This window comes from Streptomyces sp. NPDC086077, from assembly GCF_040686175.1.
Lineage (GTDB): Bacteria > Actinomycetota > Actinomycetes > Streptomycetales > Streptomycetaceae > Streptomyces.
In genome coordinates this window covers 1-54,659 of record NZ_JBFBJT010000037.1, presented here as the reverse complement: position 1 = coordinate 54,659, position 54,659 = coordinate 1, and the positions used below count along the sequence as shown (strand labels likewise).

General features: G+C 70.8%; 45 protein-coding genes and 3 pseudogenes. 24 read left to right on the top strand and 24 right to left on the bottom strand.

The features are described from left to right. Positions 1-59: 59 nt before the first annotated feature. Positions 60-236, bottom strand: coding sequence for a thiazolylpeptide-type bacteriocin (locus AB0O67_RS13845; RefSeq protein WP_053760578.1), 177 nt, complete (start codon positions 234-236; stop codon positions 60-62). Positions 237-492: 256 nt separating this feature from the next. On the opposite strand from AB0O67_RS13845, the gene AB0O67_RS13840 reads away from it, so the two are divergent. Continuing rightward, a complete protein-coding gene (locus AB0O67_RS13840; RefSeq protein ID WP_365449529.1) occupies positions 493-1,764 on the top strand; it encodes an amidohydrolase in 1,272 nt (423 codons plus the stop codon). Positions 1,765-1,842: 78 nt separating this feature from the next. Next, entirely contained in the window at positions 1,843-2,688 is an 846-nt protein-coding gene (locus AB0O67_RS13835; RefSeq protein WP_365449527.1) for an RNA polymerase sigma factor SigF, read from the top strand. 37 nt (positions 2,689-2,725) lie between these two features. Here the strand turns inward: AB0O67_RS13835 and AB0O67_RS13830 are convergent, their stop codons facing one another. Both AB0O67_RS13830 and AB0O67_RS13825 read right to left on the bottom strand, forming a co-directional pair. After that, positions 2,726-3,913 carry a phospholipase D-like domain-containing protein gene (locus AB0O67_RS13830; protein WP_365449521.1) on the bottom strand — a complete coding sequence of 396 codons (1,188 nt, stop codon included), beginning with the start codon at positions 3,911-3,913 and terminating at the stop codon, positions 2,726-2,728. A gap of 168 nt (positions 3,914-4,081) precedes the next feature. After that, positions 4,082-4,551: pseudogene (locus tag AB0O67_RS13825) on the bottom strand (FAD-dependent monooxygenase); the annotation flags it as partial. A 510-nt stretch (positions 4,552-5,061) separates the two neighbouring features. On the opposite strand from AB0O67_RS13825, the gene AB0O67_RS13820 reads away from it, so the two are divergent. The 3 genes from AB0O67_RS13820 to AB0O67_RS13810 all read left to right on the top strand — a co-directional run bounded on the left by AB0O67_RS13820 (position 5,062) and on the right by AB0O67_RS13810 (position 7,214). Then, entirely contained in the window at positions 5,062-5,616 is a 555-nt protein-coding gene (locus AB0O67_RS13820; RefSeq protein WP_365449519.1) for a hypothetical protein, read from the top strand. A 118-nt stretch (positions 5,617-5,734) separates the two neighbouring features. Continuing rightward, positions 5,735-6,403, top strand: coding sequence for a class F sortase (locus AB0O67_RS13815; RefSeq protein ID WP_365449517.1), 669 nt, complete (start codon positions 5,735-5,737; stop codon positions 6,401-6,403). 304 nt (positions 6,404-6,707) lie between these two features. Then, a complete protein-coding gene (locus AB0O67_RS13810; RefSeq protein WP_365449525.1) occupies positions 6,708-7,214 on the top strand; it encodes a snapalysin family zinc-dependent metalloprotease in 507 nt (168 codons plus the stop codon). A 59-nt stretch (positions 7,215-7,273) separates the two neighbouring features. Here the strand turns inward: AB0O67_RS13810 and AB0O67_RS13805 are convergent, their stop codons facing one another. Next, positions 7,274-7,741, bottom strand: coding sequence for a helix-turn-helix domain-containing protein (locus AB0O67_RS13805; RefSeq protein WP_365449515.1), 468 nt, complete (start codon positions 7,739-7,741; stop codon positions 7,274-7,276). A 93-nt stretch (positions 7,742-7,834) separates the two neighbouring features. Between AB0O67_RS13805 and AB0O67_RS13800 the strand changes: the two genes are divergently transcribed. Further along, positions 7,835-8,329, top strand: coding sequence for a PaaI family thioesterase (locus AB0O67_RS13800; protein WP_365449513.1), 495 nt, complete (start codon positions 7,835-7,837; stop codon positions 8,327-8,329). Positions 8,330-8,491: 162 nt separating this feature from the next. Here the strand turns inward: AB0O67_RS13800 and AB0O67_RS13795 are convergent, their stop codons facing one another. After that, on the bottom strand, positions 8,492-9,685 hold the full coding sequence (locus AB0O67_RS13795; protein WP_365449511.1) for an MFS transporter: 1,194 nt from the start codon (positions 9,683-9,685) through the stop codon (positions 8,492-8,494). A gap of 144 nt (positions 9,686-9,829) precedes the next feature. On the opposite strand from AB0O67_RS13795, the gene AB0O67_RS13790 reads away from it, so the two are divergent. Then, the gene (locus AB0O67_RS13790; protein ID WP_365449509.1) at positions 9,830-10,777 is read left to right on the top strand and encodes a helix-turn-helix transcriptional regulator; all 948 of its coding nucleotides are present in this window, start codon (positions 9,830-9,832) and stop codon (positions 10,775-10,777) included. Here AB0O67_RS13790 and AB0O67_RS13785 read toward each other — a convergent pair. Further along, positions 10,675-11,310 carry a zinc-binding dehydrogenase gene (locus AB0O67_RS13785; protein ID WP_365449507.1) on the bottom strand — a complete coding sequence of 212 codons (636 nt, stop codon included), beginning with the start codon at positions 11,308-11,310 and terminating at the stop codon, positions 10,675-10,677. The genes AB0O67_RS13790 and AB0O67_RS13785 overlap by 103 nt on opposite strands. A 281-nt stretch (positions 11,311-11,591) precedes the next feature. On the opposite strand from AB0O67_RS13785, the pseudogene AB0O67_RS13780 reads away from it, so the two are divergent. Continuing rightward, positions 11,592-11,855: pseudogene (locus AB0O67_RS13780) on the top strand (MFS transporter); the annotation flags it as partial. 36 nt (positions 11,856-11,891) lie between these two features. On the opposite strand, the gene AB0O67_RS13775 reads toward AB0O67_RS13780, so the two are convergent. Together AB0O67_RS13775 and AB0O67_RS13770 are read right to left on the bottom strand one after the other, a co-directional pair. Beyond that, positions 11,892-13,175: an APC family permease gene (locus AB0O67_RS13775; protein ID WP_365449505.1), complete on the bottom strand. Its 1,284-nt coding sequence runs from the start codon at positions 13,173-13,175 to the stop codon at positions 11,892-11,894. A gap of 185 nt (positions 13,176-13,360) precedes the next feature. Further along, positions 13,361-14,101 (bottom strand): GntR family transcriptional regulator, encoded by a 741-nt coding sequence (locus tag AB0O67_RS13770; protein WP_365449503.1) that lies wholly within the window; start codon positions 14,099-14,101, stop codon positions 13,361-13,363. Between the two features lie 247 nt (positions 14,102-14,348). Between AB0O67_RS13770 and AB0O67_RS13765 the strand changes: the two genes are divergently transcribed. The 5 genes from AB0O67_RS13765 (at position 14,349) to AB0O67_RS13745 (ending at position 20,031) form a co-directional block, all read left to right on the top strand. Further along, positions 14,349-15,506 carry an extracellular solute-binding protein gene (locus AB0O67_RS13765; RefSeq protein ID WP_365449501.1) on the top strand — a complete coding sequence of 386 codons (1,158 nt, stop codon included), beginning with the start codon at positions 14,349-14,351 and terminating at the stop codon, positions 15,504-15,506. Further along, on the top strand, positions 15,503-16,399 hold the full coding sequence (locus AB0O67_RS13760; protein ID WP_365449499.1) for an ABC transporter permease subunit: 897 nt from the start codon (positions 15,503-15,505) through the stop codon (positions 16,397-16,399). The genes AB0O67_RS13765 and AB0O67_RS13760 overlap by 4 nt, the downstream gene beginning before the upstream one ends. Continuing rightward, positions 16,387-17,199 carry an ABC transporter permease subunit gene (locus AB0O67_RS13755; protein WP_365449497.1) on the top strand — a complete coding sequence of 271 codons (813 nt, stop codon included), beginning with the start codon at positions 16,387-16,389 and terminating at the stop codon, positions 17,197-17,199. The genes AB0O67_RS13760 and AB0O67_RS13755 overlap by 13 nt, the downstream gene beginning before the upstream one ends. Positions 17,200-17,202: 3 nt before the next feature. Continuing rightward, positions 17,203-18,288, top strand: coding sequence for an ABC transporter ATP-binding protein (locus AB0O67_RS13750; RefSeq protein WP_365449495.1), 1,086 nt, complete (start codon positions 17,203-17,205; stop codon positions 18,286-18,288). A 123-nt stretch (positions 18,289-18,411) separates the two neighbouring features. Beyond that, the gene (locus AB0O67_RS13745) at positions 18,412-20,031 is read left to right on the top strand and encodes an HAD-IA family hydrolase (protein ID WP_365449523.1); all 1,620 of its coding nucleotides are present in this window, start codon (positions 18,412-18,414) and stop codon (positions 20,029-20,031) included. 88 nt (positions 20,032-20,119) lie between these two features. Here AB0O67_RS13745 and AB0O67_RS13740 read toward each other — a convergent pair whose 3' ends face one another. Further along, on the bottom strand, positions 20,120-20,335 hold the full coding sequence (locus AB0O67_RS13740; RefSeq protein ID WP_365449493.1) for a hypothetical protein: 216 nt from the start codon (positions 20,333-20,335) through the stop codon (positions 20,120-20,122). A 98-nt stretch (positions 20,336-20,433) separates the two neighbouring features. On the opposite strand from AB0O67_RS13740, the pseudogene AB0O67_RS13735 reads away from it, so the two are divergent. Then, a pseudogene (locus AB0O67_RS13735) lies at positions 20,434-20,790 on the top strand (DUF2785 domain-containing protein); the annotation flags it as partial. 51 nt (positions 20,791-20,841) lie between these two features. Here the strand turns inward: AB0O67_RS13735 and AB0O67_RS13730 are convergent. Both AB0O67_RS13730 and AB0O67_RS13725 read right to left on the bottom strand, forming a co-directional pair. After that, positions 20,842-21,378, bottom strand: a complete 537-nt coding sequence (locus AB0O67_RS13730; protein WP_365449491.1) for a DUF2269 domain-containing protein — start codon at positions 21,376-21,378, stop codon at positions 20,842-20,844. Positions 21,379-21,566: 188 nt separating this feature from the next. Beyond that, the gene (locus AB0O67_RS13725) at positions 21,567-23,723 is read right to left on the bottom strand and encodes a DUF1996 domain-containing protein (RefSeq protein WP_365449489.1); all 2,157 of its coding nucleotides are present in this window, start codon (positions 23,721-23,723) and stop codon (positions 21,567-21,569) included. Between the two features lie 126 nt (positions 23,724-23,849). Between AB0O67_RS13725 and AB0O67_RS13720 the strand changes: the two genes are divergently transcribed. Beyond that, entirely contained in the window at positions 23,850-24,518 is a 669-nt protein-coding gene (locus AB0O67_RS13720; RefSeq protein ID WP_365449487.1) for a glyoxalase, read from the top strand. A gap of 57 nt (positions 24,519-24,575) precedes the next feature. Here AB0O67_RS13720 and AB0O67_RS13715 read toward each other — a convergent pair whose 3' ends face one another. Then, complete coding sequence (locus tag AB0O67_RS13715) at positions 24,576-25,148, bottom strand: TetR family transcriptional regulator C-terminal domain-containing protein (protein WP_365449485.1); 573 nt, start codon at positions 25,146-25,148, stop codon at positions 24,576-24,578. 236 nt (positions 25,149-25,384) lie between these two features. Here AB0O67_RS13715 and AB0O67_RS13710 point away from each other — a divergent pair, with 236 nt between their 5' ends. Then, positions 25,385-26,107, top strand: coding sequence for a hypothetical protein (locus AB0O67_RS13710; protein ID WP_365449483.1), 723 nt, complete (start codon positions 25,385-25,387; stop codon positions 26,105-26,107). Positions 26,108-26,116: 9 nt separating this feature from the next. On the opposite strand, the gene AB0O67_RS13705 is transcribed toward AB0O67_RS13710, so the two are convergent. From AB0O67_RS13705 to AB0O67_RS13650, 12 genes are all read right to left on the bottom strand, one after another. After that, positions 26,117-26,737: a TetR/AcrR family transcriptional regulator gene (locus tag AB0O67_RS13705; protein ID WP_365449481.1), complete on the bottom strand. Its 621-nt coding sequence runs from the start codon at positions 26,735-26,737 to the stop codon at positions 26,117-26,119. A gap of 132 nt (positions 26,738-26,869) precedes the next feature. Continuing rightward, positions 26,870-31,165, bottom strand: coding sequence for a discoidin domain-containing protein (locus AB0O67_RS13700; RefSeq protein ID WP_365449479.1), 4,296 nt, complete (start codon positions 31,163-31,165; stop codon positions 26,870-26,872). A 111-nt stretch (positions 31,166-31,276) separates the two neighbouring features. Further along, positions 31,277-34,648, bottom strand: coding sequence for a CARDB domain-containing protein (locus AB0O67_RS13695; protein WP_365449477.1), 3,372 nt, complete (start codon positions 34,646-34,648; stop codon positions 31,277-31,279). A 385-nt stretch (positions 34,649-35,033) separates the two neighbouring features. Next, positions 35,034-36,044 carry a LacI family DNA-binding transcriptional regulator gene (locus AB0O67_RS13690; protein WP_365449475.1) on the bottom strand — a complete coding sequence of 337 codons (1,011 nt, stop codon included), beginning with the start codon at positions 36,042-36,044 and terminating at the stop codon, positions 35,034-35,036. A 162-nt stretch (positions 36,045-36,206) separates the two neighbouring features. Continuing rightward, entirely contained in the window at positions 36,207-37,811 is a 1,605-nt protein-coding gene (locus tag AB0O67_RS13685) for a glycoside hydrolase family 13 protein (protein ID WP_365449473.1), read from the bottom strand. 111 nt (positions 37,812-37,922) lie between these two features. Continuing rightward, positions 37,923-38,798, bottom strand: coding sequence for a carbohydrate ABC transporter permease (locus AB0O67_RS13680; RefSeq protein ID WP_365449471.1), 876 nt, complete (start codon positions 38,796-38,798; stop codon positions 37,923-37,925). Positions 38,799-38,825: 27 nt separating this feature from the next. After that, positions 38,826-39,785 (bottom strand): sugar ABC transporter permease, encoded by a 960-nt coding sequence (locus tag AB0O67_RS13675; RefSeq protein WP_365449469.1) that lies wholly within the window; start codon positions 39,783-39,785, stop codon positions 38,826-38,828. Positions 39,786-39,876: 91 nt separating this feature from the next. After that, a complete protein-coding gene (locus AB0O67_RS13670) occupies positions 39,877-41,292 on the bottom strand; it encodes an extracellular solute-binding protein (protein ID WP_365449467.1) in 1,416 nt (471 codons plus the stop codon). 323 nt (positions 41,293-41,615) lie between these two features. After that, on the bottom strand, positions 41,616-42,713 hold the full coding sequence (locus AB0O67_RS13665) for an ABC transporter ATP-binding protein (RefSeq protein ID WP_365449465.1): 1,098 nt from the start codon (positions 42,711-42,713) through the stop codon (positions 41,616-41,618). Beyond that, complete coding sequence (gene modB / locus AB0O67_RS13660) at positions 42,710-43,567, bottom strand: molybdate ABC transporter permease subunit (RefSeq protein WP_365449463.1); 858 nt, start codon at positions 43,565-43,567, stop codon at positions 42,710-42,712. Before modB ends, AB0O67_RS13665 begins: the two co-directional genes overlap by 4 nt. After that, positions 43,564-44,391 (bottom strand): molybdate ABC transporter substrate-binding protein, encoded by an 828-nt coding sequence (gene modA, locus AB0O67_RS13655; protein ID WP_365449461.1) that lies wholly within the window; start codon positions 44,389-44,391, stop codon positions 43,564-43,566. The genes modB and modA overlap by 4 nt, the downstream gene beginning before the upstream one ends. Positions 44,392-44,660: 269 nt before the next feature. Then, on the bottom strand, positions 44,661-45,236 hold the full coding sequence (locus AB0O67_RS13650) for a CGNR zinc finger domain-containing protein (protein ID WP_365449459.1): 576 nt from the start codon (positions 45,234-45,236) through the stop codon (positions 44,661-44,663). 128 nt (positions 45,237-45,364) lie between these two features. Here AB0O67_RS13650 and AB0O67_RS13645 point away from each other — a divergent pair, with 128 nt between their 5' ends. The 8 genes from AB0O67_RS13645 to dgoD form a co-directional block, all read left to right on the top strand. Next, entirely contained in the window at positions 45,365-46,669 is a 1,305-nt protein-coding gene (locus AB0O67_RS13645) for an MFS transporter (protein ID WP_365449457.1), read from the top strand. A 498-nt stretch (positions 46,670-47,167) separates the two neighbouring features. Next, on the top strand, positions 47,168-48,457 hold the full coding sequence (locus AB0O67_RS13640) for an extracellular solute-binding protein (RefSeq protein WP_365449455.1): 1,290 nt from the start codon (positions 47,168-47,170) through the stop codon (positions 48,455-48,457). Between the two features lies 1 nt (position 48,458). Further along, entirely contained in the window at positions 48,459-49,394 is a 936-nt protein-coding gene (locus tag AB0O67_RS13635) for a sugar ABC transporter permease (protein ID WP_365449453.1), read from the top strand. After that, positions 49,394-50,245 (top strand): carbohydrate ABC transporter permease, encoded by an 852-nt coding sequence (locus AB0O67_RS13630; RefSeq protein WP_365449451.1) that lies wholly within the window; start codon positions 49,394-49,396, stop codon positions 50,243-50,245. The genes AB0O67_RS13635 and AB0O67_RS13630 overlap by 1 nt, the downstream gene beginning before the upstream one ends. Beyond that, complete coding sequence (locus AB0O67_RS13625; protein ID WP_365449449.1) at positions 50,242-52,326, top strand: alpha-galactosidase; 2,085 nt, start codon at positions 50,242-50,244, stop codon at positions 52,324-52,326. The genes AB0O67_RS13630 and AB0O67_RS13625 overlap by 4 nt, the downstream gene beginning before the upstream one ends. Before the next feature lie 67 nt (positions 52,327-52,393). Beyond that, positions 52,394-53,170 carry an SDR family NAD(P)-dependent oxidoreductase gene (locus AB0O67_RS13620; RefSeq protein WP_365449447.1) on the top strand — a complete coding sequence of 259 codons (777 nt, stop codon included), beginning with the start codon at positions 52,394-52,396 and terminating at the stop codon, positions 53,168-53,170. A gap of 59 nt (positions 53,171-53,229) precedes the next feature. Continuing rightward, positions 53,230-53,982 carry a FadR/GntR family transcriptional regulator gene (locus AB0O67_RS13615; RefSeq protein WP_365449445.1) on the top strand — a complete coding sequence of 251 codons (753 nt, stop codon included), beginning with the start codon at positions 53,230-53,232 and terminating at the stop codon, positions 53,980-53,982. Continuing rightward, on the top strand, positions 53,979-54,659 hold a 681-nt coding region (gene dgoD, locus AB0O67_RS13610), incomplete at its 3' end, for a galactonate dehydratase (RefSeq protein WP_365449443.1). The genes AB0O67_RS13615 and dgoD, both read left to right, overlap by 4 nt.

Sequence of the window (54,659 nt, the reverse complement as noted above, 5' to 3'; positions counted from 1 at the left end):
GCCGCGCGTCCGCTCTGGCGGCGGGCGGGGCCGGACGCCGACGTGCTGCGGGCCTGGGATCAGGCGCTGCAGGAGGTGGTGCTGGTGGTGGAGGAGCAGGTCGAGGTGGAGGAGCAGCTCGTGGAACCGGCGAGCACGACCTCGCTGGCGTCCGAGTAGTCCGAGATCTCGAAGGTCTCCGACTCGAGCTCCAGGATCTCGTCGGCGAGGGCGGCGAGGGTCGACTTGTCAGCCATGGTCACTCCTGAGGTGAGGACACACCGGGCTCGTCCCGGGGTGTTCGGCCCCTTCATTGGATCGGTCGCCACTGACGCATCCAGGTGCCGTCCGCTGTCAGGGCGCTGTCGTCGGGTGACAGCGGCGTGACAGCGGCCGGCCGGCCGTGCGCCGGATCATGTCAGGGTGAGCACTGCGGCGATCGTCCCCTCGGACAAGTACGGGCCCGTCCTCGGGCGGTTGGACACGGTGCTGCGCCCGCTCACCGTCTTCGCGATGGACCTGCACCAGCATCCGGAGCCGTCGGGCGAGGAGTCCCGCACGGCGGCCCGCCTCGCCGACGCGCTGACGGCGCAGGGGTACGCGGTGACGCGGGGCGTCGGTGGTCACGGTGTGGTCGGCGTCCTGACCAACGGCGAGGGACCGCGCGTCTATCTGCGGGCCGAGCTGGACGCCCTGCCGATCCGGGAACGGACCGGCCTGCCCTACGCCGCCCAGGGCCCCTTCATGCACGCCTGCGGTCACGACCTGCACGTCGCCGCCGTGCTCGGCGCCGCGACCCTGCTGGCCGGTGCGCTGCCGCACTGGCGGGGCACGGTGGTGGTCGTCGGCCAGCCGGCCGAGGAGACGCTGACCGGCGCGCGGGCCATGCTGGAGGACGGCCTGTACACCCGCTTCGGCCGCCCCGACGCGGTGCTCGCCCAGCACACCGCCCCCCTCCTGGGCGGCATGGTGGCCCACGGCTTCGGACAGCCCGTGCTGGCCGGCAGCGTCCAGCTGGACGTCACCCTGCACGGCCGGGGCGGCCACGCCGGGGCACCGCATCTGACGGTGGACCCGGTACTCGCCGCGGCCGCGGTGGTGCTACGGCTTCAGGGCGTCGTGTCCCGCGAGAGCGCACCCGCCGAGCAGATCACGGTCACCGTCGGCCGGATGCACGCCGGCACGCACAGCGGCGTCGTACCGGACAGCGCGACGCTCGGCATCACCGTGCGCGCGCTGTCCCAGGCGTCCCTGGACCGTGCCGTGGCAGCCGTCGAGCGGGTCGTACGCGCCGAGTCGGCCGCGTCCGGCTGTCCACGCGACCCTGACATCACGGTGGCCTCGCGATCGCCCGCCACGCTCCCCGACGGGGAGGTGACCGCGGTGACGCGCGAGGCCCATCGCGAAGTGCTGGGCGCCGAACGGGTCGTGCCGTGGGCACCGTCGATGGCGACGGAGGACTTCGGCCTGTACGGCGACGCCGGCCAGGGGATCCACGGCTGCGCCGGGGTCCCGCTGGGCTACTGGATGGTGGGGGTCGTGGGCCCACGCCAGTGGGCGGCCGCGATCGGCGCGAACGTCACGGAACGGCTCGCGTCACTCCCTGCGAACCACTCCCCCGAGTTCGCCCCGCACCTGCCCATCGCCCTGCCTTCGGCGACGAAGGCGATGACGGCGGCGGCCCTGACACTCCTGGGCCACCCGTCCGGCTCCACGCCGGAGACGGTGAACCGATCCCGGCGGCCGCTGCCCTCCTCCCTGCATGCTCCGCTCGACCCTGGGTAGGCGCCGTATCATCGACCGCCGATGGAAGGGTCGATGGATCTGCACAGGGAGGGGCTGGGAACTATGACCGCGACCGCGATGTCGAGCACGCAGACCGGCGTCGAGCAGGCTGCCGCCGGCGAACTGCCCGAGGTGGCCGACCCGGCGAAGGTCGCACCGAAGGATGCGCGGTCCTTGTCGAAGCAGTTCTTCGAGCGGCTCGCGGTACTGGAGGAGGGCACGCCCGAGTACCAGTACGCACGCAACACGCTGATCGAGATGAACACCTCCCTTGTCCGCTATGCGGCCGGCCGCTTCCGCAGCCGCGGGGCGGACGAGATGGAGGACATCGTCCAGGTCGGCACGATCGGGCTGATCAAGGCGATCGACCGGTTCGAGCTGTCGCGCGAGGTGGAGTTCACCTCGTTCGCCATCCCCTACATCGTCGGCGAGATCAAGCGGTTCTTCCGTGACACGTCCTGGGCCGTGCACGTGCCGCGCCGCCTCCAGGAGGCCCGTGTCGAACTGGCCCGCGCCACCGAGGAACTGCGCTCCCGCCTGGACCGCATGCCGACGGTCAAGGAGCTGGCCGAGTTGATGAACCTCTCCGAGGAGGAGGTCATCGAAGCCCGGATCGCCGCCAACGGATACAACTCCGCCTCCCTCGACGCCACGCTCGGCGGCAGCGAGGAGGGCGAGGCGGTGCTGGCCGACTTCATCGGCACCGAGGACGCCGCCATGGAGCTCGTGGAGGACTTCCACGCCCTGGCCCCGCTGATCGCCGACCTGGACGAGCGGTCCCGGCAGATCATCCACTGGCGCTTCGTCGAAGAACTCACCCAGGCTCAGATCGGCGAACGCCTCGGCTGCTCCCAGATGCACGTCTCCCGTCTGCTCTCCCGCACCATCAGGCGCCTGCGCAAGGGCATGCTCGCCACCAACTGAGCCCCACAGGAGGCCGCGCCCTCGGTCCCGCGGCCGGTTACAGGAACCGGCGCACGGGGAGGACCGCGGCCTCCCGCACACGCTCCAGCAGGGCGCGGCGCCTCCAGCGGGCCGGGTCCATGGCGACGCTGCGTTCGAGGTCCGCGTCGAAGTCCCGGTCCAACCCGGCGGTGAAGTCCTCGTCGAGGACGGCGAGCATGACTTCCTCGTCGTGGTTCATGGAGCGCCGGTTGAAGTTGGTGGAGCCGATCAGCGAGGCCTGGCCGTCCACCGTAATGATCTTGGCGTGCATCATGGTCGGCTGGTACTCGCAAATTGAGATGCCCGACTCCAGCAGCCGCTCGTAGTGATACCGGCCGGCGAGCTGGCAGGCCCGCTGATCGGTGTGCGGGCCGGGCAGCAGGATCTCCACCGTCACTCCGCGCCGCGCGGTCGCGCACATCAGGTCGACGAAGTAGGTGTCCGGGGCGAAGTAGGCGGTGGCCAGCCGGAAGCGCGACTCGGCGGAGGTGAGCATCACCCGGATCAGGGTCTGCATGTCCTGCCAGCCGAAGCTCGCCGAACCGCGCACGACCTGGACGACGGAAGCGCCGGGCTGCTCGTGCTCGGTGAAGCGGTCCCTGTCGTCGTAGAGCTCGTCGTGGCATTCGGCCCAGTTCTGGGCGAAGGCGGCGGCGATGCCGTCCACGGCCGGCCCCCGCACCTTGACGTGCGTGTCCCGCCACTCGTCCGGGTTGCGGGCGTCGCCGCACCACTCCTGCGCGATGCCGACGCCACCGGTGAACGCCGTGTGTTCGTCCACCACCAGCGCCTTACGGTGACAGCGGTGGTTCTGCTTGAACGGCGACAGCCACAGCGGCTTGCGGAACCAGGCCACCTGGACACCGGCCGCGTCCATCTCGTCCAGCAGGTGCTGCTCTATCTCCTTGGCGCCGAACCCGTCGAGCAGCAGCCGCACCCGTACCCCGCCCCGGGCACGTTCCGCGAGCGCGGCGGCGAAGTCACGGGCGATCCGGCCGCGCCAGTACACGAACGTCATCAGGTCGATGGTGTGCTCGGCGGTCCGGATCGCCTCCAGCATCGCGGGGAAGATCTCGTCACCGTTGCGCAGGGCGACGAGCTCGTTCCCTTCGGTCGCGGCCACGCCGATCAGCCGCTCCAGGCGACGACGGAGCCGCAGGGCGCCTACCGGGGCGGCACCGGGGTGTTCCTCGGCGACGGTCATGCGAGCGTCCAGGCAGCGCGAGCCTGCCCTCCGGGCTCCCCGACGGGCGCCGAGACCGGCTGTGACATCGCCTTCCTCCTTCGATCCGCCCCACGCGGGACAAGCGGGCAGCCTAAACGGCACGACCCCACACGTCCATCCGGCCGAACGCCAGGCGCCCTGCCTTGCTCACCGGAGGGGCGCGCCGAACCACCGGGACAGCTGACCGATCAGATTCCCCTGATCCTCGCCGGCCCAGGCCACATGACCGTCCGGCCGCAGCAGCACGCCGGGCACGTCAGTTCCCCGCCGGCGTCGTTGACGTGGTCGACCCGGCTTCCCGGCCCGCCGTAGAGGTGCCGTTCGCCGTGGTAGGTGTCCAGCGGCCCTCCGGCGTCCGGCCGGCGACCTCGGCGGCCCGTCTCCAGCCGAGGTCGAACGCGCCCTGGATGCCCAGGTCGAGTCCCTGCCCACCCCATCGGCGGCTGGATGTCCGCCGCGTCGCCGGCCGGCAGCACGCTCAGCTCGACCTCCCCCAGCAGTGTGTCGACCCTGCTCGGCTCGCCGGGGAAGCCGACGCCGAGCGGCTTGCGCACCGCACTGCGGCCGCCGTCGCAGCGGAGGAGGTGGCGCGATGCACGCCGTGCAGTCTCAGCTAGGCGGCGAGCATCGAGCCGGTCGGTCCGCCGCCGCCGCCGATGATCACGTCGATCATGGATGTCCCCCCGGTCGAGAACCAGCGGGGCTCCTTGCCTTCGTCGCCTGCCGGCCGCACGGCCTTTCCGTGCGGCAACTGGCCCGCATTCTGGGGCGAGTTCGCGGGACCTCTCGCCGCCGCGAAGACTCGTGCGTTCCCGCGGCCGGGCGCGTCACCGCGTACGCCGCGGCCCGCGCCCCGGAACTCGTGCGGCCCCGTCGTGGCCCGCGTCCTGCAGTCAGGCGGCGCTCAGCCGCCCTATGGCCTCCGCGCGGGCACCCGGGTGACATCGGACTGAGCCGACAGGGGGATGCGGCGGCGTGTCGCTGGGACAGACGGGTGGAGCGATGACACGGCTGGGCGGCCCGGATGGTGCGCGGCAAGGGACTGGCTAACGGTGGTTCGTGTCGAGGCCGGGTTCATTCCAGTTGATGACGTGTCCGCTGCCCGGCCACGGCGGAAGGACACCGATATGCGTTCTGCCCGCATTCTTCTCGCCACGGCGGCCACCTCCGCCGCGCTCACCTTCGCCACGCCCGGCGGCGCTTTCGCCGTACCGGCCGAGGACTACGGCGGCCGCGACGACTCCTCGTACAGCAAGGAGCACGACAGCGGCTCCGGCCACGACTACGACAAGAGCTCCGGCGATCACGACAAGTCATACAGCAAGGACTACGACAAGGACAGCAACCACGACGGACCGCGTGGCGGAATGCACACCGGCGGTGGCGCGCTCGCCGCGGTGCAGGGCGGTGACGACTGGAGCTCGAGCCACGGCGACAGCCACGAGGAGTCGTACAAGGACAAGGACAAGGACGAGGAGTCCTACAAGGACAAGGAGGGCGGTCACGGCAAGGACAGCTGGGGCGGCGGTGGCGACCACGAGAAGCCGCGCGGTGGTATGCACACCGGTGGGGGCGGCCTCTCCTCGCCCGGCGTCACCACGGGTGGACTGGCCATTCTCGCCGTCGGCGCCACCGGCATGTACGCGCTGCGCCGCAAGAAGGCCGCCGACCAGGCGTCCTGACCGGTTCCACTCTCCTGGGACGCGGCCGCCGCCGGCGCACACCGTGCCGGCGGCCCGCGCCGCTCCGAGCTCCGAGCTCCGAAGCCCGTGCTGTCGTGCCCGAGTGAGGTGATGCCCGATGACAGCAGGTCCCCCCTCCACGCCCCCCGCCGAGCGGGCGACGGACGGTCAGCACGCCGGCCGCGGCGGGCGGCTGACCCTGTGGGGCGTGGCGATCATCATCATCGCCGTCAGCGTGTTCGGCGACCACCAGCAACCCGACAGCACCCCCCAGGCCTCCCGTTCCCCGGGCTCGTCCACGGCGCTCACGGACACACAGCGCGGCGCGCGGCCGCTGCCCCGCTCCGCGCCGATCCGGCTGCTCATCCCGAGCATCTCCGTGGACGCCCCCTTCACCTCTCTCTCCGTCAGCGACACGGGCCAGCTGGAGCCGCCGCCCGCGGCCGACACCAATCTCGTCGGCTGGTACGCCAAGGGCGTCACGCCCGGCGAGGTGGGGGCCGCGATCATCGCCGGGCACGTGGACACGGCCACCTCGGCGGCCGTCTTCGCCGAGCTCTACGAACTCCGGCCCGGGGACCGGTTCTCCGTCGACCGGGCGGACGGACGCAAGGCGGAGTTCGTCGTGGACGACACGGAGACCTTCCCGAAGGACGATTTCCCGGACACGCGCGTGTACGCCGACACGGAGCGCCCCGAGGTCCGGCTCATCACCTGCGCGGGGGACTACGACCACTCGGTGAAGGACTACACCGAGAACCTGGTGGTCTTCGCCCACCTCGTGTGATGCGGCCGCGCCGTCCCGTACGGGCCGGCGCGGCCCGTCCCGCGGCGAGGCTCGCGCGGTGATGGCCGGCGGGGACGGGGTTTCCCCGCACGCGTCTGCGGAGCCACGGCGGTTCAGTTTCCCCGCACGCGTCCGCGGCGCCACCGCGGGTCGGTGCAGGGCCGATTGAGGGATTGGCGGTCGGCGGGTACGGGCAGGGTGCCCAGCAGAACGTGGCATGAACACGCCCACCTTCCCCCACAGGAGGCCGACCTTGCACGCACGCACGTTCGTCCCCATCCTCGCCGCCGCCTTCGCGGCCACCCTGGCCACCGCGGGCCAGGCACACGCCGCCCCCACGGACGCCCACGCGCCGGCCCTAGCGGCGCGCGTCGTCACCTACGACGCCAGTGCGTCGGCCGAGTTCAGGGCCGCCGTCGACCGAGGCGCGGCCATCTGGAACGAGAGCGTGGACAGCGTCGAACTGCGCCCGGCCGCAGCCGGGCAACGCGCCAACATCCGTGTCCTGGCCGACAACGGCTGGCCCCGCGCCCTCACCACCTCGCTCGGCAACGGAACCGTCTACATCGGACGGCAGGCGGTGAACCAGGGCTACGACACGGTCCGCATATCGGCTCACGAACTCGGCCACATCCTGGGGCTGCCGGACCGCAAGCCCGGCCCCTGCACCAGCCTCATGTCCGGTTCGAGTGCGGGCGTGTCGTGCACGAACCCCTACCCCGACACGGCGGAGAAGGCGGAGGTCGAGGACAACTTCGGCCTGGCGCTCGCGCCACCGGCAGGCGTGACGGCCGGCATGGTGGTCGACTGACACACCGGGGCGCGGGGGCGGGCCGGCCGTCCCCGCGCACTCCGCGCCCGGACCGTGGGTCAGCGCGGGGTGCGGGCGGAGGCTCCGGGGCGGGTGTAGGCCTGCCGGGGAGTGAGCGCGCCGTGGCCGCCAGGGCAGACGATCACGGCCTCGACCGCTTCGCCGCAGTCGCGGTGGCGGACCTCCAGGGGCGGGCCCTCCGGGTCCGCGGTGTACCGGTCCCCCCACTGCTTGAGCGCGATCATCGCGGGCCAGAGGTCCCAGCCCTTGGGGGTGAGCCGGTACTCGTACCGCGTACGGCTGCCGGGCTCGCGATACGGGGCGGTCTCCAGGATTCCGGCGTCGACCAGCTTGCGCAGCCGGTCCGCCAGCACCGCCTCGGACAGTCCCATGTGGCGGCGGAAGTCGTCGAAGCGGCGCACGCCGTTCATGGCGTCGCGCAGCACCAGCAGCGACCACTTCTCGCCGACGAGCTCAAGGGTGCGCTGCACCGTGCAGTTCTCGGTGCTGGTCTCCAGCCAGGTCATGCGCCCATCGTAGGCTGGCTTCGACATTGACATCCAGAGGCGTGGCTGGCTAGCTTCGAATTCCATAGTCAGTTGGTCGCGGAAGGATCGCCCATGAGCAGGTCGCGCACGTTCGAGTGGGAGGACCCCCGGGTGTCCGCGGCGGCGGTGGGCAGGGCGAGCGGTCTGGAATTCCTCCAGGACGTGCTGGCCGGTCGCCTGCCCGCCCCGCCCATCGCCGCGACCCTCAACTTCAGCCTGGAGGAGGTCGAGGCGGGCCGCGCGGTCTTCGCCATGGAGCCGGGCGAGGAGCACTACAACCCCATCGGCAGCGTCCACGGCGGTGTCTACGCCACCCTGCTCGACTCCGCCGCCGGCTGCGCCGTGCAGACCGTCCTGCCGGCCGGCATGGGCTACACCTCGCTCGACCTGACGCTGAAGTTCCTGCGCCCGATCACCGTCGACACCGGCAAGGTACGCGCCGTCGGTACCGTGCTCAGCCAGGGCCGCCGCACCGCCCTCGCGCAGGCGGAACTGTTCGACGCCACGGACCGGCTCCTCGCCCACGCCACGAGCAGCTGCATGCTCATCCCCGTACCCGGCCGTTAGGTCCGTCGGCTGCCCAAGACCGTGGCCTCGCGCGCTGACCTGGGTGAGGTCGTGATCAGCGGCCACGGGGGGAGACGCGCGGAGAACGGCACTCGGTCAGCGACGCTGCGCCGGCGGCGGCGCCGGGGACTTCCCGGCGCCGTGACACCTGCTGCCGGTGCCTCAGGTGCTCTTGGGAAAGGCGTACCTTACGCCGCTGACAACTGCCGCTCCGGCGGCGATCAGAAGCGCCAACGACGCCCAGGTGATCGACGCCGCCCCGAGACCCGCGAGCAGAAGGCCCCCGAGGAAGCCGCCGAGCGCGATGGACGCGGAGAAGACAGTGATGGTGATCGACTGTGCGACGTCGGAGGCCGCTCCCGTCGCGTTGATCGCGCTGCCGACGAACAGACTCGGCGAGCTGCCGAACGCGAACCCCCACGCCGCGACCGCGGCGTAGACCAGCACCGGCACACCGGAGAACACGGCAAGGACGAGCACGCAGATCGCGAACAGCAGGGTGCTCCCCACCACGAGCTTGCGCAGGTGCTGGTCGATGTGGGTGCCGACCACAAGAACACTCAGTACGGAGGTGACGCCGAAGGCGAACAGCACCCAGCCCGTCTGATCGGACATGCCCGCATGCCTGAGCAGGTCGGTGATGTAGGTGTAGAGGATGTTGTGCGCGACCATGTACGTGGCCAGCGCGAACAGGATGACGCGCAGTCCGGGTACGACCAGGACCCGCGAGACCTTGAAACGTACGTCCAGCGGCTGACCGGGCAGGTTCGGGAGTGTCACCCACATCCACGTCATGGTCAGGACGATCAGGGCGGCGGAGGCGTGGAAGGCGACCTGCCACCCGCCGAGGCTGCTGAGCAGGGTTCCCAGCGGGATTCCGAGCGCGAGTCCCAGAGGGGTTCCGGCCAGGGCGATGGCGATGGCGCGGCCCTGCCGTCCTTCCGGAGCGAGCCGGGCGGCGTAGCCACCGAGGAGGGGCCAGATCAGTCCGGTGCCCAGGCCGGCGACGAACCGGATCACCAGCGTCAGCGTGTAGTCGCCGGACAGCGCGGTGACTGTGTTCGCGGCTGCGACGATGCCCAGCGCGAGCTGGAGCACATGCTTTCGGGGCCACTTCGCCGTCAGCCGGGCCAACGGGATCGCCCCCAACGCTGTGGCCAGTGCGTAGAGCGTGACGGTCTGGCCGGTGAGCGAGACGCTCGTGTCCAGGGTACGGCTGATCTCGGGCAGCAGCCCGGCCGGAAGGCACTCGGTGAGGATGCTGATGAACCCGGCGAGGAAGAGGCCGAGCAGGGCCCTGCCCGGAAGGCGGTCACGTCGGGGTGTGGCGGGCGGAACTGTGGTGGTGTCGGTCATTCTTGCTGCTCCCTGAGCTGTGGCCACGCACTCAGGCTGCGGCGCTCGCCCGGCGCGGGCCAGACACCTGCTTCGCCTACGCCTCGTACGCCTGTCCCCAGCAGGGACAGCCCAGGCTCGGGACCTGGCGCGATACTCGGAGACATGGACTCCCAGCACGCCCCTAGCACCGCACCGCCGACCGTGCCCGGGTCCGACGTCGGACCCGGCTCCGGGCGGCATCTCGACCCGCGCAAAGAGCTGAGCGACTTCCTGCGTACGCGCAGGGCGCGTCTCAAGCCGTCGGACGTCGGGCTCACCGACTACGGCCGGCGGCGTCAGGTGCCTGGCCTGCGGCGGGAGGAGCTCGCCCAGCTCGCCGGGGTCTCCGCGGCTTACTACACGCGCCTCGAACAGGGCAACGCCCGCAACGTCTCGCGCGAGGTGCTGGACGCGATCTCGCGCGCGCTCGGACTTTCCGACGCGGAACGCGCCCACCTGCTGCGGATCGCCCAGCCGGCACACGGCGTACGGCGGCCCGCGCCGCAACGCCAACTCGTCCGGCCCGAGTTGCTGGAACTGCTGACGGCGATGGAAGGCGTACCCGCGTACGTGTGGGGCCGCCGCACCGATGTGCTGGCGTGGAACCACACCGCCTCGGCCCTCTTCGGCGACTGGGAGGCACGCGCCCCGCAGGAGCGCAACTGGGGCAGGATCACCTTCCTCGACCCGGCGGCCCGGCGGCTGTTCGTCGACTGGGAGTCCAAGGCGTACGACGTGGTGGGCCAACTGCGGCTGGGTGCCGGCCTGCACGCGGACGATCCGCTCCTCGCGGCGCTGATCGGCGAACTCTCCCTGAAGAGCGAGGACTTCCGCAGACTCTGGGCGGCGCACGACGTCAGGAAGAAGACCCATGGCAGCATGCGGATCATGCATCCACTGGTGGGCGAACTGACGCTGCGCTACGAGACCTTCACGCTCTCCGGAGACCAGGAGCAGTCACTGACCAGCTACCACGCCGCGCCCGGTTCGGCGTCGGAGGAGGCGCTGCGCCTGCTGGCGAGCTGGGGCGCGGACGCCTCCCGGGACCGGCCGGGCGCGACGCGGGATTGAACCCACCGGCGGTCAGACGAGGTGGCCTCATGGGTGACCGTGACGACGATCTTGCCGACCTGGCCGTTGGCCTCCATGTAGCGGTGGGCCTCGGCGATGTCGGCGAGGTCGAAGGTGCGGTCCACGACCGGGGCGAACGAGCCCGAGGCCAGGCCCGCGTTGACGAACGCCACCGCGCGGCGCAGCCGCTCCGGGTCCGTCGTGATCTCGAAGAGCGTGTACGTCCTGGTGGTCAGCGCGGGGTAGGACTGCGCGAGGGGCAGCGGGGTGGTACGGGAGTCGAGAGCGCCGTAGACGACAAGGCTGCCACCGGGGGCGATGCCCTGGGCGAGGGGCTCGACGCCGGGTCCGGCGATCGGGTCGAAGGCCAGGCGGACGCCCTCGCCGCCGGTGATCTCCTTGACGCGGGCGGGGAGGTCTTCCTCGTCGGTGACGATCACGTGGGCCGCGCCGGCGTCCAGCAGACGCTGCTTCTTGCCGCTGCCGCGCGTCGTGGCGATCGGGGTCGCGCCGGACTGTCCGGGCAGCGGCACGAGGGCGGGCCACGGCGACTCCTTGAGGTGGCTCGATACGGTCAGGCCATCGTACGACCGCCGTCGAAGCTCTCCACGGCCACGAGATCGCAGTGTCTCACATCGTGATAGCCATTTTCCGGTGGATAAGACCCCTGAGATCGTTGGACCTGACCCACGCGACCGATCTCCACCTCGCGCGAAAGACCGAGCAATGCCCGCACCAGCCACCGGCGCACCCCGGACGCCCGTCAATCCGAGGTCCCGCGTCCTCAGGCTTCACCCTGATGGGCATGACGTCAACCAGCGTGCGCTACACAGGATCCGGCATCTCGTACAACGTCAGCTCGATCCTCGGGGCGGCCGTCGCGCCGCTCATCGCGGTGGCCCTGTGGGAGTTGGGTGACGGCTCGCCATGACTGGTCGGTGTCTATCTCTCCGCGATGGCGGTACTGACCCTGACCGCGCTCCTGCTCGGCAAGGAGACCAAGGACGTGTCCCTGGACGAGGGTGAGACCACGTCCGCGGACGCCGGCGACCGCGCCGTCGCGTCCTCGGCGTCCTGAACCGGCGCGGGCGGCGAGTCGCCGCTCCGCGGCGGATCACGCCTTGTCGCTCTCCCTCATCACCAGCTTGTTGAGCCCCCACAGCCCGACTCCGATGGCCAGCAGCACGCCCGCCCGGATGTACACGTCCGCGGGCCGGTCCGACAGGGGGCTGGCCAGGATCAGGGAGGTGACCGCGCCCACCACCGGCAGAGCCGTCGGTGTACGGAAGTGCTGGTGCTCCACGGTGTCGCGGCGCAGGACCAGAACGGCGATGTTGACGACGGCGAAGACACACAGCAGCAGGAAGGCCGTGGTGTCGCCGAGGCCCGCGATCTCCCCGGTGGAGACCAGTCCGATGGCGAGGAGCGACACGAAGGCGATGCCGACGACCGGAGTGCGGCGCCGTGGGAGCACACGGCCCAGGGCGCGCGGCAGGATGCGCTCGTTGGCCATGCCGTAGCACAGGCGGGAGGCCATCATGATGTTGATCAGCGCCGAGTTGGTGACCGCGAACAAGGCGATCAGCGCGAACAGTTTCGGCGGGAAGTTAAGGCCGCCGGCTTTGACGACCTCCAGCAGCGGGCCACTGGAGCCTTCCAGCACGCGGTAGTCGACGAGCAGCGAGGAGACCAGGGCGACCAGCACGTAGATGGTCCCGGTGACGGCGACGCCGAGGAAGATGGCTCGCGGAAAGGCGCGCACCGGATCCTTGGTCTCCTCGGCCATGTTGACGGAGTCCTCGAATCCCACGAAGGCGAAGAAGCCGAGGGCGGTCGCGCCCAGCACGCTGGTGAGCAGCGCGTACCCCGTGCCTTCCGCCTGGAACTCGCCGAGCCGGGAGGGCTCACCGTCACCGGTCAGCACCGCCCACGCACCGATCGCCAGGATGACGAGCAGGCCGGTCACTTCCACGAGGGTGAGGACCACATTGGTCTTCACCGACTCCGAGACGCCCCGCAGGGCCAGGGCCGCGAGGGCGAGGATGAAGAGGATCGCGATGAAGGTGGGCGGGAAGAAGTCGGTGAACTCGGCGAGGTAGTCACCGCTGAAGGCACGGGCCGCCGCGCTCGCCGAGGACAGGCCCGAGCACATGACCATGAAGGCGACGATGAAGGTCAGGAACGGCACCTTGAAGGCCTTCTGGGTGTACAGCGCGGCCCCGGCCGCCTTCGGATACTTCCCGACGAGTTCGACGTACGAGGCGGCCGTCAGGATCGCCACGAAGAAGCCGATGACGAACGGCAGCCACAGCGCCCCTCCGACCTTGCCGGCGACCTGACCGGTGGTGGCGTAGATACCGGTGCCGAGGATGTCACCGATCACGAACAGCAACAGCATTTTGGGCCCGATGGCCCGTCGTAGCGGAGTGCCGTCCCCTCCCTCCGGTGAGGCGACGGCGTCACTTACGGATGAGGACACGAGGACTCCCCCTGAGGTGTGGGTGCCGAACAACGTCTCCTCTGCCCGGCATCCCGGCAAGGCATGCGAAGTGGGCGCCGTCAGGGTGATCGGACCGCGGTCCTCTACTCCACGGTCTTCCGGGCCAGCGCGTTGTTGCCGATCGAGTTGTGCACGCTGAAGCTCACCGCGTCCGGGCGGTAGCGGTCGTCGGACCACTCCACCGGTCGGCCCTCGTGTGTCGTCGTCACGCGCCGCACCCGCAGCAGCGGGCTGGTGCGGCGGAGGCCGAGGAGGTCGGCGTCCTGTGCCCCGGCGGCGACGGCGTCGATGATGTGCTCGCCGTAGGCGAAGACCAGGCCCGTGTCCTCGAAGAGCCGCTGGGTGACGGACGCGCAGTCCGGCTCGATCGACCGCACCGCCGGTGAGATCCAGTCGGCGTACACCGTCCGCTCCAGCAGCACCGGCTCGCCGTCCAGTCCGCGCACACGCAGGACGTGCAACACGTCCGTACCCTCAGGGAGTTGGAGCCGTACCGCGTCCTCGGTGGTGGCCGGCCGGAACTCCTGCTCGACCACCCGCCCCGTCGCCTCGCGGCCCATCGCGCGCGCCCACTGGGCGAAGCTGCGCAACTCGGCGAAGCTCTGGCTGCGGCGGCTGGCGAGCACCACCCGGCGCGCGCCCTGGCGGGAGCCGATCAGGCCCTCGGCGGTGAGGCTCGCGACGGCCTGGCGGACGGTGCCGCGCGAGACGGCGTACTGCGCGGCGAGTTCCGTCTCGGAGGGCAGCCGGCCGCCGACCGCGTACTCCTCGCGGTCGATCGCGCATCGCAGCGCCTCGGCGATCTCCTCGTGTCGCGCCGTCATGCCGCCCCTCTGGGGTAGTTGGTGTGCACAGCTTAAGCAGCTTACGCAGCCTAATCGATGTTCTGCGTGCTCCATGTCCGCCGGGATTGTGCAGGCAACAAGGGGCTGTGGTTCGGTTGACGTTCACTTTCAGGTCATTCTCAGCGGGCGTACTGAGGCCGACTTGTTCAGACAAGTTTTCACCGCAGGTTGTCCTGCGGCACCTCACCCCGCAGCACCCACCCTTGTGCGCACCCCTGGAGAGACCGTGTCCGTGTCCCTGCCGCGATCAGCCGTTCTCGGCGGCTCCCTCACCGTCGTCGCCGTGCTCGCCCTGAGCGCCTGTGGCGCCGCCCCCGACAACGCGTCCACCACCGCGGACGGCAAGTCCGCCGCAACCGCCACCTCCGCCGCCGACTTCGGCGGTATGGAAAAGCTGGTCGAAGCCGCGAAGAAGGAGGGCACGCTGCACGCCATCGCGCTGCCGCGCGACTGGGCCAACTACGGCGCCCTCATCGACGCCTTCCAGAAGAAGTACGGCATCAGGATCGAGGTCGAGAACCCCGACGGCTCCAGCCAGGACGAGATCAACGCCGTCACCTCCCGCAAGGGCCAGGACCGCGCGCCCGACGTCCTCGACCTCGGTTCCTCCTTCGCCATCAGCGCCGCCCAGCAGGGCCTGCTCGCCCCGTACAAGGTGGAGGCGTTCGACGACATCCCCGAGACGCAGAAGGACGCACAGGCCCGCTGGTACAACGACTACGGCGGCTACATCTCCATCGGCTGCGACGCCAAGCGCGTCAAGGAGTGCCCGGCCACCTTCAAGGACCTCCTCGAGCCGCAGTACAAGGGCCAGGTCGCGCTGAACGGCAACCCCACCAAGTCGGGTTCGGCCTTCGGCGGCGTCTACGCGGCGGCCCTGGCCAACGGCGGATCCTTCGACGACATCCAGCCCGGCCTGGACTTCTTCGCCGAGCTGAAGAAGAACGGCAACTACACCCCCGTCGAGTCCACCCCGGCCACGGTCGAGAAGGGCGAGACCCCGATCAGCATCGACTGGGACTACCTCAACGCCGGCTACGCCGAGGAGTTCCAGTCCAAGGGTGTCGACTGGCAGGTCACGGTCCCGGCCGACGGCCAGTTCTCCCAGTACTACTCGCAGGCCGTCAACAAGGACGCCCCGCACCCGGCCGCGGCCCGGCTGTGGCAGGAGTACCTGTACAGCACCGAGGGCCAGAACCTGTGGCTTCAGGGATACGCGCGGCCCGCGCTGATGCCCGCCATGGAGAAGGCCGGCACCCTCGACAAGACCGCCGCCGCCAAGCTGCCCGAGGTCTCCGGCACGCCTGCCTTCCCGACCGAGCAGCAGCAGAACGAGGCCAAGACCGTGCTCGCCGAGGGCTGGGCGAAGGCCGTCTCCGGATGACCGCCACGCTCACGCGCGCGGACGTGGCGCCCGTCGCTTCCCCGAAGCTGCGGCGCCACGCCCCCGGATGGCTCGCCGTCCTCCCGCTGCTCGTCTTCACCGCGATCGCGTTCGGACTGCCCGCCGTCGCCATGCTGAACGGCGCCTTCACCGTGAAGGACCAGGCGACCGGGGCGACGTCCTACACTGCCGGCAACCTGTGGACGTCCCTCCAGGGCGCCTACCTCACCGCCCTCCTCGGCAGCGTCAAGCTGTCGGCCGTCACCGCCGCCCTCGGTGCCGTACTGGGACTGCCGATCGCCCAGGCCGTGGTGACCTCACGGTTCCCCGCCCTGCGCGAGGCCGTGCTCACCGCGTCCGGGGTGCTCGCCAACTTCGGCGGTGTCCCGCTGGCCTTCGCCTTCGTCGCCACGCTCGGCAACGCCGGTGTGCTGACCCGGCACCTGGGACTGGGCGGCACCGGCTGGGACCTGTACAGCTTCTGGGGACTGGTCCTCGTCTACCTGTACTTCCTCATCCCGCTGATGGTGCTCACCATCACGCCGGCCCTGGACGGGCTGCGCACCCAGTGGCGTGAGGCCGCGCAGAACAACGGGGCCACGACGGTGCAGTACTGGCGGTACGTGGCCCTGCCCGTGCTGCTGCCCTCGCTGCTCGGCGGTCTGGTGCTGCTGTTCGGCAGCGCGTTCGCCGCGTACGCCACCGCGGCGGCCATGGTGGGCAGCTCCGTCCCCCTCGTCACCCTGCAGATCGCCGACGCCATCTCCGGCAACGTGCTGGTCGGCCAGGAGAACGTGGCCCTCGCCCTCAGCCTCGACATGGTCCTCGTCGCGGGCCTCGTCATGGCCGTGTACCTGCCCCTGCAACGCCGGAGTGCCCGATGGCTCGCCTGAACCTGTGGCGGTGGGGCGTGCTCGGGCTCGCCGCACTGTACTTCCTGGTGCCCATGGCCGCGTCCGTGGTCTTCACGGTGGACGTGCCGGGCCAGGGCATCACCTTCGACGCGTACACACGGATCTTCTCCACCGACGGTTTCGTCGCCGGCCTGCTGCTCTCGCTGGGTCTGGCCGCCGCCACCATCGCGATCGTCCTGCTGCTGATGGTGCCCGCCATGGTCGCGCTGCGGCTCGGCGCGCCCCGGCTGCGGCCGGTCGTCGAGGTGGTCTGCTCGCTCCCGCTGGTGGTGCCGCCGATCGCGTTCGTCGCGGGCATCGGGACCGTGCTGAAGTGGGGGCCCGAGCATCTGTCGCGTACGCCGCTGTTCCAGACGTTCGTCGCGATCCAGAACCCGGACTTCCCGTTCGTACTCGTCCTGGCGTACGTGGTGATGGCGCTGCCCTTCGTGTACCGGGCGCTGGACGCCGGGCTGCGCGCGGTCGACGTACCCACCCTCGTCGAGGCAGCGCGCTCCTGCGGGGCCGGCTGGCCACAGGCCCTGGTCCGGGCCGTCCTGCCGAATCTGCGCGGCGCGCTGCTCAACGCCTCGTTCCTCACCCTCGCCCTGGTGCTCGGCGAGTTCACGGTGGCGCAACTGCTGGGCTTCCAGCCCTTCGCGGTGTGGATCGTGAACGTCAGCGGATCCCAGGCCCAGCTCTCCGTCGCCGTGTCCGTGCTCAGTCTGCTCGTGACATGGATCCTGCTTCTCGCGCTCGCCGGTGCCGGCGGACGCACCCGTACCGCATCCCGGGGATGAACCATGACCGCCACCACTCTTGAGAAGGCCGCCGCCACGCAGGCGGCCACCGTCGAATTTCGCGACCTACGGCGCGAGTTCGGGCCGACCGTCGCCCTCGACGGGCTCGACCTGACCGTCCGGGCCGGTGAGTTCCTCGCCCTGCTCGGCCCGTCCGGCTGCGGCAAGACCACCGCGCTGCGCATGCTCGCCGGGTTCGAGCATCCGGACTCCGGCGCGGTGCTGGTCGACGGCCGCGACGTCACCCGGATCCCCGCCCATCGGCGGGACGCCGGGATGGTCTTCCAGTCCTACAGCCTCTTCCCCCACCTGAACGCGCTCGACAACGTGGCCTTCGGGCTGCGGATCGCCAAGGTCCGTACGGCCGAACGCCGCTCCCGCGCCGCCGAGTTGCTGGAGCTGATCGGGCTCGCCGACAAAGGCGAGCGCTTCCCGCACCAGCTGTCCGGCGGCCAGCAGCAGCGGATCGCGCTGGCCCGGGCGCTCGCGCTGCGCCCCCGGGTGCTGCTCCTGGACGAGCCGCTGTCCGCACTGGACGCCAAGGTGCGGCTGTCGCTGCGCGAGGAGATCCGGCGGCTCCAGCAGGAGCTCGGCATCACCACCCTGTTCGTCACCCACGACCAGGAGGAGGCGCTCTCCGTCGCCGACAGGGTCGCCGTGATGCGGGCCGGCCGACTCGAACAGTGCGCCGAGCCGGCCGAGTTGTACGGCCGTCCCGCGACCGCCTTCGTCGCCGAGTTCGTCGGCACGATGAGCCGGATCCCGGGGGCGCTGAAGGGCACGGACGTCGAGGTGCTCGGGCAGCGGCTGCCGGTCGACGGTCCGGTGCCGGGCAGCGGCGCGACCGAGGTGGACGTGCTCGCGCGGCCCGAGGCCGTACGGGTGAGCGCCGACGACAACGGGACGGCCCGCGTCGTCGCCACCGCGTTCCTCGGCGCCGTCGTCCGCATGACCGTACGGCTCGCCGACGGCACCGAGGTGAAGGCAGACCTGCCCGCGCACGACGCGGCCGGGCTCGGCACCGGCGCTCCTGTCGGCGTGGCGCTGCCGGAACGCGCCGTACTGGTCGCCGATCGCAAGGACAGTTGACACCTCCACCGTCCGACGACCACCGGCACACGACCACCGGCGAGCAACCACCGGCGGTCGACCACCAACCGAAAGAGAATCCACACGTGACCCCCCCACCCCCGCCTCCCCCTCCAGGCCGTCCTGTTCGACATGGACGGCACGCTCGTCGACACCGAGCGACTGTGGTGGGAGGCGGTGGAACACGTCGCCGGGCGGCAGCTCACCGAAGCCGACCGGCCCGAGGTGCTGGGCCGGACGGTCGAGCACACGGCCGCATGGCTCGCCGACGCCACCGCCCGCCCCGTCGCCGACCTGTCCTCCACTTTGCACCGGGAGTTCGCCGACCGCGTCCGGACCGGCATCGTGCCCCGGCCGGGCGCGCTCGACCTGCTGGACGCGCTGGCGCGGGACGGCGTACCCACCGCACTGGTCACCGCGTCACCCCGGGCCGTCGCCTGGACCGTCCTGGACGCACTGGGCGCCGAGCGGTTCGCGGTGGCCGTCACCGCGGACGACACCGCTGTCAGCAAACCCGCCCCCGACCCCTACCTGGCCGCCTGCCACGCCCTCGGCGCCGAACCCGCCGCCTGTGTCGCCGTCGAGGACACCCAGACCGGAGTCACCTCCGCCGAGGCGGCCGGGTGCGCGGTGCTGGCCGTCCCGTCGCTGGCCCCGATCGCGGCGGCCCCGGGGCGGACCGTGCGGGACAGTCTCGTCGGGGTGACCACCGAGGAGTTGGAGGCGATGGTGCTGCGGGGGCGGCTCGGGGTGGCGGGTCTCCCCGGCAAGGCGGCGGTCGAGGGCGCGCCTGAGAAGAAGGCCGGGTCCGAACCCGCGGAGGCTGCCGGACCCGTGCCCAGGCGCGCTGCCGCGGCCGGCACGGGTGTCGTACCCGAAGCGGGAGCGACACCACTGCACGAGCCGAACGCGGCACCGTCCCGACTGCGACTGCGCGTCATGAGCTGGAATCTCTGGCTCGGTGGCGCCAAGGTCGACGACCACCACGCCAAGCAGATCAAGGCCGTCCTCGACACCGGCGCCGACGTCGTCGGGCTCCAGGAGACCGCCGGCACCGCCACCCGGGACCTGGCCGAGGCCCTCGGCTGGCATCACCACACCGCAGGCGCGAACCTCGGCATCATCAGCCGCCATCCCGTCACCGCCCAGCACGGCGACCCGGACGTCGGCTTCTACGGAGCGGCGGGCGCGCGGATCCAGGTCGGTCCCGGCCGCGAGGTCGACGTATGGACGGCCCACCTGAATCACGCGCCGTACGGGCCCTACGAGTCGGCCTTCGACGGGCTCGGCGCCGACGAGCTGATCGCCCACGAGGAGGTCCGGCTGGCCCAGATGCGCGAGGCGCTGCGGTGGATCGCGCAGACGAGCGACGACGGCGTGCCCGTGGTGCTGGTCGGCTACTTCAACTGCCCGTCGCACCTCGACCGTCCCGACGTGGCGTGGCCGGTGACGCGTGCGGCCGAGGAGGCGGGTCTGCTCGACTCCTACCGCGAGGCGCACCCCGATCCCGTCGCCGCGCCCGGTCACACCTGGTCGCCGATCCATGCCGTGCACGAGGACTGCGGCGGCCGGCCCGAACCGCAGGACCGGATCGACTACGTCCTCCACCGCGGCCTGCGGGTCCTCGGCTCGCGGACATTCGTGACCGGCACGCCGCGTGCCTGGCCCGACGTGGCCGGGAACGACTGGCCCTCGGATCACGCGGCGGTCGTCACGACCTTCGGGCTGCCCGGCGCGGGGTGAGTGGCGGGGGCCTGCCGAGTACGGGGCTGGACTGCCCGTCGCCGACGTCTTCCGGCGGTCCGCCGGGAGATCCGTCGTACGAAACGTCCTACTCGGTCTCGCGCTGCATGACACGGCGGGCGGCCTCCGCTTCCGCCGCCGCGGGGGACAACTCGTCGAGCGTGTCGAGCTCGTCGTCCGCTTCGAGCTCCCGTTCCCAGGCGGCCGCGAGACGTTGCTGTTCCGCGTCGGGCTGGGCGCCGACGGCCTCCCGGTGCTCCGGGTCCAGAGCCGCCAGGAATCGTCCGACCGAATCTGCCGGCATGCCGTGCTCCTTGTCGCTGGGAAGGGTGCGCCATTCCTGGCCCAGCATGGCCAACCGGGGTCCGCGCCCGACGCCCGACACGGCCTGCGACCACCCTGATGGCCGTCACGCAGGTCGGGACGACTCCCCCGCCCAGGCGTGCGACAGCGCTTCCCGCACGCGCGGCTCCGGTGTGCGCTCCGAGCCGTGGTCACGACCCCACGCCTGGACGGCCCCTGGGTCCGCGGTTCCCGCGCCGAAGCGTGCGAGCAAGTTCTGTGACAGTGCCGTTGGGGGACCTCGTGGCCGCGCATTTCACTGTCCCCGGCATTCAGGCCCGCTCCTTCGCGCCTCTCGTCCTCGCCCTCGTCGTCGACGGCGGTGAGTGGGAACCGGAGCGGTGGAAGGCGTTCGCCGGATGGCTCCCCGCCGAAACGGACCTGCGAGGGTACGACCCGGAACCCGGATGGTTGCACGCTGTCGCACACGGGGCCGACTTGCTGGCCGCCCTCTCCCGCCATCGCTGGTCAGACCGTCTCGACGACCCGCCCGGCGGGCTCCGGCCTGCGCCCGGCAGCCCGGAGCCTGCGGCCCCGGCGGGTGGGTCCCCAGGGCTTGAGGATCGAGATGACCGTCATGAACAGGTAGGCGGACAGCGACACGACGGGTCCCATGAGGATGTCCCCGGTGTCCGGCAGTCCTTCTCCGGCCGCCACGGCGGCGACCGCCGCGTTCACCCCGGGGCGCAGGGCGAAGGCCGTGGCGGTGGTCGTGGCCAGGGTCAGCCAGAACTTCGTGTACACCCAGCGATGCCTGGCCAGTCCCCACTGTGTGCCCAGGGACAGCAGCAGACCGCTGCCGAGGGTGAGAAACGCGAGGGGCAGCAGCAGCCAGTCGGCGAAGAGCTTCATCGCGCGGACCGACGCCTCCACCGTCACCGCGGAGCCGGTGGTGGCCGCGGTGAGGCCGAGGGCAAGCAGCCCGAGCGTCAGCCCGAGCCAGCCCGCGGAGGCGATGACATGCATGACAAGGGTGACCCGGCGTGCGGGGCGGCTGAGTTTCACGCACACCACCGTGCCGCGCACCGGGTGCGCGAGGCGTCTGACAGCGGGAGTAAGCGGGCGTACTTGCCTCGGCGTACACAACGGGGCCCGAGGCACTCCCTCCGGGGATCCACCAGCCACACAAGCAGCGCAGTGAAGAGCCCGGGTCCAGACGGACCCGGGCTCTCGTCGAAGGTGGCCTGGCGACGCTACATCTGGCGGCGTCGGGTCCGCACCAGGAGAAGTCCCCCTGCGATCAGCAGTGCGGAGCCGGCCGCGGCGGGCCACAGGCGCGTGCCGGTCTCGGCCAGTCCGCCCTGGCTCCCCTGCGGAGCCGCGACCTGCTGTCCGGCCGACGTCCCGGCGCCGAAATCGTCGGCCCCGGCCCCGGCAGCAGGCGCCCGGGACGTGGCGGCCGGCAGCGGAGCGTTCGGCGTGCCCGCCGCCTTGGGCTCCACGGGACGCGGCGTGTTCGTCGCCGGGGCGCCCTTCGACGGCGCTGCCTCGTCGTCGGGTGCGTCGCCGGGCTCAGTACCGCCCTCGGAACCCTTGCCGGGCTCGTCGACGCCACCGCCGTCACCGGGCTGACCGGGCTGACCGGGCTGGTCCGCACCACCGTCACCGGGCTGACCAGGCTGCTCGGCTCCACCGTCACCGGGCTCGCCGGGCTGCTCCGCGCCGCCGTCACCCGGCTCACCAGGCTGCTCCGTGCCGCCGTCGCCGCCGTCCTGCGGATCCTCGGGGGAAGCCGTCGGCTCCTCCTCGCCTCCGCCGTCGCCGTCCCCGGCGCCGGCACCGCACTGACGCCCGTCGTTGATGCAGTCGACCATCTCCCCCATCAGGTCCTCGTCGAAGACGTTGACGAAGTCGCCGTGGTCGGTGACGGGCTTGTGGAGCTGCTCCGGGAAGGAGTCCACCGCGAACAGCGGCGTCGTGCTGCCGCCGTCGTCCAGGCTCGGCGCGTCGACGTCGTAGACGATCCGCTGCACCAGCTGCGGGATCGCGCGGAAGCCGGAGGGGCAGTTGCCGGAGGCGTCGGCGAAGGCCACGTGCGTGCGGTGGTTGGCGCTGTCGATGTTGGTACCGTCCCAGCAGCTCTGGAAGCGGAAGGTGCGCACCACGTCGCTGCCGGACGGGCAGAGCGGGTACTTGTCCTTCAGCTGCCGGTCCTCGAAGCCGGTGCAGCTCCAGGAGGCGTTCGCGTTGCCGGGGCCGTTGACGAACGCCTTGGCGTCGCCGGTGATGATGCGCAGCAGCCGCGGCATCGCGGTGACCTCGCCGAGCGGGCTGCCGCCGAACGTCAGCGTGACCTCCTTCGGCGTCACGATCTCGCCGGCGTTTCCTTCCACGCCACCGCCGGGCGACTGGGCGTCCTGCTCCTGCGTGCCGTTCTGCAGACGCAGCACGGGCCAGTAGTACGACGACTTGTCGCCCTGGGCGGCGCAGCTGGTGTCGGCGGCGGCGAGGTCCTCGTCGCTCGCGAACGCGTCGTTGGACTGGTTGCCGATGTAGTCGTGGAAGTGGTGCGCCCCGTTGGTGACACCGGGGGCCACGATCACGTTGTCCGAGTTGAACAGGCCCTCGGCGTTGACACCGCAGCTGGTCGTGAAGGTGCCTCGCGACGCGGCCTCCGTCTGGGGCGGAGCGGCCACGTCGGGCTGGACGTCGGCGATGTCCGCGAAGTCCGCGGCGACGGGACCGTTGCCGCCCTGGCCGCCGATGCCGCCCTGTCCTTCGCCGCCCTGATCCCCGTCGTCGGCCTGACCACCCTCGTCGGCCTGCCCGTCGTCTCCGGCCTGGCCGTCTCCCGCGCCTTCGGAGCCGTCACCGGCCTGTCCTTCACCGGCGCCCTCCTGCGCGCCCTCGGCCTCCAGCAGCGTGCACGCCGCCAGGGCCTCGAGCCCTTCCGGCCGCTCACCCGCGTTGTCCAGGGCGACGGCGATGCGCTCGATCGTGGCGCCGCGCTGCTCCGTCAGCGGCTTCACGACCGCTTCCTGGGCGGACTCGACCGGCTGCTGCTGCAGTTGCTGGTAGGCGTCGGCGATCTGCTGGTCGAGCAGGGCGAGTTCCTTGTCGACCTCCGCCCGCGCGGCATCCGGCACCGCGGTCAGCTGTTCACCCACGTCGGGGCAGTCGATCGTGGCGGCGTCCCACGCGCTCGTGGTGTCACCGACGTTGTCGCCTGCGCCGCTGTCGGTGGCGGAGGCGTACACGTTCACACCGACCAGTCCTCCGCCGCCTAGCATCAGCGCGACGGCTGCGAATGTCGCGCGTCGCGCGCCGGTTGGGCGTCTGCGCGTGTTGCGTCCCACGGTTGTACTCCTACGCGTTGGTCGACCCGGGCATGAGTTCCCCCCGGGTGCCATACGGGGAACGGCGCCGGTGTGTTCAATCGGCTCACGAATCAGCAGGAGTCTCTTGAGGCGTTACCTGACAAGACCGGTCAGGAATCGAGAAGCCCGGGCCGCCGGGCAGCCCCTAGCGTGATGGCCATGGCAATCACCGCATCCACCACGTCCCTCGCGTCCGTCACCCTTGAGGTGGCCGACCCCGAGGCCGCCCGTCGTTTCTACGCTGCTTTCGGAGTGGACACGCACATACGCCTGCGGTCGTCCGAGTCGCACTCCACCGGTTTCCGTGGCTTCACCATGGCGCTCACGGTGTCCCGGCCGGCCACCGTCGACCACTTCCTCGGCGCCGCGGTGGACGCCGGCGCCACGGTGCTGAAGCCCGCCGCGAGATCGCTGTGGGGCTACGGCGGTGTCGTCCAGGCACCGGACGGGACGATCTGGAAGGCCGCCACCCCGGCGAAGAAGGACGCGGGACCGGCCACCCAGGAGATCGACGAGATCGTCCTCCTGCTCGGCGTCGAGGACGTGAAGACCAGCAAGCGGTTCTACGTCGGCCAGGGCCTGACCGTGGCCAGGAGCTTCGGCGGCAAGTACGCCGAGTTCGCCGCCGGCGAGGCCGGCCCCGTCAAGCTGGCGCTGTACAAGCGCCGCGGCCTGGCGAAGGATCTCGGCCTCCCCGCCGACGGCACCGGCTCGCACCGCATCGTCCTCGGCGGCACCGCCGGTTCCTTCACCGACCCGGACGGTTTCGTCTGGGAGACCGCCACACCGCGCACCACCGGCCGGTCCACGGTGACCGCGTCGACCTGACTCCCGGCCTCGGCCCCGGACCTCCGGCCCCGTCCGGCGCACGCCGTCGCGCGGTGTTCAGCGCAGCAGCACACCGAAGACGACGGTGAAGAAGCTTTCGAAGGCTCGTGCCGAGCGGTCGGCCCTGGCGGAGATCAGGGCGCCTTCCCAGGCGTTCAGCACGAAGCGCGCAAGGGTGGCCGCCTCCAGGGTCTTCGCCACGTCGCCCGCCTCCTGGGCGTCTGCCACGGCGAAGGTGAGCGCGTCGGTCCATGCCTGGAGGCCGCTGCTGGTCGTGGCGCGCAGCGCGTCGCTGTGATCAGCCACCTCGACGGCGAGGTCACCCACGAGGCAGCCCCTGGTGAACTCCGCCTGGACGTTTTCGTCGCGCAGGAACTCGAAGTGCTCCCGAAGCCGGGTCAGGGGTGCGACCGAGGTGTCGCGGAGGTCGTCCAGCCGCCGGGTCGCGCCGTAGCGTTCCAGGGCCACGACGGCCAGGGCTTCCTTGCTGTCGAAGTGGTTGTAGAACGACCCCTTCGGCGCGCCGGCGGCGTCGGTGATGTCCTTCACGCCCGTCGCCGCGTAGCCACGGGCGTGGAACTCCTGGACCGCCGCGGCGATGAGGTTCTCACGCAGACTTGCTCTGGGCACCGCTGGCTCCCTCCGCGGACAAGGCGGGGATCACCTTGTCGATCGATCACCCCCCTAAGACGATCGGTCACTTTAGATGATAGCAAAGCAAGCACCTAAGTGAGCTGGATCTCGACGTCCAGGAATGTCAGCCTTGCAGAGTTTAAGACGACCGGTCATTATCAGCGAGGCGACGGAAACCTCTCCTGCGCCCACCTTCCGCAGCACTGCAACGCCTCGAACAGAAGGACCCTGTCATGAGTGATCTCGCGGCCCACGTCATCGACGCGCACGGCGGCCTGGACCGCTACCGCCGGTACGAGTCGGCCACGGTCGACTTCCGCTCGGGGGGAGCACTGTGGGCCCTGAAGGGCTGGGAGGGGGTCTTCGACCGTGCCACGGTCCGGGTCGATCTCCGTCGGCAGCACGCGAGCCACCACCCCTTCACCGCCCCCGACCTGCACACCTCCTTCACCGCCGAGCGCGTGGCCGTGGTGAACGACGCGGGCGAGGTGCGGGCCGAGCGGTCGGCGCCCCGGGCGGCGTTCGAAGGTCACACCCTCGACACCCCGTGGGACGAACTGCACGTCGCCTACTTCGCCGGCTACGCGATGTGGACCTACCTGACGTCCCCGTTCAGCTTCGCCTCCCCCGGCTTCCGCACCGAGGAACTGGCCCCCATCACCACGGAGGAGGGCGAGAGGTGGAGCCGGCTCAAGGTCACCTTCCCGGACGACATCGCCACGCACAGCCGGGAGCAGCTCTTCCACTTCGGTGAGGACGGCCTGCTCCGCAGGCACGACTACACCGCGGAGGTACTCAACGCCGGGCCGGCAGCACACTTCACCTTCGACCACGTGAGCTTCGGCGGCATCATGGTGCCCACCCGACGACGGGTCCACCCGCTGAACGCGGACGGGACGGTGTCGCGCGACATCGAACTCGTCACCATCGACATCCAGGACGTCACCTTCGCGTGAGCCGCGACGTCAGACGGCCGCCGCGGTCTCCTCGGCGGCACGCGCCCCCAGGAGGGCCACGGCGTTCTTCCAGAGCGCGTCGAGCGGGGCGGTGTTGTTGTACAACTTCGCGAAGAGCACCTGCCCTTCGAGCTGCGCGACGACGGAACGAGCGGCGTCGCGGGTGTCGGTGACCCTCACGTCCCCGCACTCCGACGCCGCGCGGATCACCTCTTCGATCATGTCGACCTGGGCGTCGAAGATCTGCTGCAGACGATCACGAATCGCCTCGGTCTGGTTGCTCATCTCCAGCGTCAGGTTGCCGAACATGCACCCGGAGACGGTGCCGCACGACGCCTGACCGGCGTTCTGAGCCGCCGCGGTCTCCTCGAACAGCTGCCGGAGCCGCCCCAGAGGCTCCTGGTCGCCGCCCAGTACGCGTTCCCAGTCGCGCCGCTGCGCAGCCCAGTGCTCGTCGATCACGGCCAGCGCCAGGGCCTCTTTGGACTCGAAGAAGTAGTAGAAACTGCCCTTCGGCACACCGGCCGCCTTGCAGATCTCCGCCACGCCCAGCGCCGAGTAGCCGCGCAGTTCGATCAGAGACTGGGCAGCGGTAAGGATCTTGTCCCGGGCATCACTCGTTCGTCCCATGCCGCAATTATACGACCATTCGTCTACGAGTAGCTTGATCGGTCCACCACTGGGCAGGCCGACTCACGGGACCAGCGCCCGTCGCCGGGCGCGGCGGGCGCTGGTCGTGGTCGTCAGGGGGCGAACCCCAGGTCAGCAGGGGTTGATGTTGAGTTTGAAGGTCGTCGTGGTGTTGCGGATGTTCTCGGCGTTGTTGGTCATCCGCAGACAGTTGATCGTCGCCTCACCGACCGCCGGGCCCTGTCCGGGCTCGGGCATCTCGTTGACCCAGATACCCATGCCCGACTTGGCGTCCCAGGCGTCCCCGCTCTTGCGGGCGCCGGAGATGGAGATGTCGTTGAAGACGGTGTCCTTCACCGGGTTCTCCGGCCGGCCACCGCCGTCGTACTTCGTCTGGAACATGATCCCGCTGTAGGTGGGATCGACGATGTCGACATGGTTGACGCGGATGCCCTGGAAGACCTTGGAGGCGGAGAAGAGCCACATGCCGCCGAAGGTCTGGTTGCCCCAGAAGTGGCCGCCGGCCCGGACGATCGAGATGTTCTCGAAGGTCGTCGGCTCGGTCCCGAAGCCGTTCATCGGGTAGCCGAAGTCCAGCGAGGAGATCGTGATGCCGGAGTAGACCAGGGTGTCGGCGATGTGGATGTTGCGGAAGGTGTTGTCGTAGCCGCCGTAGACGGCCACGCCCGCCGCCCGCCAGGTCAGGGTGGAGCTCAGGTTCTCGTAGACGTTGTTCTTCATGTCCGCGCCGCCCGCGTCGATGGCGGAGAACAGCGCGAAACTGTCGTCACCGGTCGCCCGTGCGTCGTTGTTGGTCACGAGGTTGTCCGTCGACCCGTTGGTCATGTTGATGCCGTCGGCGAACATGTTGCGGATGCGGGAGTTCTTGATGGTGATCCGGTCGGTGTTGGCGCCCCAGTAGAGGCAGACCATGTGCTCGTTCCAGATGTCGTCGACGACGATGTCCGACACGTTGGCGAAGTCGAAGACCTTGCCCGGGCCGTCGATGCGTGAGGTGTAGTTGCCGAAGTAGGCGAAGCCCTTGAAGAGCGAACCCTTGGCCGCCGCCTCGGCGCGGAAGCCGACGTCGGTGTTGTCCTGGGTGGAGGGCGCGTGGAAACGCGTGTACCAGGGGCCCGCGCCGACGACCTGCACCGCCTTGCCGTACACCTGGAACTTGCTCGACGTCTGGTAGTCGCCGGGCGGCAGGTAGACGCCGACGAGCTTGCCGGTGGTGTCCATGCGGACCCTGTCGAGCGCGTTCTGCACGTCCTGGTGCGTGAAGCCGGCGGGCACCGTGTAGGTGGCCGGGTCCGGGTTGGCGACCGGCGCGACCCGCTCCAGGCTGACGAAGTCGATCGCGTAGTGGCCGGCGGTGTTGGCGGCGTCCTTCTGCAGCCGGATCCTGCTGCCCGCCGGGATGGTCTCGGCGAACATCATGTGCGCCTCGTCGTAGATGTGCCGGGGCGCGCCCGACCCGGGCGAGTTGCCGGGCGAGGCCTCCGCGCCGTACAGCCAGGAGTACTTCGAGGTCAGCGGCAGTGCCTTCTTGAACACGCCGTCGACGTACACGTTGAGGGTGGAGTCGATGCCGCCGCCTCCGGGGGCGTCCGGGATCGAGAACCGGGTGACCAGGGTGTTGGTGGCGGCGCGGGTGGTGAACTCGACGTACTCGCCGGTCGCGTCCAGGTTCACCGCCTTGCGCCCGGACGCCTCGCCCGCGATGTCGCCGACGGTGCGGTTGGGTCCGACGACGGTGGCGCCGCCGCCGGCCGTGCCGTCCTCCGCCTCGTGGTTGGTGTACGGCATGTTCGCCCCGCGGCCGACGAACAGCGGCTGCGTGGAGGTGTTGTTGGCGCGCTTGACCGGCAGTTCGTTGGCGTCGTCGGCCAGGACGGTCCGCACCGTGTACGAGCCGTTGGCCGCCGCCCACGGACCGAGGTTCACCTCGGCCGAGGCTCCCGCCGCGAGGGTGCCGGTGTGGGCGCCGGTCAGGGTCTTGACCGTCTGGCCCTGGCCGTCGAGGAGGCTGAGCGTCACGCCGTGACTGCCCGACGCGCTCGGCTCGTTGCCCTGGTTCTTCACCGTCACCTTGAAGTTGACGGTGTCACCGGCCGCCGGGCTGGACGGGGTGGTCGTCACCGAGGAGGCGACGAGATCCGCGCTGGCGACGGGCCTGACCACCAGAGGAGTGGACCGGGTGTAGGTGTTGTTGGTCTCGTTCTGCTCGATGACCGCGTTCGCCTCGTCGGCGACCGCGCTCAGCTCGTACGATCCGGCGTCGCGCGCCCCGACGGAGGCGCTGACCGTGGTCTGTGCGCCGGCCGCCAGGGCGCCGACCTGCGCGGTGGCGACCTGGGTGCCGCCGAGGCGCAGCGCGACCCGGCTCGCCGCGGCCGCGGCCGGGCCGTCGTTGCGGACGGTGGCCGACACGGTGATCTCGTCCGACTCGACGGGTGCGGCGGGCGAGGTGGTCAGGTTCGTGACCGCGAGGTCCGGGTTGGGCGCGGGGACGCCGATGACCTGGAACTCGGCGAGCTGACCGGCCGGGGCGCCGGAGTTGGCGGTGAACCTCAGCTGGACGTCGGCGACCCGGCCGCCGACCGGGACGGTGACCGTGTTGCCGTTCGCCGGGTCGAAGGCGTAGCTCTTGGCCGCGACGAGGCTGGTGAAGCCGGTGGCGCTCTGCGCCCGGCCGAGGACCTCGACGGTCTGGGAGCGGGCGGACCATGCGGTGTCCGGGTTCAGCTTGAGCACGAGCCGGTCGAGGTCGGCATTGGCGCCCAGCTTGACGGTGAGGGTGTTCGGGTAGCTGCCGCCCGCGCCCTCCCAGTAGGTCGCCGTGTTGTTGTCGTTGGCGTTCGCCGCGACGAAGGTGTGCACCGTGGAGGAGGCCTCGATCGGCTTGCCCACGGCGAGGTTCGAGCCGTTTCCGCCGCTGCCGTTGCGGGTGACGGTGTTGCTGTTGCCGGACTGGTTGCCGGCGGCGTCCTTGGCGCGGACGTGGTAGGTGACGGTGCTCGTCGCCGGCTGGGTGTCGGTGAAGGTGGTGACGTTGCCGGTCACGCTGTCCCGCAGGACGTTGTTGGCGTAGATGTCGTAGCCCGTCACGCCGACGTTGTCGGTGGAGGCGCTCCAGGTGAGCCTGATCTGTCCGCTCGCGGGCTCGGTGAAGGCCAGGTTCGCGGGTGCGGTGGGCGCCTGGGTGTCGCCGGAGTCGCCGATGCGGGTGACGGTGTTGCTGTCGCCGGACTGGTTGCCGGCGGCGTCCTTGGCCCGGACGCGGTAGGAGACCGTCTGGTTCGCGGGGCGGCTGTCGGTGAACGTCGTGACGTTGCCGGCGACGGAGGTCAGCAGGGACCCGTTGGCGTAGATGTCGTAGCCCGTCACGCCGACGTTGTCGGTGGAGGCGCTCCAGGTGAGCCTGATCTGTCCGCTCGCGGGCTGGGTGAAGGCGAGGTTCGTTGGTGCGGTCGGTGCCTGGGTGTCGCCGCCGGCCGGGCCGTAGATCTCCAGCTCGGAGAGCTGGGCCGCCGGCTGGACGGAGTTGGCGGTCACCAGGACGCGCACGTGGCGTGTGGTGGCGGAGTCGAGAGTGATCGTGACGGTGTTGTCGTTCGCCGTGTTGAAGGTGTACGCCTGGGAGGCCGACAGGTCTGTGTAGGCCGTGCCGTTGGCGCTGCCCTGGATCTTCAGGGTCTGGCTGCGGGCGCCCCAGCCGGCCGGCAGTTTCAGCACGACGCGGTTCACGGCGACGGAGGCGCCCAGGTCGGCCTCGATCCACTGCGGAAGGGCGTTGTTGGCACTCTCCCAGTAGCTGGCCCGGTTGCCGTCGTTGGCGTTGGGGGCCGCGTACACCTCGGTGTGACTGCTCGCCTTCAGGGTCTTGCCGGCCGCGAGGTTCGCCGAGGACCCGTCGGCCGCGTGCACCTCCAGTTCGGAGAGCTGGGCGGCCTGCCAGCCGGTGTTGGCGCTGACGGCGATGCGCACGAAGCGGGTCTGGGTGGCCGGGAAGGAGACCGTCACCGAGTTCCCGGACCCGGGGCTGAAGGTGTAGGCGGCGGAGCTCTTCAGGGTGGTGAAGCTGGTGCCGTCGGCGCTGCCCTGCACGGACAGGGTCTGGGTACGGCTCTCCCAGCCCGCGGGCAGCTTCAGGACGACCTCGTCGACGCGCTCGCCGGTGCCGAGGTCGGCCTGCACCCACTGCGGCAGGGTCGTGCCGGCGCTCTCCCAGTACGAGCCCTGGTCGCCGTCCGTGATGTTCGCGGCGCCGTATCCGCCGTTCGCGCTGCTCGCCGACGCGCTGTCACCGAGCGCGATGTTGGGGCCGCCTTCCGCTGCGGCGGTCATCAGCGGACCACCGATCGCCAGCAGGCTCGTCGCGACCAGGGCGCTCAGGCACCGTGATCTCCAGGTGGGAGTACTCATCAGTCCTCGCATTTCGGGCTCGCACGCCGGGTGCGAGTCACGGCTCGGGGATGGTGTCCGGATCTGACACGCGGCGGCCCGCGGGGAGCGGGCCGCCGCCGGTGCTGTGGATCAGTTGCGAGTGACGACGAACTGCGAGCCCGGCTCGACGCAGACGTCGCTCTCCGCCGAGTTGGTGATGGTCACGTCCGTCAGGGTCGCGCTGCCCCGGGCCCCGCCCATCGCGAGGACGCCGCAGCCGTTGACCGACTTGTCGATGCGGACGTTGGTGATCTTCACGTTCGGCATCGCGCCGCCACCCGTCTTGAACTGGATGCCGTCGTAGGTCGAGTCATGGATCTCGGTGTCACGGATGGTGACCCCCGGGATGTCCGGCCCCTGCGCGAAGAGCGTGATGGCTCCGAACTCCTGCGCCTCGCCCCAGAACGCCCCGCCCGTGCGGTACAGCGCGTTGTTGGCGATGAGGGTCTGCCCGGAGAAGGGCAGCGGGTCGTGGTCGGTCGCCAGCATGATCCCCGGGTAGTTCATGGTGTCGGAGACGACGTTGTTCTCGATCGTGTTGCCGTAGCCGCCGTAGACGGCGATGCCGTTGGCCCGCCAGGGCAGCTGGATCGTGTTGTTGCGGAAGTGGTTGTCGTGGCCGATGTCCACCGACGTGTCCTTGACGTACTTGCTGGCCCAGACGGCCAGGGCGTCGTCACCGGTGTTGCGGAAGGAGGAGTTGTGGACCGTCGAGTTCCGGGTGCCGTTGGCGAAGTTGATGCCGTCGGCGTAGGTGTTGCGGATCCGCATCCCGGTGAACTCCAGGCCGTCGCCCGGACCCCACAGTTCAGGGATGTTGGAGTAGTCACGGCCGGCCCAGACGCCGACGTTGGCGTGCTCGATCCAGACGTTGCTGATCTTGGTGTTCTTGCCGAAGCGGCCGTTGAGGCCGACGCCGCCCTCGGCGTTGCCGTCACCGCCCCGGATGGTGCCGGAGCCGAAGATGGCGATGTCGGAGATCTGCGTGTTGTCGTCGATGTCGAAGCCGAAGTTGCCCTCGTGCGGGTGGTTGATGCCGCCCGCCTCGTGGGGCGGGGTCAGGGTGTACAGCTGGGAGTGCCACATGCCGGCGCCGCGGATCGTCACGTCACGGATGCCGACCTGGTTGTGGGTTCCGCGGTTGAGCGGGTCGTCGGTCAGGATCTTCTGCTCCTGGCGCCACTGTCCGGCCGGGATCCACACGCAGGCGATCTCGCCCTTCTGGTCGGCGGTGACGGCGCGCTGGATCGCGTCGGTGTCGTCGATGCCGTCGTTGGGGACGGCGCCGTACTCGGTGATGGAGGTGCACGCCGCGGGCTTGGCCGCCGGGGGCGCGACCTGCTCCAGGTCGACGAGGTCGACGATGTAGAAGGGGGCGGTGTCGCCCGCGTCCCGCTGGAGGCGGAACTTGGTGCCCGCCGGGTACGACTGGGTCAGCAGGGCGTGCGACTCGTCGAAGAGGCGCCGCGCGTCGCCGCCGGGCCGGTTGGTGAGCCCCTCGGGGTCGTCGGTGCTGCCGTAGAGCCAGCTGTGCTTGGAGGAGAGCGTCAGCTTCCGGACGAAGGTGCCGTCGGCGTAGAGGCTGATGGTGGCCTCGCGACCGCCGCCGGCCGCGGCGTCGGGAATGGAGTTGCGCACGACGACGGAGTTGGCGGCGCCCGCCGAGGTGAACTCCACGTAGTCGCCGGTGTTGTCGAGGCGTACCGACTGGCGGCCGGAGGACTCGGTGGCGAAGTTGGTGTGCCCGAAGGTGCGCTTCTTGTCGGCGGTGAGCAGCGTTCCGCTGTAGCGGGCGTCCTCGGCCTCGTACTCGGTGTACGGGACGGCGGCTCCGCGTCCGACGACGATGGAACGGGCGAAGACGTTGTTGTTCTCGTCGGTCTCGGCGACCGTGCCCGTGGCGTCGGCCGTGGCGGTCAGGGTCGCGGCGCCGTTCGTGGCGGTCCAGGTGCCGCCGATGGCGACGGCGGCCGTCTGCCCCGCGGCGATCGCTCCGGTCGTGCCCTGCAGGGTGGTGCCGCCCACGGTGAGGCGGGTGACGGTGCCGGCCGGGACCGCGCTGGTGCCGCGGTTGTTGACCGCGACCGTGAAGGAGACGGGCGCGCCGGCCGCGGGGGCCGCCGGGTTGGTGGTGATCGCGGTGACCCGCAGGTCGGGGCCCGGGCTCTGGGCGACCGTCAGCTTGGTCGCCGCGGTGCGGCTGTTGTTGCTGTTGTCGAGTTCGGTGACGGTGTCCGTGGGGTCGACCGCGGCCGAGACGGTGTACGCGCCCATGGGGCGCCGGCCGACGGGGACGCTGACGGTGGTGGAGGCGCCGGCGGCGAGCGCGGCGACCGGGGCGGAACCGGCGACGGCGCCCTCGACGCTGACGTTGACGGTCGTCGCGGGGGCGGGGGCGGTGCCGGCGTTGCGCACGGTGGCCCGGACCGTCACGTCGTCCGCCTCGCTCGGCGAGGCCGGGGTCCATGTCAGGTCGGTGACGACGAGGTCCGGCTGGGGCGTGGCCTTGCCGAGGACCTGGAACTCGGCGACCTGGGCACCGGGGGCTCCGGTGTTGGAGAAGAACGTGAGCCGGACGTCGGCGACGCGGCCCGTCACCGGGATGACGACGGAGTTCTGCCCGGAGGAGGGGTTGAAGGCGTAGTTGGCGCGGGCCTTGAGGGTGGTGAAGCCGGAGGCGCCGTCCGCGCGGCCGAGAACCTCCAGGGACTGGGTCCGCGCTCCCCAGATCTGGTCCGGGTTCAGCTTGACGACCACGGCCTCGACGTCCGCGTCGGAGCCGAGGTCGACCGTCAGGCCGGCCGGGAAGCCCGCCGACTCCCAGTAGGTGCCGGTGTTGTCGTCGTTGGCGTTCGACGCCACGTAGTTCTGGGTCGTCGAGGTCGCCTCGATCGGCTTGTTCCGTGCCAGGTTCGTCCCTTCGACCGGCGGGTCGACCGGGCCCGAGTCGTCCTCGCCGTAGACCTCCAGCTCGGACAACTGGGCGGCGTTCCAGCCCGAGTTGGCCGCCACCTGCACCCGGACGAACCGGGCGGTGCTGGTGGGCAGGTCGATGTTCGCGGTGTTCGCCGCGGACGGGTCGAAGGAGCGCGCCTGCCCGGCGGCGAGGGTGCTGAAGGAGTTTCCGTCGGTGCTGCCGAGGACGGCGAGCGTCTGGGAACGCGTCTCCCATCCGGTGGGCAGCTTCAACGCGACGCGATCCAGGGAGATTTGGGCGCCCAGGTCGACCTGCACCCACTGCGGGAAGGAGCCGGTGGGGCCTTCCCAGTACGACTGCTGGCTTCCGTCGGTGACATTGGCCGCCGGGTAGCCGCTGTGCGCTGCCCCGGCCGTCGCCGCTCTGCCGAGGGCGAGGTTGGTCTCCGCCGCGGCGTACGCGGGGATGGGTAGCAGTCCGACGGCGATCAGGCCCGCTGTCAGCAGACCGACCCCCAGCCTCCTGCTCGGATGTGTGCCTCTCATGGTGGCCTCTCCACGATCCGGGCGCAGCGCATGACCTCTCGCCCCCCACCGGGCTCGGATGCGAACGCGCGCACGCGAAGGCCTGGAAGAGGAACGATGAGGTCACGCGCGGGACCCAGCATGACTCCAATAAGGAACGGCGACGGCAGGACGATTTCTTGAGTAAATCTGTGACTCATTTGCATCGCCAGGGTGACAGGTTTCTACTGCGTGATGGCTTTGTCAACGGTTCCGTCATGCACACGGCAGAGCACGCGCACCGGAACGACGAACGGCACCGGAATCGGGGCCGCTCAGAGCGGCGGCGATACCGGTGCCGTCGGGTGACGCGAAGTCACATGGGACGCGCCGTCAGGCGCCGAGAAGGTGCGACGCCCCGGGTCGCTCAGCGGACGGGCGGCGGAGCGGTCGATCCGCGCACGACGAGCTCGGGCTCGAAGAGCAGCTCGCCGGGGTGGGCCTGGGTCCCCTGGATCTGGGCGCAGAGCAGATCGACCGCCGCGCGTCCCATGGCCTCGATGGGCTGGCGCACCGTCGACAACGGCGGCTCCGTGCAGGTCATGAACGCGGAATCGTCGAAGCCGATGACCGACACCTCGGCGGGGACCGAAAGCCCTCGCCGGCGGGCGGCCCTGATGGCCCCGAGGGCGAGCGGGTCGCTGGCGCAGACGATGCCGGTGACCCCCCTCTCCAGCAGCCGCGCCGCCGCGGCCTGCCCTCCCTCCAGGGAGAATATCGACCGCTCGACGAACTCCTCGGCCCACGGCATGTCCGCGGCCTTCGCCGCCGCCCGGGCGGCCTCCAGCTTGCGACGCGACGGCACGTGATCGGCGGGACCGAGGACCAGTCCGATCCGCTCGTGGCCCAGCGAGGCGAGGTGACGCCAGGCCTGCTCGACGGCGACGGCGTCGTCGCAGGCGACACAGGGGAAGTCGAGCCCCTCTATCGAGGCGTTGATCAGGACGACGGGGATCTTGCGCTCCGCCAGCTGGTGGTAGTGGTCGTGCGGCGCGTCGGCCTGCGCGAACAGACCTCCGGCGAAGATCACGCCCGAGACCTGCTGCTGGAGCAGCAGGTCCACGTAGTCGGCCTCGGAGACGCCTCCGCGGGTCTGCGTGCACAGCACGGGAGTCAGCCCCTGCTGCGCGAGCGCGCCTCCGATGACCTCGGCGAACGCCGGGAAGATCGGGTTCTGCAGCTCAGGGAGCACGAGGCCGACGAGCCGGGCGCGCTCTCCGCGCAGCTGGGTCGGCCGCTCGTACCCGAGGACGTCGAGGGCCGTGAGCACGGACTGACGGGTCGCCTCGGAGACCCCGGGCTTGCCGTTGAGGACACGGCTGACCGTCGCCTCACTGACACCCACTTTCTTCGCCACCTGAGCAAGTCGTCGCGTCATAAACGCAAGGGTAGCGCAATTTCAATGCAAGATGTGCAAGCGGATTGCACTCCTTCCCTTCCGGAATCCATCGATCCCGCAAGCGCGGGCTCCCTCGTGGCAGCTCGCGGCGCGCCCTGTCCGCGCCCCCGTGCGGCGCGGGCAGGGCGTCTTGCCGCCGGTTCAGGCCCGCAGCCACACCGCGGTGTCCTGCGGCAGCGTTCCGTCGGCGTGCAACGGTCCGCTGGCGAGGAGCAGCCGCCTGTGCGGCGGCAGGACGGCCGGCCGGTCCGAGAGGTTGACGACGCAGAGCAGGCCGCCCGCCCGGGCGAAGGAGAGGACACCGTCCTCGGCCGGCTGCCAGGTCATGGCGCCGTCGCCGAAGCCCGGCTCGGAGCCGCGCACCGTCAGGGCCTCGCGGTACAGCGTGAGCATCGACTCCGGGTCGGTGCGCTGCCGGTCGACGGCGTAGCGGTCCCAGTCCTGCGGCTGCGGGAGCCATGGCTGCGGCGTCGCTCCGAAGCCGTACGACGGTGCCTCGGCCTCCCAGGGCAGCGGGACACGGCAGCCGTCGCGGCCCGGGTCGACGCCGCCGGAGCGGAAGTGCATGGGGTCCTGGATACGGGCCGGCGGTATGTCGGCCTCGGGCAGGCCCAGTTCCTCGCCCTGGTAGAGGTAGACGGAGCCGGGCAGAGCGAGGGTGAGCAGGGCCGCGGCGCGGGCGCGCCGGGTGCCGAGGGTGAGGTCGGTGGGGATGCCGAAACGCTTCTTGGCGAAGTCGAAGCCGGTGTCCTCGCGGCCGTAGCGGGTGACGGTGCGGGTGACGTCGTGGTTGCACAGGACCCAGGTGGCGGGGGCGCCGACGGGGGCGTGCTCGGCGAGGGTCGCGTCGATGGTGCCCCGCAGCCGGTCGGCCTCCCAGGGGCAGGTGAGGAAGTTGAAGTTGAAGGCGGTGTGGAGTTCGTCGGGACGAAGGTAGCGGGCGAAGCGTTCGGCGTCGGGCAGCCACACCTCGCCGACGAAGACGGCTCCGTACTCGTCGGCGATCGCTCGCCAGGAGCGGTAGACGACATGCAGGTCGTCCTGGTCGATGTAGGGGTGGGGGTCGACGCCCTCCACGAAGTCGGCGAGCGCGGGGTCCTTCACGAGCAGTGCGGCGGAGTCGATCCGTACCCCCGCGACACCGCGCTCGAACCAGAAGCGGAGCACCTCCTCGTGTTCCCTGCGGACGTCCGGGTGGGCCCAGTTGAGGTCGGGCTGCTCGGGGGTGAACAGGTGCAGGTACCACTCGCCGTCGGGAACGCGGGTCCAGGTGGTGCCGGAGAACTGGGAGGGCCAGTCGTTGGGCGGGAGTTCGCCGTTCTCGCCGCGTCCGGGCCGGAAGTGGAAGCGCTCCCGCTCGGCACTGCCGGGTCCGGCCGCCAGCGCCGCCTGGAACCAGGCGTGCTGGTCGGAGACGTGGTTGGGGACGATGTCGATGATGACCCGGATACCGAGGGCGGCGGCCTCGGCGATCAGCTTCTCGGCCTCGTCGAGGGTGCCGAAGGCAGGGTCGATGGCGCGGTAGTCGGCGACGTCGTAGCCGCCGTCGACCATCGGGGAGGCGTACCAGGGGGTGAACCAGACGGCGTCGATGCCGAGTTCGGCGAGATACGGCAGTCTCGCCCGGACGCCCGCGAGGTCCCCGGTACCGTCGCCGTCGCCGTCGGCGAAGCTGCGGGGGTACACCTGGTAGATGACCGCGTCACGCCACCAGGCGTCGGTGCGGGGCGAGTGAGGGGCTGCCACGGGGCATTCCTTTCGGGCAGGGTGGATCTTCGCCGCCGACCCGGACAGCGGGGCGTCGGACAGGCCGGCGGCGAAGGCTTCGGGAAGAGCGGTGGACCGGGCGTGCGGGCGTCAGCCCTTGAGGCCGCCGGCGGTGAGGCCGCTCATGATGTTGCGCTGGAAGACCAGGAAGATCAGCAGGGTGGGCAGGGAGGCGATGGTCAGCGCGGCGATGAGCACGTTCACCGGGACGCCGTTGGAGAGCGAGTAGATGCCGACGTTGAGCGTCTGCTTCGCGGGGTCGGGCAGGGTGAGCATCGGCCAGAGGAAGTCCTTCCAGACGCCGACGACCGCGAAGATCGACACCACACCGAGGATGGGCCGGGAGATCGGCAGCACGATCGACCACAGGGTGCGGACCGGGGACGCGCCGTCCATGGCCGCGGCGTCGAGGAGTTCCTTCGGGATCGAGTCGAAGAACCTCTTCAGCAGGAAGATGTTGAAGGCGTTGGTGACGGACGGCAGCCAGATCGCCCACGGGGTGTTCAGCAGGTTCCGCTCGACGATCGGCACGTCCAGGACGGTCAGGTACTGCGGGACGACGAGCACGGTCGCCGGGATCATCAGGGTGGCGAGCATCATGCCGAGGATCGCCTTGCCCAGCACCGGGCGCAGCTTGGACAGCGAGTACGCGGCCGCCACGTCGAGGACCAGTTGGAAGGCGAGCGCGCCGAAGGCGTAGTAGAGGGTGTTGAACAGCAGGGAGGACAGGTCCATGACCTCCCAGGCACGACTGTAGTTCTCCGGAGTGAAGCTCCCCGGAACCAGGGTCGGCGGTGTCTGGATGACTTCCTGGGCGTCCTTGAAGCCGCTGGAGACGAGCCAGTACAGCGGTCCGAGGAAGACCAGGGTGAAGCCGCCTACGACCAGGGTGAAGACGGTCCAGTAGGCGGCCTTGGCACGGGGCTTGGCGCGCTGGGCCGGCGAGATGAGCGTACGCGTGGACATGGTGTCTTCCTCTGTCTCTCTCCTGGCCTACTCGTCCTCGGCGCGGCTGAGCTTCACGTACGCCGCCGAGAAACCGGCGAGCAGTACGAGCAGGAGCAGGCCGAGCGCGGCCGCGGCACCGTAGTTGTTGAAGTTGAAGGCGTACTGGTAGATGAGGTAGACGACCGTGGTCGTGGACCCCTCCGGGCCGGCGCCGCCGGTGAGCAGGAACGGCTCGACGAAGACCTGCATCGTCGCGATGATCTGCATCAGCAGCATCAGGGAGAGGATGAGGCGCGTCTGCGGGATGGTGACGTGCCAGATCTTGCGGAAGAGGCCCGCGCCGTCGAGTTCGGCCGCCTCGTACAGCTCGCCGGGAATGCCCTGCAGGGCGGCGAGGTAGACGAGTGCGGCGCCGCCCATGTTCATCCAGGTCGAGGCGATGACGACGGAGAGCATGGACAGGTCCGGGTCCTGGAGCCACTGCTGCTGGGGCAGGTGCAGGAAGCTCAGCAGCTCGTTGAGGAGTCCGTATCCGGGGTCGTAGAGGTACTTGAAGAGCAGGACGGACGCGACCGGCGGGAGCATCACCGGCAGGTAGACCAGCAGCCGGAGGTAGCCCTGTCCGTGGTGGAACTCGTTGATGACGATCGCCACGACGAACGGGACCGCGAAGCCGAGGATCAGCGCCAGCACGGTGAACAGGAGCGTGTTGCGCCACGCCTGCCAGAAGGCCGGGTCGTTGAAGACGGTGGTGAGGTTCTCCAGTCCGACCCAGGTCGTCCGTCCGCCCTCGGTCTTCTGGAAGGCCAGCAGGAACTCCCTGACCATGGGATACCACGAGAACACCGCGAAGCAGACGACGGCTCCGATGAGGAAGCCGTGTGCTGTGAGATTGCGCCGCAGGCTCTTGGCGAACCGGCCACCTGGCGGTACGGGACCCGCCTCACGCGGCGTGGAGTGGCGGGGAGGTCTCGCCTTGCTCGGGGTCAGGCTGGGGGCCGACATCGTCGCTCCTCGGTACTGAACTTGCCTGTCTGCTGCCGGGGCTGCCGCCGCCGGGCGGGGCGGCCGCGGTGGGCCGGCCCGCCCGGTCATGTCACTGGTTGGCCAGGACCTGGTTGACCTGCGCCTCGGCGGTGGAGAGGAGCTCGTCGACGTCGGCGTCCTTGTTGGTGAGGATGCCGGACATCACGTTGTCGAGGACCTTGTAGATCTCCTGCGCCTTCGGCGGCTCGGCCTTGCCCGCGACGGGGTTGTCCATGAACGTCTTGAAGTTGGCGACCGGCATGGTGGCGTGCTCGGCGCGGGCGGCGTCGTCCTTGGCCTTGGACTCGTTCAGCCAGAAGTTGGGCTGCGGGACACCGACCGGCAGGCCGTCCGCCTTGGCGCGCGCCCAGTCGAACTGGCCCTTGCCGACGGTGAGGTTCTTGAAGTTGAGCCAGGCGACGGCGGCCTTGATCTTGTCGCCGGAGATGCCCTGCTTGATCATGTAGTTGTTGCCGCCGGCCAGGGTGTTCTTGCCGCCGGGTATCGGGCCCATGCCGAAGTTCTCGTACTTCGCGCCGAGTTGCTGGACCATGTACGCGATGTCGTCGGGGGCGGCGAGGAACATGCCGAGCTTGTCGGTCGCGATCTGCTTCTGGAGGTCACCCCACTTCAGCAGCTGGGTCTTGCCCATGCTGTCGTCCTCCCACCGCATGGCGTGGAGGTTCTCGGCGACCTGCTTGCCCAGTTCGTTGTTGAAGGCGGCCTTCTTGCCGCTCGCGTCCACGATGTCACCGCCGAGGCTGTACATCTGCGCGGTGAAGTGCCAGCCGCCCGTGTTGCCCGCGCTGTACTCGCCGAAGCCGGCCGTGCCCTTGCCGAGGCCGGCGATCTTCTTGGCCGCGGCGCGGACCTCCTCCCAGGTGCGCGGCGGGCTGTCGGGGTCGAGGCCGGCCTGCTCGAAGAGCTTGCGGTTGATCAGCAGGCCCATCGTGTAGTTGCTGGTGGGCAGTCCGTAGAGCTTGCCGTCGTGCTTGAGCGAGCCGAGGACGTTCGGGTCGATGTCCTTCAGCGCCGGCACGGACTTGTCGTTGACGTACGCGGTGATGTCGGCGGCGCCGTCGTTGTCGAGCACCTGCGCCAGGTCGGTGAAGTAGGTGTAGAACACGTCCGGCTGGGACTTGGCCTTGAGCATGGCCGTGAAACGCGGCGGCTCCAGGCACTGGCCGGGGGTGGAGCGGCCCTCGATGGTGACGTTCGGATAGGTCTTGTTGAACTCGGCGACGTCCTCCTTCCACTCCTTGAGTTCCGCCGCCTTCGCCGCCGGAGGCATGCAGTCGATGGTGATCGTCACCTTCGTCTTCGGGTCCAGCGGGGTGGACGGATCGGACGAACCGCTCCCCTCGGAACCGCCGTCGTTGTTGTCGCTGCTGCTCGTGCCGCAGGCGGCGAGGGCGGTCAGCGTGAGGGCGGAGACGAGGGCGACCGCGCCGGCGCGGCGGGTACGGCGGAACCGGGCACTTCTCATGGTGGACCCCTTCGGGCATGAACGTGGAGGTCGCCCCACCACCGGACGGCTGATGCGTTGTGGGGCGGGCCACACTCAACCACCCCCGACAAGTGAACGCAAGATATCGCGCCAATTTCGTAATTGCTCGACAAAGGAGTGTCAGAGCGGGTGCGGATCACTCCGATCAGTCAACCGACCCCCGCAAGGCCCGCACCTGCCCAGGGCCGGCGGCCGGAAGGACGGTCCGTGCCAAGTCGGTCCGTGCGAAGTCGGTCCGCGCGAGGGCATGCCGACAGCCGGCTGCCCCTTTCATGGGGCGGCCGGTGATCGTGCCGGACTGCTCAGGCGGGGTACGCGTGCGTCTGCGTTGCCTTCACCGTCGCCCAGACCGCGCCGCCGGGGCGGAGCTCCAGTTCGGCGGCGGCGACGGTGGTGAGGTCGGCGGCGAGAGGCAGTTCGCCGGTGAGGGCGGCCCGGATCTGGTCGCCGTGGGTCTCCAGGCCGGCGACCTCGCAACGCCAGAGGTTGCGGGCGCTGGAACCGGCGGGACGTTCCCGGTGCAGGGTGACCGCGCTGGGCGGGAAAGCGACGAAGACCGGGCCGGTGAGCTCCTCGGTCGTGGTGATCGCGGGTCCGTCGTCGACCTGGACCGCGTGCCCTTCTGCCTGCCCCCGGTAGAGGTTGAGGCCCACCAGGTGGGCGATGTAGTCGGTGCGCGGATGACGGGCGATGTCCGCCGGGGTGCCCTCCTGGACGACGTGGCCGTTCTCGACGACGACGAGGTGGTCGGCCAGGACCATCGCGTCCAGCGGGTCGTGCGTGACCAGTACGGCGACCGCCTCGAAGCCGGCCAGATGGCGGCGGAGTTGGGCGCGGACGTCGAGGCGGGTGCGGGCGTCGAGGGCGGCGAGCGGCTCGTCCAGCAGCAGCAGGCGCGGCTGCGTGGCCAGGGCACGGGCGAGCGCGACGCGCTGGGCCTGGCCGCCGGAGAGACGGCGGGGCTTGATGGACGCGTGCGCGGCCAGGCCCATACGGTCCAGCAGAACGGCGGCCTGCGCGCGGGCCTCCGCCTTGGTGGCGCCCTGGCAGCGCGGCCCGAAGGCCACGTTGTCGAGCGCGGTGAGGTGGGGGAAGAGCAGGTAGTCCTGGAAGACGACCCCGACCGGACGGGACTCGGGCGGCGTACGGTCCAACTCGGCGCCGTCCAGCCGGAGATGGCCGCCGGTGAGCGGGACGAGGCCGGCGAGTGCGCGCAGCGCGGTCGTCTTCCCGGCACCGTTGGGACCGAGGAGCGCGACCACGTCACCGGGCGCCGCGGTCAGCGCCACGTCGAGCCGGAAGGCGCCGCGCTCGACCACGAGCCGGGCGTCGAGACCCGTACCGGCAGGGGCCGCGGCGTCGGCGGCGGCGTGCGAGGTGGTCTTCTCGGTGTCGGTCATGAGGCCGTCATCCAGCGGTCACGCAGTCCCGCCAGCACCGCGATCGACACGGCGAGCAGGACCAGGCTGAGGGCGATGGCCGCCTCCGGGTCGCTCTGGAGCGCGAGGTAGACGGCCAGCGGCATGGTCTGGGTACGGCCGGGGAAGTTGCCGGCGAAGGTGATGGTCGCGCCGAACTCGCCGAGTGCCCTGGCCCAGGCGAGCACGGCGCCCGCCGCGATGCCGGGGGCGATCAGGGGCAGGGTGACGCGGCGGAACGCCGTGAAGCGGGAGGCACCCAGTGTCGTGGCGGCCTCCTCGTAACGCGGGTCGGCGGCGCGCAGGGTGCCCTCCACGCTGATGACGAGGAAGGGCATCGCGACGAACGCCTCGGCGACCACGACCCCTGCGGTGGTGAACGGCAGCGTGAGCCCGAACCAGTCGTCCAGCCACCGTCCCACGACCCCGTTGCGGCCGAGCGCCATCAGCAGCGCGACGCCGCCCACCACGGGGGGCAGGACGAGCGGCAGTGTCACCAGGGCGCGGACCAGCCCACGTCCCGGGAACTCGACCCGGGCCAGCAGCCAGGCCAGTGGCACCCCGATCACCAGGCTCACCGCGGTCGCCGCGGTCGCGCAGACCAGGGACAGCTGGAGGGCCTGCCACACCTCGGGGCTGGTGAGCAGGTCCGGCATGCTCCCCCAGGGGGCCCTGATCAGCAGGGCGAGGAGCGGCAGGGCAAGGAACGCCAGGCCGATCAGCGCGGGCAGCAGGAGGGGCAACGGCGCGCCCCGGCCGGCGCGGGCGCGACGGCGCCGCGGCCCACCGGTCTGGGCGTCCGCGGCGTCGGCCTTGCCCGGGGAGGAACCGGTCACGGCTTGAGGAACCCGGCCTCGTTCAGGACCTTCTGGCCCTCGGCGGACTGCACCAGCTCGATGAACGCCTCGGCGGCCTCGGTGTTCTGCGAGCTCTTCAGCAGCGTGATCGGGTAGTCGTTGACGGCGTCGGCCGATTCGGGGAAGTCCACGCCCTCCACCTTGTCACCCGCCGCACGCACATCGGTCCTGTACACGACCGCCGCGTCGGCCTCCTTGAGCACCACCTTGTTGAGGGCGGACTTGACGTCCTCCTCGTAGGACACCGGCGTGAGCTTCAACTTGCTCGCGTCCAGGACCTTTTGCGCGGCGGAGCCGCACGGCACCGCCTCGTCGCACAGCACGACCTTCAGCTTCGGGTCGGTGAGGTCTTCGAGGGAGGAGATCTTGTCCGGGTTGCCCGGCAGGGTGGCGATCTCCAGCTGGTTGCGGACGAAGGTGGTGGGCGTACCGGAGGCGTCCCCCGCGTCCGTGACGATCTTCATCGTCCTCGGGCTGGCCGAGGCGAACACGTCGGCGGGGGCGCCGCCGGTGATGCTCGCGGCCAGCGCGTCGCTGCCGCCGAAGCTGAACGTCACCTTCGTGCCCGGATGCTGCTTCTCGAACTCCTTGCCCAGCGTCGTGAAGCTCTCCTTCAACGAGGCGGCGGCGAACACGGTCACCTCTCCGGACACCTTGCCGGAGGCGTCGGCCGACGGGGAGGAGCCCGACGTGGCCGACGCGGAGTCGCCGGAGGACGAGCAGGCACTCAGGGCCAGCAGGGCGGCGGCACCTGCGCCGGTCACCTGCAGCACCCGCCGGGTCCGGCGCACGGAACGGGTCATCACGGGTCCACTCCCTCTGGTCCTGACGCACTCAGCCACGGTCGGTAGGTGCGCCTACGCCGATGATACTGACGCATATGCGAGGCGAAAGTCCCCTGTCGCTTCGCATGAGCCGCATTCTGTCTCAGCCGACATGGCATGTGCGTTTGTACGGGAAGCGAGTTCGGGTACGGTCTCGGCGCAGGTGGCCAGCCCGTGAGTCAACCCTCGCGGCGCCAGGCCGACGGTGCCCGACCTGCTCCGTACTGCCGCTGTGGCAGCCTCCGGCGTCAGGCCTCGCGGCCGGCCTTCCTGCGCGCTCGATAGGCGGCCACGTTGTTCCTGTTGCCGCAGATTTCGTAGGAGTGCCACCGCTGGGTGCGGCTACGGGTGGTGTCGTAGAAGGCGTCGCCGCAGCGTTCGTTCGCGCAGACGCGGATGCGCGGCCAGGTGCCGTCTTCGACGAGCTCAGCCACCGCGAGGGAGATGCCGCCGACCACGGGGTCACCGGCCACCTGACGCATCCGTACCGCCCCGGGGGCCGAGAAGTCCTGCCGCAGCGTCACCGAGGCGGCGCGGTCGGTGAGGTCCGCCCAGCCGTCCGCCGCCTCCGCGGGGTCCTGCGCGGTGACAAGGCGCAGCAGGATCTCGCGCAGCGCGCGGACCTCCGCGATGCGCTCCGGTGACGGCGGATCGGCGCCGGGCTGACCGAACGGGCGCAGGACGGCGCCCGCCGTCTCCGGAGTCCTGAGCACGTCCGGTAGGGGGTGCGCGGTCCGGTGCGAGCGGGAATTCAGCAGGTCCACGACCGCCTCGGCCGCGGCGGGGACCTGCCGAGCGGGCTGCGAACCTCGGCCTCTGGTCACCTCACCACCGTAACGCACAGGGTCTATCCCAAAAGGGGATTACATCGGCGGCCGTGCGCGTTAGGGCGTAAGCCACTAAGAATATTTGCCCATTACATTCCCACGCGCCCCTCCGAGGAGAGACCCACGTGTACTCCAAGCTCCCCGCGAGGCGGATGCCGCGCCAGGTCGGCTTCTGGCTGCTGGCCGTCACCCTGCTGTCGATTCTGGCCGCGTCCGCCGCCCCTTCCCCGCTCTACGTCGTCTACCAGGAGCGATGGGGCTTCTCGCCGACCGTGCTCACCGCGATCTTCGCGATCTACGTCGTCGCCCTGCTGGTCGCGCTGCTGACCGTCGGCGGGCTCTCCGACCACGTCGGCAGGCGGCCCGTGCTCGCCGCCGCGCTGGTCGCGGAGGCGGCGTCCATGGTCGTGTTCCTCACCGCCGACGGTGTCGGGCCGTTGCTGATCGCGCGGACCCTGCAAGGCCTCGCGACCGGCGCCGCGACCGGCGCCCTCAGCGCCGGGCTGCTGGATCTCCAGCCGTCGCCCACCTCGACACTGGGCCCGCTGCTGAACAGCCTCGCCCCCGCCTCCGGCCTGGCCGCCGGGGCGCTGGGCACCGGGCTGCTGGTGCAGTACGCCCCCGCTCCGACCGCGCTGGTCTTCGCCCTGTTCACCGCGCTCTTCGTGCTGCTCGCCGCGGCGGTGTTCCTGCTGCCCGAGCCGGTCACGCCCCGCCCGGGCGCCTGGGCCTCGCTGCGGCCGCGGGTGTCCGTGCCGCCCGAGGCCCGCGGAACCTTCCTGGCGGCGGTGCCCGCTCTGATCGCCACCTGGGCGCTGGGCGGCCTCTACCTCGCGCTGGGCCCGTCGCTGACCACGGAGGGCCTGCACGTGGACAACCATCTGGTCGGCGGCCTGGTGGTGACGACCCTCTTCGGCGCGGGGGCCGCCGCCTCCCTGGTGGTGCGCGGCGCGGCGCCGCGGCGGGTGATCGCCGCCGGGTCCGTGGCGCTCGCCATCGGGACCGCTCTCACCCTGCTCGCCCTCGCCGCGTCGTCGACGCCCTTGTTCTTCTTCGCCACCGCCCTGGCCGGCGCAGGCTTCGGCAGCACCTTCCTCAGCGCTTTCCGCTCGCTCGCGACACTGGCCGGCCCCAAGGACCGGGCGAAGCTGATCGCCGCGGTCTACGTCGTCAGCTACCTGGCCCTGAGCGTGCCGGCCGTGCTCGCGGGACTCGCGGTACCGTCGCTCGGCCTGACCACCACGACGACGATCTACGGCGCCGGGGTCATCGGGCTAGCACTGCTGGCCACCGCGTCCACATCACTCGTCCGCAAGCCGCCCGCCACGCCCCTGGTGGCAGTGGCCTCCTCGGCGGACCGGGACGTCGCGCGCGGCCAGGCCGAGGAGGCCGTGAGGACCGCGAAGTCAGGACGGCGGTCCCGCAGCTGATCGCCCCAGGGTGACCGACGCGTCCATGACCCTGGTGGACGCTGGACGCCGAGGGTGCGGCGGCCGGGTGGACGCGGGCCGCCCGGCCGCGAAGGTCGTGGGCGGCCCCGCGTGATGCCCCGTCAAGTGAGGGCGGCGGGGCGCCTTCGACAGGCGTGCGTGGGGCAAAAGGCTCTGGCGCGCGGGGACTTCTGTCAACCCTCCGGCACCGCCCCGGCTCCACTTTCCATTAAATTAGGAATTAATATTGACAGGGTTCCGGCCGCGCGCCACAGTCTTCGCCGTGACGCCGCCGACCCCCTGACGGCGCCCGGCAGGGTGGCGCGGCCGACGTGACCTCCCGCCGAGTCGACGGCCACGCCCACCGGACCCACTTCAAATAAATTAGTAATTATTCTTGACGTGGCGGGAGTGCCACGCGAACCTGGATCAGCGCGAGAGGGGCCGGGCCCCCTGACGGCCGAAGTCCGACTCACGCGGATCCGCAAGGAGTTCTCCATGACCAACCTCCAGACCAGCCGACGCCGGTTCCTGGCCGGCCTCGGCGCCGCCGGGACGACGGCGCTGCTCAGCGGCTGCGTCACCTCCACCTCCTCGGGCAAGAGCTCCTCCTCCGAAGGCGCGGTGACCCTCCAGTCCAACCTCTCCGCCCCGCAGGCCAAGGACGCGATGGAGGACCTCGTCGCCGCGTACGGGAAAAAGGGGTCCGGGCGCGCCAGCCTCAACACCGTCGCCGCGGAGACCTTCCGCACCCAGCTGCCGACGTACCTCACCTCCGCCAACCCGCCGGACGTGTACACCTGGTACCCCGGCTCGGTCGCGGAAGCGTACGCCAAGAAGGACCTGCTGCTCGACCTCGGCGAGGTCTGGGATTCACCGGACCTGAAGAAGTACTCCAAGGCCCTGAACAGCCTGTGCACGGCGAGCTCCGGCAAGAAGGTGTTCGTGCCCACCACCTACTACTGGTGGGGCATGTTCTACCGGAAGTCCCACTTCGCCAAGTGGGGCGTGAGCGAGCCGCAGAGCTGGGACGACTTCCTCGACCTGTGCGACAAGCTCAAGAGCAAGGGCGTCGACCCCATCGGGCTCGGCGCGGGCGGCAACACGCCCTGGGTGGCCTCGGCCTGGTTCGACTACCTCAACATCCGGATCAACGGCGCCGACTACCACCGCAAGCTGCTCGCCGGTGAGCACCGCTTCGACGACCCCGAGGTCCGCAGGGTCTTCGACCGCTGGCAGGAGGTGCACCCGTACTTCGATCCGAACGGCACCGCCGTCGCCTTCCAGGACGCCACGACCTCCCTGCTCAACGGACGTAGCGGCATGATGCTGATCGGCACCTTCTTCGCCGACGCCGCGCCCAAGGAAGCCCTCGACGACATCGATTTCTTCCGGTTCCCCGTCATCGACCCGAAGGTCCCGCTGGCCGAGGAGGCCCCCACCGACGGCTACTTCGCCAGCGCCCGCACGGGCCGCGGCGACCAGGTCGTCGACCTGCTGCGCTACCTCGCCACCGCCGAGGCCCAGGAGATCTACATCAAGGGATCGTCGGGCACCGCGCTGCCGACCCACCCGGACGCGAAGGACGCCGGCACCGCCCTGGTGAAGAAGGGCCGCGCCCACGTGGCGGAGGCCACCGAGATCACCCAGTTCTTCAACCGGGACTCCAGCGACGCCCTCCAGCCCACGGCCGACGTCGCGCTGACCAAGTTCCTGGCCGAGCCCAAGTCCGTCGGCGGCATCCTCACCGACTGGCAGCGCGACGCCGAGAAGATCTGGCGGGGCTGACGTGGCCGTCCTGACCGCCCCGGAACGCAAGGCCCCGGCCCGGCAGCCGCACCGTGCCGGGCGGGGCCGGGGCCCCCGCCGTACCCCTCCGCTGGTGCTCGTCTTCGTCCTCGTCCCGCTGCTGGCGGAGGCGCTGTGGGTGTTCTGGCCGGCCCTTCAGGGCTTCTACCTCTCCCTCACCCGCTGGGACGGCGTCTCCACCCCGCAGTTCGTCGGACTGGACAACTTCCAGGAGATGGCGGGCGACGAGGTCTTCCTCGGCGCGGCCGGCAACACCGTGCTGTGGCTGGTGCTGTTCGGCGGCCTGTCCGCACTGCTCGGCCTGGCCACCGCGCTGCTGCTCCAACAGGAGCGGCGCGGCGTCGGCTTCTACCGCGCCGCCCTGTTCCTGCCCGTCGTCTTCTCCCTGGTCGCCACCGCACTGGTGTGGCAGGCGATCTACCAGCCCGACGGCGTCCTGAACCAGCTCCTGGAATCCGTCGGCCTCGGCAGCCTGCGCCACGCCTGGCTCGCCGACCAGGACACCGCCCTGTACGCGGTGATCGTGCCCGCGCTGTGGCGGCAGATCGGCTACGTCATGGTCCTGTACCTGGCCGGCCTGAAGGGCATCGACCCGGCCCTCTACGAGGCGGCGAAGGTCGACGGCGCCTCGGCCTGGCAGCGCTTCCGCCATGTCACCCTGCCTCAACTGCGTGGCGTCAACGCCGTCGTCCTGTCCGTCATCATCATCGACTCCCTGCGCTCCTTCGACGTCGTGTGGGCACTGACCCGCGGCGGCCCCTACCACTCGTCCGAGCTGCTGAGCACCTACATGTACTCGACCGCCTTCCAGTCCCTGCGCCTGGGCTACGGCTCCGCCCTGGCCGTCGTCATCTTCGTCCTGGCCTTCGGCGTCATCTGCTCCTACCTCGTCCGCGCGTTCCGGGAGGCCGACTGATGGCCCTCTTCTCCGCGGCACCGCGCCGCAAGCAACGAGCCGCGACCGCGGCGTTCCACCTGGGGGCCGGTTCACTGGCCGTCCTGTGGCTGCTGCCCATCGCGCTCGTCCTGGTGACCAGCCTGCGTTCCTTCGACGACATCGCCGCGCACGGCCTGGGCAGCTGGCCCCGTTCCTTCACCCTCGCCAACTACGGTCAGGCCTGGGTCGACGGCGGCCAGCAGCGCGCCCTGATCAACAGCCTGGTGGTCTCCGTGCCCTGCGTCCTGGTGACGCTGGCCCTGGCCGCGATGGCCGCGTTCGGCCTCAGCCGCTACGAACTGCCCTTCCGGCGTTCGCTGTTGCTGCTCATGCTCGCCGGCAACCTCCTCCCGCCGCAGATCCTGCTCATCCCGGTATCGAAGCTCAGCGAGCTGTTGGGGGTCTACGACACCCTGCCCGCCCTCATCGGGGTGCAGATCGGGTTCGGCGTCGGCTTCTACGTCTTCGTCCTGCACGGCTTCATGCGTGGCATACCGCCCGAGATCCAGCAGGCGGCGGTCGTCGACGGCGCGGGTCCCTGGCAGATCTTCTGGCGCATCATCCTGCCCCTGACACGCCCCGCGCTGGCCGCGCTGAGCGCGCTGTCGTTCACGTGGATCTTCAACGACCTGCTGTGGGCGATCACCGTGCTGCGCAGCGACACCAAGATGCCGATCACGGCGGCACTGATCGGGCTCCAGGGACAGTACGTGTCGATGTGGAACGTGATCGCCGCCGGTTCGGTCATCGCGGCCGCGCCCACCGTGGCGGTTTTCCTGCGGTTCCAGCGGCACTTCGTGGCCGGCCTCAATCTGGGAGCGGTGAAGTGACAGACACCCGGCGCTGGACCCTGCGCACGGAGAACACCGGCTACACGGTCCGCCTCTCCCCCGACGGCCCGTGGGCAGAACTCGACGCCTGGGGCCCCCTCGGCGTCGAGGACGGCCCCTCCGCCCTCGACTGGTCGCACCGCACGCACTTCATCACGCCCGCGGACGCCGCGCCGGCCGAGTACGTCCCCCACGGCCTGCGCCCGTTCACCGGCGCCGACCTCGTGGCCTCACGTCCGGGCGCGGAACGCGGCGTGTGGTGGGAGTTCGCGTCGGCGGAGGAAGGGGACGGGACCCTGCGCCTCGCCTTCGCCGACGACGTCCTGGGCCTGCGCACCGTCCTGTGCTACGAGTCCGTGCCCGGGACGGACGTGGTCCTGCGCTGGACCGAACTGACCTGCACCGGCGACGAGGAACTGCGCCTGGAACGGGTCGACTCGGCCGGGGTGAACATCCCCGTCACCGGCACCGCACGGCTGACGTATCTCACCGGCCAGTGGTCGCAGGAGTTCCAGCGCACCCAACTCGACCTGCCGAGGGGCACCTTCGCCATGGGCAGCGTCCAGGGCGTCCCCGGACACGCCTACGCGCCCTGGCTCGCGGTGCAGGACGGAACGGCGGAGGCGGCCTACGGCCTCGCCCTTCAGTGGCCGGGCAACTGGCACATGACCGCGGAGGCCGAGCCGGGCGGCGCCGTCCGTGTCCGCGCCGGGCGGGTCCCGCACGAGGGCGCCGTGTTCCTGGCCCCCGGCGAGACCCTCGCCACCCCGCGGCTCGCCTGCGCCTTCAGCCCCGACGGACTCGACGGACTCGCCCGCGTCTGGCACCGCTACGAACGCCACCTCACCGGCGAGCGCCTCGACCGTCCCCGCAAGGTCCTCTACAACTCCTGGGAAGCCACCGGGTTCGACGTCGACGCGGCAGAGCAGCTGGAGCTGGCCAAGGTCGCCGCCGACATCGGGGCCGAGCTGTTCGTCGTGGACGACGGCTGGTTCACCGGCCGCGGCGACGACACGGGCGGCCTGGGCGACTGGTACCCGGACCCGGCCGCGTTCCCGCACGGCTTCGGCCGGTTCGTCGACGACGTCCGGGCGCTGGGGCTGGACTTTGGCCTGTGGGTCGAGCCCGAGGCCGTCAGCCCGGCCAGCCGTCTGTACGCCGAACATCCCGAGTGGGTGTACCGGATCGACGACCGCCCGGCCCGGCTGGTCCGCAACCAGCTCCTGCTCGACCTCGGCCGCGCGGACGTCCAGGACTTCGTGATCGCGACGCTCGACCGGCTGCTCACCGAGCACCCCGTCAGCTACCTCAAGTGGGACATGAACCGGCCGCCCACCGAGCGCGGCCGTCCCGGCACCGGACACGCCGACCACCTCGATCTGGACGCCCGGCACGTCGCGGGATATCTCCGGGTCCTGGACCATCTGCGCGCCGCCCACCCCGACGTCACCGTCGAGGGCTGCGCCGGCGGCGGTGGCCGCATCGAGCACGCCACGATCGCGCGCACCGATGTCGTCTGGCCCAGCGACAACACCGCCCCGCTGGACCGGCTGGCGATCCAGCACGGCTTCCTGCACGCCCACGCCCCGCACGTCATGAGTTCCTGGGTCACCGACGCCCCCGGCGTCTTCGACCCGCGCCCGCGCAGCCTCGCCTTCCGCTTCGTCAACGCCATGTGCGGCGTCCTCGGCATCGGCGCCGACCTGCGCGCCTGGACGCCGGAACAGCGTGCCGAGGCCGCCCGGTGGATCGCCCGGTACAAGGACGTACGGGACGTCGTCCACCGAGGCGAGGTCCACCTCCTGGGCAGCCCGGCGGACCCCACCTTCGGGGTGCAGTACGACGCTCCAGAGGCGGGCCGCACGGTCGTCGCCGCGCTCAGCACGGGACGTCTCGACGGGGCTCCCCTCGTGCCCGGTCGCCCCGCGCGGCTGCGGCTGCGAGGGCTCCAGCCGACGGCGCGCTACCGGGACGCCGCGGCGGAACGGACGTACAGCGGAGCTCATCTGCTGCACCATGGGCTGCCCTTCGCCTGGAGCGCCGCCCACGATGCCGAGCTGGTGGTGCTGACCCGGCTGTGAGCCCTTACGACATATGTTTCCAGGACGACCGACCAGTCGTTCCGCGCCCGCGAAGGAGTCCAGCCCCATGACGGACCAGCCCGCACCACGGCCCGGTGCCCGCTTCACCGGGCGTACGGCCGTGATCACCGGGGCGGCCTCCGGGATCGGAGCCGCCACGGCCGCACGCCTCGCCGAGGAGGGCGCGGCGGTCGTGCTCGCCGACATCGCCGAGGAGCAGGGCGAGGCCGTCGCCGAGCGTATCGCCGAGGCCGGCGGCCGGGCCCGGTTCGTACCGGCCGACGTCTCCGCGGAGGACGACTGGACGCGGATAGCCGCCGCCGCGCACGACTTCGGTCCCGTAGGCCTCCTCGTCAGCAACGCCTACACGGTCGAGGTGACACCGGCGCACGCCATGTCCCTCACCTCGTGGCAGCGGCAGCTCGCCGTCAACCTCACCGGCAGCTTCCTCGGCGTCCGGGCGATGCTGCCCGACCTGCGGGACCGCAGGGGGGCCGTGGTGCTGACCTCGTCCGTCCACGCGCACCGGGGCATCCCCGGCCATCCCGCCTACGCCGCCACCAAGGGCGCCCTGCTGTCCCTGTGCGGCCAGTTGGCCGTCGAGTACGGGCCGGAGGTGCGCGTCAACGCCGTGGTACCGGGTCCGATCCTGACCGCCGCCTGGGACAGGGTGACGCCCGAGGACCGGGAGCGCAGTGTCGCCGAGACGGCCGCCCGCCGCTTCGGCACCCCCGAGGAGGTGGCCGCGGCCATCGCCTTCCTCGGCGCCGACGAGGCCTCGTACATCACCGGGACGTCGCTCGTGGTGGACGGCGGCTGGAGCGTCGTGAAGGCCTCCGCATGATCCCGTGCCTCCTCACGAGCTCCTCTCCCGCGCCCCCCACAGCAGAAAGGCTGTAGACGATGACGCCCTATGCCCGCCGCGGCGTGCATGGCCAGACCGTGGAAGTGCTCGCCCGCCGCATCCTCGGCGGTGAGATCCCCGAGGGCAGCACGCTGGACCTGGTGGCGCTCCAGAGCGAGTTGGACGTGAGCCTGACCGCCCTGCGCGAGTCGCTGAAGGTGCTGGCCGCCAAGGGGATGGTCGACGCCCGCCAGCGGCGCGGTACCTTCGTCCGCCCCCGCGCCGAGTGGAACCTGCTCGACGCCGACGTGCTGCGCTGGCAGTTCGAGGGCGGCCGCACCACCGAAGCCGACCAGTTCCTGCTGCGCAACCTCGCCGAGGTGCGCGCCATCATCGAACCGGCCGCCGTGCGCCTGGCCGCCGAGCGCCGCACCGATGCCGACCTGGCCGCCCTGGACGGCGCGCTGGCGGCCATGGAGGAGGAGGACTCCGACGCCGCCCACGCCGTCGACGCCGACCTCGCCTTCCACCGCGCCCTGCTCGCCGCCACCCACAACGAGCTTCTCGAACGCATGGAGATGGTGATCGAGTCCGGCCTGGCCCACCGCGACCGCATCGTGCACAGCTCGCCGCACAGCGGGGACCCGGTCCCGGCGCACCGCGCCGTACTGGACGCCGTCCGCGACCGTGACCCGCGCGCCGCCGAGGCCGCGATGCGCGCCCTGCTCGACCAGGCGGGCCGCGATCTGGACCGGGTCGGCACCACCGACGACGAGACGCAGGACAAGACGGAAGGCGCCCGCCCTCAGTGAAGATCACCCGTATCGAGACCTTCCTCGTCCCGCCGCGCTGGCTGTTCTGCCGCGTCGAGACCGACGAGGGCGTGGTCGGCTGGGGCGAACCCGTCGTGGAAGGACGCGCCGAGGTCGTCCGGGCCGCCGTCGACGTCCTGGCCGAATACCTCGTCGGGCAGGACCCCCTGCGCATCCAGGACCACTGGCAGGTGCTGACCAAGGGCGGCTTCTACCGCGGCGGCCCCGTCCTCTCCAGCGCCGTCGCAGGGCTTGACCAGGCCTTGTGGGACATCGCCGGGAAGACGTACGGCGCCCCCGTGCACGCCCTCCTCGGCGGGCCGGTGCGCGACCGGGTCCGGGTCTACGCCTGGATCGGCGGCGACGAACCCGCCCAGATCACCGAGCAGGCGGCGGCCCAGGCCGAGGCGGGCTTCACCGCGGTGAAGATGAACGCGGCCGGAGCCACGGCGCCGGTCACCACCGTCGCCGAGACGGCCGCGGTCGTCGCCCGTGTCGCCGCCGCCCGCGAGGCGCTCGGCCCCGACCGTGACGTCGCGGTCGACTTCCACGGCCGCTTCACCGCGGCCGGCGCCCGTCGCGTGCTGACCGAACTCGCGCCTCTGCACCCTCTGTTCGTGGAGGAGCCCGTCCTCCCCGAACAGGGCCATCTGCTGCCCGGCCTGGTGGCCGCGAGC

Bases quoted from the DNA above. Each gene is read 5' to 3' on its own strand.
- AB0O67_RS13680 (WP_365449471.1), bottom strand. From the start codon at position 38,798: ATGTCCACGCGTACGCTCATCTCGCCGGCCCAGCGCGCCAAGCCCCGT.
- AB0O67_RS13840 (WP_365449529.1), top strand. From the start codon at position 493: ATGGACCTGCACCAGCATCCGGAGCCGTCGGGCGAGGAGTCCCGCACG.
- AB0O67_RS13845 (WP_053760578.1), bottom strand. From the start codon at position 236: ATGGCTGACAAGTCGACCCTCGCCGCCCTCGCCGACGAGATCCTGGAG.
- AB0O67_RS13690 (WP_365449475.1), bottom strand. From the start codon at position 36,044: ATGACGCGACGACTTGCTCAGGTGGCGAAGAAAGTGGGTGTCAGTGAG.
- AB0O67_RS13790 (WP_365449509.1), top strand. From the start codon at position 9,830: ATGGACTCCCAGCACGCCCCTAGCACCGCACCGCCGACCGTGCCCGGG.
- AB0O67_RS13725 (WP_365449489.1), bottom strand. From the start codon at position 23,723: ATGGCACCCGGGGGGAACTCATGCCCGGGTCGACCAACGCGTAGGAGT.
- modA (WP_365449461.1), bottom strand. From the start codon at position 44,391: ATGACCCGTTCCGTGCGCCGGACCCGGCGGGTGCTGCAGGTGACCGGC.
- AB0O67_RS13630 (WP_365449451.1), top strand. From the start codon at position 49,394: ATGGCCCTCTTCTCCGCGGCACCGCGCCGCAAGCAACGAGCCGCGACC.
- AB0O67_RS13640 (WP_365449455.1), top strand. From the start codon at position 47,168: ATGACCAACCTCCAGACCAGCCGACGCCGGTTCCTGGCCGGCCTCGGC.
- AB0O67_RS13755 (WP_365449497.1), top strand. From the start codon at position 16,387: ATGGCTCGCCTGAACCTGTGGCGGTGGGGCGTGCTCGGGCTCGCCGCA.
- AB0O67_RS13615 (WP_365449445.1), top strand. From the start codon at position 53,230: ATGACGCCCTATGCCCGCCGCGGCGTGCATGGCCAGACCGTGGAAGTG.
- AB0O67_RS13720 (WP_365449487.1), top strand. From the start codon at position 23,850: ATGGCAATCACCGCATCCACCACGTCCCTCGCGTCCGTCACCCTTGAG.
- AB0O67_RS13770 (WP_365449503.1), bottom strand. From the start codon at position 14,101: ATGACGGCGCGACACGAGGAGATCGCCGAGGCGCTGCGATGCGCGATC.
- AB0O67_RS13695 (WP_365449477.1), bottom strand. From the start codon at position 34,648: ATGAGAGGCACACATCCGAGCAGGAGGCTGGGGGTCGGTCTGCTGACA.
- AB0O67_RS13675 (WP_365449469.1), bottom strand. From the start codon at position 39,785: ATGTCGGCCCCCAGCCTGACCCCGAGCAAGGCGAGACCTCCCCGCCAC.
- AB0O67_RS13795 (WP_365449511.1), bottom strand. From the start codon at position 9,685: ATGACCGACACCACCACAGTTCCGCCCGCCACACCCCGACGTGACCGC.
- AB0O67_RS13620 (WP_365449447.1), top strand. From the start codon at position 52,394: ATGACGGACCAGCCCGCACCACGGCCCGGTGCCCGCTTCACCGGGCGT.
- AB0O67_RS13805 (WP_365449515.1), bottom strand. From the start codon at position 7,741: ATGACCTGGCTGGAGACCAGCACCGAGAACTGCACGGTGCAGCGCACC.
- AB0O67_RS13710 (WP_365449483.1), top strand. From the start codon at position 25,385: ATGAGTGATCTCGCGGCCCACGTCATCGACGCGCACGGCGGCCTGGAC.
- AB0O67_RS13835 (WP_365449527.1), top strand. From the start codon at position 1,843: ATGTCGAGCACGCAGACCGGCGTCGAGCAGGCTGCCGCCGGCGAACTG.
- AB0O67_RS13700 (WP_365449479.1), bottom strand. From the start codon at position 31,165: ATGAGTACTCCCACCTGGAGATCACGGTGCCTGAGCGCCCTGGTCGCG.
- AB0O67_RS13775 (WP_365449505.1), bottom strand. From the start codon at position 13,175: ATGCTGTTGCTGTTCGTGATCGGTGACATCCTCGGCACCGGTATCTAC.
- AB0O67_RS13760 (WP_365449499.1), top strand. From the start codon at position 15,503: ATGACCGCCACGCTCACGCGCGCGGACGTGGCGCCCGTCGCTTCCCCG.
- AB0O67_RS13740 (WP_365449493.1), bottom strand. From the start codon at position 20,335: ATGCCGGCAGATTCGGTCGGACGATTCCTGGCGGCTCTGGACCCGGAG.
- AB0O67_RS13705 (WP_365449481.1), bottom strand. From the start codon at position 26,737: ATGGGACGAACGAGTGATGCCCGGGACAAGATCCTTACCGCTGCCCAG.
- AB0O67_RS13750 (WP_365449495.1), top strand. From the start codon at position 17,203: ATGACCGCCACCACTCTTGAGAAGGCCGCCGCCACGCAGGCGGCCACC.
- AB0O67_RS13800 (WP_365449513.1), top strand. From the start codon at position 7,835: ATGAGCAGGTCGCGCACGTTCGAGTGGGAGGACCCCCGGGTGTCCGCG.
- AB0O67_RS13670 (WP_365449467.1), bottom strand. From the start codon at position 41,292: ATGAGAAGTGCCCGGTTCCGCCGTACCCGCCGCGCCGGCGCGGTCGCC.
- AB0O67_RS13815 (WP_365449517.1), top strand. From the start codon at position 5,735: ATGACAGCAGGTCCCCCCTCCACGCCCCCCGCCGAGCGGGCGACGGAC.
- AB0O67_RS13820 (WP_365449519.1), top strand. From the start codon at position 5,062: ATGCGTTCTGCCCGCATTCTTCTCGCCACGGCGGCCACCTCCGCCGCG.
- AB0O67_RS13665 (WP_365449465.1), bottom strand. From the start codon at position 42,713: ATGACCGACACCGAGAAGACCACCTCGCACGCCGCCGCCGACGCCGCG.
- AB0O67_RS13830 (WP_365449521.1), bottom strand. From the start codon at position 3,913: ATGACCGTCGCCGAGGAACACCCCGGTGCCGCCCCGGTAGGCGCCCTG.